A 57,671-nucleotide genomic window follows, 5' to 3' on the forward strand; every position below is an offset into this window, starting at 1 on the left:
CCATCATTCACCCCGCCACCCGTAGTCAATACTCCATTGCCATCACTCAAACTAATATTACCTCCAGTCCCTATCCCAATAGATCCCGCTCCCGCATTCACATCCGAACGTAAACTCAAGCCCCCAAAGCCACTTATACTAATATTACCCCCATTGCCAGCCGTGTAGCCCGCTCCAGCTCCATCACCCCCAGCACTACTCAATACCCCACCATAATCCACATAACTCCCACTGCTACTCACACTCAAAATACCGCCAGAGCCGCCAACATATCCACTACCTCCGCCACTTTGAATACTCCCCCGTAACAACACCCCATTCACACCACTCAAACTAATGCTACCTCCAGATCCTGCAACCGTATAATAATTACCCCCACGATCCGAATTGCCGCCTACACTATTGAGCACACTTCCCACAGCCATCTCAATCCCCCCACTCACCACATAACTCTGTGAGCCGCCAACTCCACCATTATAATCACTAGAAACAACCACATTACGCCAGCCCTTACTCAATACCTGACCACTGCCACTCAATACCAAATCGCCCCCCACTACCATACGCACATTGCCCGAGCGGCCAGGATTCCTGATGCTATTATTATCCCAACTCCCCACATCCAATACCCCTCCTATGCGTACACTACCTCCCGCATTCACCGTCAAATCATACCCCACATAACTAACGTAACTCGTCGATAAACGCATCGTTAACCCCGAATTGAACTGAACCTCTCCTCCACTCGTAACAGTCAAACCCTTCAACGTATTCGTGTTCTGACCAGTCGTCATGCTCACCCCAGCATCAAATACCACACTCCCCACCTGCGTACCGCCCACCCTTGCCGACTTAATCTCAACCGAATAATTCACTAAGTAATTTTGAATTGTCACATTATTAATCACAGCATTATCCGCGGTAGGGGTGAATGTGTAGGTATTACCTGCTAAGGACCAAGAACCGTTTGCATTCGCAGCGGTAGAAATAACCACATTACTGTGCTGTGCCTGCGCTACAAAAACCAAAAGCCACAGCAAGCTAGTCATCCTGAAAACAGGCTTCCGAAAGAGCGCAAAAAGCAATTGAAACGAACGCATGCGCTTAATAATAATAGTCTATTTGAACCCGATCATTGACAATCAAACTTGCCGCACCATTATTGGCCGGGTTATACGTCGCCGTTGTCCCACTACTCGAAATAGCCGTTTTTGAAATACGGACCCCATTGATGTAAATACGAATAGTGGAATTTATGTTGGGAATTTGGGTCAGCGTAAAAGCTGTTTGGCCGGCGGAAACAATGACGTACTCATCAGAAACAAATCGGACCAAACTGTAATCCGTATTTAATATGGCTGCACTGTATGCCGCGGTGCCATTGCCTTTTACAAGACCCGTCATACTCGTGGTTCCCGTACCACCACGTCCAACGGCCACCGTTGCTCCATTCCAGGTACCTGAACTAATATTACCCACGGCATTGGCCGTCCCATTTAGTGTTAAATTCCCATTGACAATTAAGGTAGACCCTAACGATGTGGGACCATTGGTCCCCAACGAACTCGCAAAAAATCCATTAGTTCCATTCAAATCATACGTTGCCGTCGTTCCCGTAAAGGACTTATCACCGGCGATGATTTGATTCGTTGTCAAATCCACAAAGTTTTTGGTGGTTGACCCGGTACCCCCATTGGCTACGGAAATCGTACCCGTGAGTGCCGAAACAGGCACAGAAGCCCACGTGGCTGTACCACTACCGTTGGAAGTGAGTACATATCCAGAAGTTCCATTCGTATTTGGATACAAAATACCTCCTGCAGTCAATGTTCCCGCAATCACCGTATTTCCTGTAGACGAAGCCACGGTCATTTTTGATGCCCCTATAGTCAAATCATTTGAAAATGACTTAGCCCCAGCCACTGTTTGAGCAGTGCTTAAGTCAACAAAATTTTGCGTGGAAGCGCCCGTTCCTCCTTTGGCGACAGATAAAATACCTGAAAATTTAGCATCTGTTACGGCTCCATTGGCGAGTTTAATTGTGCTTACCGCATTATCTGAAATCACCGGAGCTGCAGCTGTGGTGCCCGTTCCCCCCAAATCACCTGCTAATCGCACTGAACCATTCGTCGTTGTAGTCGCATCCGACGCGACAGGTAATACCACCGAACTACTCGTACCTGAAATGGTTAAGGTCGAACCTGCTAATGATAATGTTTGGGTTTCTGTCAATACGCTTGTCGCAGGGATCCAAGACGTTCCATCAAATTTCAATACTTGTCCATTAGTAGGTGCTGTCGAGCTCAAGGTCCTTCCTTGTAATTTGGCCACCAAAGGCGAAGATGCTGTACCTCCCAAATCACCCGCCAATCGCACCATTCCATTGGTTGACGATGTTGCGTCGACCGCCGTAGGTAACACCACTGAACTCCCCGTACCAGAGATTGTCAAGGTCGATCCCGACAATCCTAATGTTTGGGATTCTGTTAAGACCGAATTATTGGGTACATAATTCGTACCATCATATTTCAATACTTGACCCACCGTGGGTGCTGTAGCTGAAACGGGTATTCCTTGAATCCGAACCACAGAAGGGGCCGTAGCGACGCCACCTAAATCTCCTGCTAATTGAACCAAACCAGAACTAGAATTTGTCGCGCTCGGCAATACCACCGAGCTACTTGTTCCTGAAATACTCAAAGTGCTTCCTGCTAAACTCAAGACCTGCGTTTCCGCCAAAATGGAACTATTGGGTACATAATTCGTACCATCATATTTCAATACTTGACCCACCGTAGGCGTAGTATTGGAAACTGGTATTCCTTGAATCCGAACCACAGAAGGCGCTGTAGCGATGCCACCTAAATCTCCAGCTAATTGGATTTTGCCCGTTGCAGTAGTCGTTGCATCTCCCACCGCCGGCAAAGTAACTGAACTATTTGTGCCAGATAGCGTAACCGTTGTTCCAGTTAAAGATAAAGTTTGCGCCTCTGCCAAAACCACCGCATCCGGAACCCAAGCCGTTCCATTATACTTTAATACTTGTCCTGTAGTCGGTGCAGATGAACTTAAAGTCGCTCCTTGCAAACGAGCAACCACAGGAGATGCTGCGCTACCTCCAAGATCTCCGGCCAATTGCACTTTACCCTTTGTCGAAGCATCCGCATCCACCACATTCGCGTTGACCATGGCAGCTTGGACAAATGCAGTCGTAGCCAATGCCGTGGAATTATTACCCGCTGTTTGTGTGGTCGATGTCGTCGCTCCAGGCAAAACGGGTGAACCCGTGAAAACCGGTGAATTTAAATTTGCCTTGGCATCTAATGCCGCTTGAAAAGCAATTCCTGTAGTTGCAATGTCCACATACTCCTTCACGGCTCTCACAGAAGGATATTTTTGATGACTCGCCCCGTCGGCTAATACATCCGTCGATTTATTAGTCAAATTTTCTTTTAAGGCCAATCCAGGCACAGTGGGACTTGTAGCCGTACCAGCCAAATCTCCTGCTAATTGTAGTTTTCCTGTTGCCAGCGTCGTCGCATCCGGCGTACCTGTCGTAATGACATTGGACATGGCATTGTCTACATAGGATTTTACGGCCAGCTGCGAAGGGTATAAGGAATTACTTGGTCGCGAATTGCCTAAATCTAATGCCGTCGACTTATTCGAAAGCATCTCAAAACTATTCGCCATCTGACTTGTCTGATTTTGTAAATTGACGAGTTGGCTCGATAAAATAGAAGACGCATTCGCTGTATTTTTTATCCGCTCATCTTGCTCACTCAAGGTGGAACGTATCGAATTGAGCGATACATTCACAGCAACCAGTTGCGTTTGGGCACTATCTAGTCGAAAGCTTAAATCACTGACTGACTGATCGATCACGATAAATCGAATTTTGTTGGCTAGTTGGTTCGCCTCTATCTTAGCCGAACTCTCCTGAATCGCAATGGTATTGACCAACACACTCTGCTTGAGCGGATCTAAATCTTTGGGCACGAGATATCCTACATCATTTGAAAATTGACTTAGTTTCGTGGGGGAATCGCGGACATTTTTGTAATCTACCGAGGCCGCATAGAGCGCATAAGGCGTAAAAGTTAAGAGCTGATTACTTACTTCCGTAAATGTAGATGACCCATTGAAATTCACACTTACATTCAGTTTTTTGAGGTTCTCATCCCAAATGATGGAATCAAATTGTTTGTATTTTGATTCACCAGAAACTGCATTTGAGCCTATATTCCAAGCAGGTATCCCTTTTCCAATGACTAAATTAACCAAGCCAAAAGCATCTGTTTTTGCCGCATGAATTTCCTCATAATCGATTCCTTCCTTAGAAACTAACGTAAATCGCAACCAAACATTTCCATTCGCCAATGGCTGACCAGAAATCACCTGACCCGGTATCTCAATCGGATTCGGGTCCAATATGACCGCTTGGTAATTCAAGCCGTTTTGTTGGCCATACGCCACCCAAGAAGTAAACACCAAGAATAAAATGAGTAGATTTTTATACATAGGATCTAGCTTATTGATGCAATCTAATTCCCATCGCAAGCGTCATTGGCGCCATATCCAGTGTGCCCGTTGGCGTTACTTTTGCATTATGAGTTTGATAAGATGCAACGTGTACAAATGCGCTCACTTGTGCATTCACGCGTTTATTCAGTTCAACTTGTACACCACTAAATAGGCGAAGCCCTTTAAATTGTGGTTCCGACAAAAGATCAAAATACCGAGCATCAACGAGCTGTTGGCCCGCCACCAAATACTGCCCCATCACCCTTCCGGTTACCTGAATAGACCAGCCTTTGATCAACGGAATTCTGGGCCCAAAACCAGCTGATACCCCCACATAATCTGTTTGGTAAGAAAAGGCGATCTGTTGGACATCTCCAATCGCATTAAATTGATTGTAATTCAGCCCCAAATCATAGTGAAACAGATTTAGAAACTTGGATATTTTAGGACGCTGACTAAAGTAAATGGCTGATTTTGAAAATTTTGAAATCAAACGGACGGTGTCAATTAAGACATGTTCATGGGCAATATCCAGATGTAAACCAGATTGCGGTTTTAATAGGTCAACAGGCTTACCTGCTGAATTCTTAAATTGATATTGTGTGATATTGGAACCGATGGTCCACTTCCAAGCTTGAGCTTGAATGGAATAAATAGGGAAGAACAGCAGGAGAACCACCACACGCCGAACGCAGGAAATGGTCCATCCCCTGAGGAATAGATTAATCATGTATCTTAGAACTAGGTATTCGAAAACTAAATCTAGTTAATTTTCGTAGCGCGAATTAAGTCATTTTTATCCTTAATAGAAAATTTAAACGACCAATCAGTCAGGGGATTATCAAACGGAATTGAAAAAAAGCGTACTATTTCAAATCTACATTATAATGTAGTCCTTTATTGGCCCGTTGTGCACGCGCGTGTTTGATGATTAAATATGCCACATTAATCATATTCCGCAATTCACACAAAGGAACGGTGATGCGTGATTGTTTGTACAATTCCTCATGTTCGAGGTAGATTAATTCCAAACGGTCATAGGCCCGTTTCAAACGGCGATCGGTTCGAACGATACCTACGTAATTAGACATAATGGATTCTAATTCACGTGCCATTTCGGTCACTAAAACTAATTCTTCGGGGTGCCGCGTTCCTTCATCATTCCAGTCTGGAATACCTGCAGGAATGTTCTGCGTACCGTATTGACTAACTGATTTCTCAAACGCATTGTGCGCATAAACGATGGCTTCCAAAAGTGAATTAGAAGCAAGACGGTTCGCACCATGCAAACCGGTATATGAACATTCGCCAGCTGCGAATAAATTCTCAATGTTGGTTTGACCATAATGATCGACGATAATTCCTCCACATAAATAATGCTGGGCCGGCACCACAGGGATCATTTCAGTAGCCATATCAATCCCAAGTTCTTGTAGACAATGGGCGTAAATCATAGGGAAATGCTGGAGTATTTCTTCTTTCGGAATATGTCGCGTATCTAAATACACATGATCCGTTCCGTTGATCTTCATTTCAGAATCAATCGCACGTGCGACTACATCGCGAGGCGCTAAGGATAGACGCTCATCGTAGCGTTCCATGAACGTCGAACCATCCTGATTCTTCAAGATTCCTCCATGACCACGTACGGCCTCCGAAATTAAAAAGGAAGGCTTGTGACCTGGATTGTATAAGGCTGTGGGATGAAACTGAATAAATTCCATGCCTTGAACAAAACCTTTCGCGCGGTAAGCCATGGCAATTCCATCTCCGGTGGCAATTGTGGGATTCGTCGTGGATTGATACACTTGACCAATTCCTCCCGTGGCTAACAGTGTCGTTTTCCCTAAAAAGGTTTCTACTTTCTTCGTTTTTTTGTTCAGCACGTAAACACCATAACATTGTTTGTTTGGCGTATCCTTGGTTACCTTCTCCCCTAAATGATGCTGAGTAATTAAGTCGACAGCAAAATAATGGGTAAAGAAATCAACGGATGTAAAGGACTTAATCTTGGCTAAAAGTGCGCGCTCAATTTCGTTGCCTGTGGAGTCTTTATAATGCAAGATGCGTTTATCCGAGTGTCCGCCTTCTTTCACCAAATCAAAAGTCCCATCCGATTTCCGGTCAAAAGCCGTCCCATAGGCGATTAATTCTTTGAGACGTTCGGGCGCTTCACGAACAACCATTTCGACAACTTCGGGATCTGAAACAAAATCACCCGCGACTAAGGTATCTTGAATGTGCTTATCAAATGAATCTTCGGAATCCCAAACGGCAGCGATTCCGCCTTGTGCATATTTGGTATTTGTTTCTTCTGCAACGGTTTTGGTAATGAGCGCAATCTTAATGGGAATCTGTAAATCCTCAAAATGCTGGGCGACTTTTACCGTGTAGGATAAACCCGCAATTCCAGAACCGATTACTATAAAATCATACGTAGGCATAAGCGCTCATTAATTCTGCAAAGTAACCAAAAACTGCCGTAGAAATGAAATGTAGATTATTTATTGTACTTTTGCCGACAAATAAACGGTAAACCCTTAACAATCAATTTATAACTCAATGGAATCAAATAACAATTCATCGAAAATCGCTATCATCATCTTGGCAGTTTTAACGGCAGTCCTAGGTGTATTATATTTTCGTTCAAATCAATTATCGAACGAGCAAGCAACAACAATCGAAGAAAAAGCAACTGAATTAGCGAATACACGCACACAATTGGATTCGATCTCGACTCAATTAGATAGCAAAATCGCTGAAATTAAAGCTTTAGGTGGTCAAGTAGCTGACTTAGAAGCTTTGAAAGTTCAATTAGAGCAAGACAAAGCTTCCTTAAAAAGCTCAAATCATGCGGCGATCGCATCGTATGAATCAAAAATCAAAGAATACAATTTGGTGTTAACGCAAAAAGACGGCGAAATCGTTGAGTTGAAAAAGCAAAATGGAATTCTAACGGAAAACAACCAAGTATTAACGACGCAAAATACGACATTGAATACGGAGAATTCTGGGTTGAAAAACCAAAACAAATCGTTGGCAGACACCCTTTCAGACGTTGCTGCAAAGAACAAAGAATTAGCTCGCAAGGTAAGTATCGCTGCGGCATTGAAAGCACAGAACATTCGTGTTCTTGCCGTTAACGCGAAAGGCAAAGAGACTGAGCGCGCACGTTTAAACGGAAAGAAAATTGACAAGTTAAAAGTGATGTTTTCTTTAGCTACTAATCCAATCACCAAATTGGAAAACAAAACTATTTTTGTTCGCATATTGGACGGTGATGGAGCAACACTTTCAGATGAATCAATCGGTTCTGGCAAAATCAGCTTGAACGGAAAAGATACGCCATTCACGACAAAGCAAGTGATTACGTATACAAACGACAACCAAGAAGTAAGTGTTACCTACCCACGCGGAGGTGTTACGTACAAACCAGGCAAATATCAAGTTGAATTGATTTCAGAAGGATTTGTGGTAGGTAAAGGGGCGTTTGAGGTTAAATAAAAAGTAAGAGGTAAGAAGTAAGAGGTAAGAAGTAAGAGGGTAGAGGTAAGAAGTAAGAGCATTTGCATGAAGCATTAAACTCTTAATTCTTACCTCTTTTTTTATTTCCCCTCTCACCTCTTACTTCTTACCTCTTACTTCTCACCTCTCACTTCTTACCTCTCTTATTTCTCCCACCACCACTTCGAGAAGCTCTTAGAAAAGAGCAAACTAGCCCCTACTGTTTGATTGATTTGATAGGAGTTTAAAGACCCCGCAAGGGAGGTTTGCACATTTCGATTATACGTTTTCAAACGTAAAGATCCATCCCGTTTAACGAACCACTCCAAGGCCCAATCACCCAATAAAATCGATGGGCTTGTTTGATTTCGTGCATCCGTAAATCCTCCACTTCGCGTGATTCGTAGCCGATCATTCATATTATAGGAAGCGCGCAACTGAAGGTTGGATAAAATATCCTGGGTCAATAAACCCCCACCCAAATACACATCCACATTCAAATCTTTATTGATTTTATTAGCCAAACCACTCAATTGATTTGACAACATCTCCGTTACATTGCCCATCAAATTCCCAATCGCCACACCTGTTCCACCATACGGAGAGACCAGTTGGCCAAACAATAAGACGTTACTCACCTGCCGTGTCAATTCCTGCTCATCGGTTTTGATACGATTCGTAAATGCGGTCACGGCACCATTCAAATGCACGTCTTTGGGATAATCCCGAACACCAATATCAAATGAAACAGACGGAGATAGTAAACGATCCTTCAAATTAATCGTGACATCCACGGGATACCGACGCTTAAACTCAGGCAAATTACTCTTGTTTGTCGTATCAAGTAAAATAGGAAACAATGAAGCATACTGGGTATACACCGCTTTGATGTTGACATTGCCCTCCATCGGGTCACCCGTCCAAGAAATCTTAGAGCCTCGCTGAATCGCAAACTTCTTATTAATCAAATTTTGCAAGGTAAACGTGTAATCTCCTTGGTCGATGGAATAATCCCCATTCATTCTAAAATCCCCCTTCTTATCCAAGGTCATATTCAACGCACCATTCCCATACACCCGCATGATGTCACCCTTCTTTTGATCAAACTGAACCTCGCCATAAGCCTCCGGCGTTAAACTCAAATTTAAATCCATGGTAATCCCATCATCCTTCAATACCTCAGTCGTTCGTTTTTGATTGGTAGCCAGCTCTGCCTCAATAGACTCACTCAACAGCTCATAACTATCCTCTTCCTTGACCTCCATTTCTCGATCCAACGGAATAAATAAACGCGTACCACGTTCACTTTTTAAATTGGCATAAATCAATAAGTCATCCAAGGTACCGGAAATACGCATCGGTCCAGAGGCAAATCCAGTTCCGTAATAATAAGACTTCGAATCCTTTACCGTATTCAGCAACTTAAACCGATTCAAATCTGCTGTCAAATTCATTTCAAATGGCTTGCCTTTCGGGAAATTTAAGGTAGCATTTAAGCGCGCTGTATTTCCTTCAGGATCCTTTAACATCCAATTAACCCCTTTGATTTGACGCGATTGAAATTGCACCGTATCTGAAAAAAGAAGCTGCGTCTTTAAATAATCAAAGGTTGTCCTTCCTCCCTGAACGGCAATTTTACCCGCAAAAACAGGATCCGTAATCCCTCCCCCCACATGTAAATTACCGGAAGCTTCACCCAATAAACCCGAAAATAAGCCCGTAGTAAATGGTTCCAAAATTTGCAAATTTGTCTTGTTCAATTCGACCTGAACATTGAGTTTATCTTCTTCACCAAAGGGTTTATAGGTGCCACTCACCGACAATACCGATTCGCCCAATCGGTTTAAATGGTAGTTTAGATCCATGAGTTGCTGGTCCGCCTGATACATCCCAACCCCCTGAAAATTACCCATATAAAACTTATTCAATCGCAAGGAATCGACCGATAACCACGAATCTAAACGTGTATTTTGATACCAATTCTGCAAGCTAATTTCCGCATTCATCACCCCCTGCGCCTTCGTCGCAAACAATGGACCCAAAGTCCCTAATTGGAATTTGCGGACGCGTAACTTAATGGCCTCAGTCGAATCTGTGGAGATACTTCCTTGTAGCGCAATAGATTGTTTTTGATTGGAAATTAAGACATGTTCCGCCTTCAATGATTGCCCTTGAATGTACACGCGGTTCTCCGGGTCAATCGACCAATCTTGCCCCAAAATGCGGACATACGAATCCTTAAATCGCAAGGACAGACCGTCTTTTTCAAACTTCCATATCCCACCAAAATGGGCCATATTTTCCTCGCCCTGCTGTTTGAAATCTAAACCAAAATTGATGCGATCCTGATCCCACAAAGCGTCTAATTTCAAATTCTCCGTAGGCGTTAAAAAGTTTAACTGCTGCTTACGCGATTGAAAAATTAAGCTTGATGACACCTCTGGTCCACCCAGAAATTTAGAACTCTGAAATGAAAATACCGATTGATAAAATTTATAGCCGCCCAAAACCAAGGTATCCGGATAGGCTTCTAAACTAAGCGAAAAACTACGCCCTTTGGTTATATTTCCAGAAAATACGGTATTCCGACCCACGTCGACCGACGGAAAAAACCGTTCCATTAACGGACCTATGTGATGGCAGATTACGGTAAAATCCGCGGAATATTTCTGGTCAACGGCATGAACTTTAGCGGCATAATACCGATTCCGCTCAACCTCATTTTTCGCAAAATACAATTTGTATTCATCCCACAATTGGGCCAATTCCGTTTGCATTTTTGTTGGCACAAAATCACCCGCCATCTCGACCGAAACAAACGGAGAACGCAATTGATATTTCTTTTTAGCCCCCCGCGTATCTGCCGAAAATGTCACCAAATCCATCGCTAAATCAGGCTTCTTGGGTACTTGCAATAAGACATCCTGAAACACAGCACGCCCATCAATATCATCGATATCCTGCAAGGTCATATCCAAATCAAAGCGCGACTTAACACGCATCGGCTCAGCAATTAGGTGCAAATTGGATAAGTCGGCACGGTCCACAACGCCCTCCAATTGATACCTCGGCTTCGCTTGACGCAAATTTATTTCGCCTGTCATCGAAGCGACTAAATGTGAATCTTTCACCGCCACTGTCCCCTTAAATAATTGCTTCTGCAAATTACCTTTCAAGGACACGCGTTTGTAACCATATCGATTGAAAAATATCTCCGAAATTTGGCCATCGAAATCGACATTTGCCGACTGGTTTGAAAAGCCCGTTCCTTTCAATTTCGCTTCTAAATCAATCGTTCCTACGTAGTCCTCTAGACTTAACAATTGACCTAATTTAAACTTGCGCAATTTGACAAAACCATCATATCCAGAGCGTGCCATCGAATCTTTCAAATGCATCCGAACATCACCTTCCATATACCCTAATCCGGTATTTAACTGCCCAGATGTTTGAAAATCTACATTGGTACCTTTGAATTTACCTCCAAACGAAACCGCCCCCAAAATGCGCATTTTATCCGCTGCAGATTTTGAAATAAATACTGCCAAATCCTCCGGAACAAATACCGATTGCTTCATCTTGAAGTCCATCTGCGTACGATCAATATTGGGTAAGCCCACAAAATCAAAGTCACCACGCAAGATACTTTTTTGGCCAAAGCCAAGGGCGAACTGACGCAAATGGAGGTTGTCTACGGTGCCGGCCAACAAGCCATTCAGCTGGTACATCCCTTTGTATGGGGTCATGGATTCAATAAACTTGCTAACATCGTCACTCGACAACCGGGAGTTGACCAAGCGAGCTTGCATGTTGGCACGCGTAATCCACTGCGTTAAATCATCGATTTTCTTGTAGTTGACCACAAAGCGATCACTAATCCAAGAGTCATTGATGCGCAAGCCCAACTGGTCAAACCGCATTTGCTTGTCGGAAATCATGAACTGGGTATCCAAGCGCTTGATCCGTAAATTAGTCTGCGGGGCAATCGCGTTAAATCCAATTGTTTGTAAACCGATTGTATCGCCTTTGGAATAAAACTGATGAACGACGGAGTTTATGTGTGCAATTTCAAAATGCGAAAGGTCGAAATGCTGCGGTGTGGCTGTGTTTTCAACTTGCTCATCATCCAAGATAAAGGTCCCATCTACTACCTCTGCTTCTTTGATCACAAAGACGCTGGAACCTGTTTGTGGACCCGTGCTATTTCGATTTACCCAGGCAATAATTTGATCAATAAAATGATTTAAATTAACCGTTCCTTGCTTCTTTTCTAGAATTAAATGTACCCTAGGTTGATACAATCGGGCATAATCCATGGTTGGCCTTCCTGTCTGCAAAAACAAATCAGAGATGCTAAAATTAATATCCAGCTTCTCAATGTAGATCATTTCTTTGCCCCAAGGGTCTTTCACCCGCAGGCCTTTTAAGCTGAGTTCATCAAAAAACTTAATCTGAATACCTTGCAAAGTGAGCGGATACCCGATGGCTTTCTCGATTTTAGGGCTAAAATACTGAGCTAATAGGGTTTGATTGGCCGGGGCACGAAGGAGAAGAATGCATGTGAAAACGAGCAAAAAGAATCCCAACAATCCATAGAGGACCGTTTTAGCGAGGATCTTTAGGTATTTTACCATGTTTACTATTTTTGCCCTATTTTTGCAGTCCAATGGTCCTACTCGCAATCGAATCTTCGTGTGACGAAACCTCTGCTGCCGTAATGGTCAACGGAGAATTGAAGTCAAATATTATTTCCACCCAATTAATTCATACCGAATGGGGCGGAGTCGTTCCCGAATTAGCGAGTAGAGAACATCAAAAAGCGATCATTCCTGTCGTTCAAGAGGCTCTGCAAAAAGCAAATATAAACAAAAATGACCTGAATGCCATTGCATTTACACGTGGGCCAGGTTTGTTGGGCGCACTACTCGTAGGTACCTCTTTTGCGAAAGCATTAGCGCTCAGTTTAAACATTCCACTCATTGAGGTAAACCACATGCAGGCGCATGTTTTGGCGCATTTCATTGAAGACCCCAAACCCACATTCCCCTTTCTTTGCCTTACGGTCAGTGGCGGACATACCCAATTAGTTTGGGTAACTTCCCCGCTACAGATGGAGGTGATTGGCGAAACGCAAGACGATGCCGTGGGCGAAGCCTTCGATAAAACCGCTAAGTTAATCGGCCTACCCTATCCGGGTGGACCGCTCATCGACAAGTTAGCCAAAGAAGGTAATCCAGATAAATTTCCATTCTCCCTGGGTGAAATGCCTGGTTTGAATTTTTCATTTTCAGGAATCAAAACCGCCATTCTCTATTTCCTGCAAAAAGAGACACAAAAGAATCCGAATTTCATTGAAGAAAACAAGGCCGATATTTGTGCATCCGTGCAAAAAACACTCATCGATATGCTTTTGCGAAAAGTCAAAAAAGCAATGAAAGAGAAGCAATGCAATCAAATAGCCATTGCGGGAGGCGTTTCGGCTAACTCTGGATTACGTACCCGCTTACAAGAATTGGGTGCCGAGTTAGGTTGGGAAGTATTCATTCCGGCCTTTCAATATTGCACAGACAATGCTGGCATGATTGCGATGGCGGGACATTTCAAATACGAAGCAGGAGAATTTACGGATCAAGACGTCGCGCCTTTAGCACGGTACAGTCTGTAATCGCCTGGACAAACCTCTCAGGATTGCCCAGGCTTGAGGCGCTTTCGCGCCGATTCTTCGTGTGGGGAAAATCTTCAGACTAAAGTCTTCGGTTATTAACCCCAGGTTTTAACCTGGGGCTTACTGCAAAGCGTCTCTACACGAACGATTTTAACGCATTCCAAAACGCCATTTTCAATGGCTTTTCATCATCCGTCAACGTGGAAATAAAGCGCGGGAAATAATAAATTTTACTATCCCCGATAGCCACCACTTCTTGCGCCTGTAAGCCCGCAATGCTGTGCTCCCCCAAAAATATATAACGTGTAGCACGCGTTTTTTCAACAAATTCAGCTAGTGGAACCTGAATTTCCGCAGGATCTAACACCGACCAATTCGTTGCCGGTAGCACCATAGGCGGTGCAGAGAAAATTAAAGATAAACGGGATTTTTCAAGATCAGAGATCTCGCCAACAATCAGCCAAGGAGTAGATACATCTGGTATGTAAGCAGCAGCTGACGCCTCCACCGGAGCCTCCGCAACCTGACCCGCAGGGCGGTCGGCAGGAACCCAATAGATGACATCATCCACATACAAGGCCGCCAAATCTACTCCCTGATCCATGTTTATGCTAATGAACCGCGCAACACACACGCCTCACGATCTGGGCCTGTCGAAATAAAGTTGATCGGTAAATCTAAATGTTGCTCTAAAAATTTAATGTAAGCCGAAAGCTCAGCAGGCAATTCCTCAAAACGACGCATGCCTTCCAATGAACAATTCCAACCCTTCAAGGTTGCATACACTGGCTTCACTTTGATATCCGTGATCTCAAATGGAATTTGATCCGTCACCGTACCATCTGGCATTTCATAACCCGTACATACCAAAATTTCTTCAAAAATATTCAAGACATCCGCCTTCATCATGATCAACTGAGTTACCCCATTAATCATCATCGCATATTTTAAGGCTGGCAAATCGATCCAACCGCAACGACGCGGCCGACCAGTCGTTGAGCCAAATTCACGACCTTCCTGACGCATGCGCTCACCCACCTCATCCTCCAATTCCGTCGGGAATGGACCCGATCCCACACGTGTGGCATAGGCTTTAAAAATTCCAAAGACCTCACCAATGTTCTTTGGTGCGACACCAAGACCTGTGCAAGCACCCGCCGTGATGGTATTGGAAGAAGTTACAAATGGATAAGATCCAAAGTCAACGTCCAACAAAGATCCTTGCGCACCTTCCGCCAAAATTGTCTTACCAGCTTGAATCGCATGATTCACTGAATATTCAGAATCCACTAAATGGAATTCCTTCATAAACGCAACGGCCTCAAAAAACTCTTTCTCCGCAGCAGCTAAATCATACTCAAATTTATATACATCTAAAATCGCCTTATGACGATCTACCAAAGCATTGTATTTTACTGAAAAATCAGCCGAAATCATATCCCCCACACGCAATCCTTGACGGGAAATTTTATCCGTGTACGTTGGCCCAATACCCTTCAAGGTCGAACCAATCTTCGCATCACCTTTCGCTTTTTCATACGCCGCGTCCAACAAACGGTGCGTCGGTAAAATGATCGAAGCCTTCTTCGAAATCTCTAAATTCTTACGTAAATCTAAATTGAAATGCGCCAGGCCTTCAATCTCCTTTTTGAAAATAATCGGATCTAATACGACCCCATTACCAATGATATTCTGAACCTCCTGGCGAAAAATTCCTGATGGAATTTGATGTAAAACATGCTTAAATCCGTCAAACTCAAGGGTGTGACCCGCATTAGGTCCTCCTTGAAAACGTGCCACTACCTGGTAACGAGGTGCTAACACATCCACAATCTTTCCTTTACCTTCATCACCCCACTGTAGGCCTAATAATACATCAACTGCCATAAAATTGTAATCTATATGATAAAATTATTCTTGAGAACGCGCTTGGTACTGATCCCGTGACTCACATTGTTTCTTCGTACATGAACCATAAAAAATCAACGAATGGTGCATCACATTGAAATGTAACATCTCCCCCACCAAACTTTGAATGGTCTGAACACGTGGATCGCAAAATTCAGTCACTTTGTGACAATCTGTGCAAATTAAATGATCATGCTGACGGCGACCATACGACTTTTCAAATTGAGCTTGATTACGTCCAAACTGATGTTTGGCGACTAAATCACATTCAACCAACACATCTAATGTATTGTAAACCGTCGCACGCGAAACCTGATATTTCTTATTTTTCATGGAGATATATAACTCCTCCACATCAAAATGATCATCCCGCAAGTAAATCTCCTCCAAAATAGCAAAGCGCTCCGGAGTCTTCCGCAAACCCTTGTTCTCCAAGTAAGCTGTGAAAATCTTTTTAACCGAATCGAACTTCTCTATTTCTGCGGACATTATTGAAAAAAAACAACGTAAAATAAGGAAAAAAAAGGGAAAAAAGCTACTAATCTTCGCGCGCCACTTCGATCACACCTGAAACCATTTCTAGCTCTGTAACCAAACTTTCCAAGTGCGCGGTATCATTAATCATCAACGAAATTTTTCCTTCAAACAAACCGTCTTTCACCCCAATGGCAAGCGCGGTAATATTCACTTTTAACTCATCCGAAATCACCCGAGTCACATCATTAACTAATCCCACCCGGTCAATACCGCGTATCGTCAAATCCACCACAAAGGACATCTGGATCTGACTTGTCCACTGCGCCTTAATCACGCGATCCCCATGCCTTGACAATAATTCTGTCGAATTAGGACAGGTCGTCCGATGAATTTTTATCCCCTCATTAATCGTCACAAAACCAAAAACCTCATCCCCTGAAATAGGATTACAACACTTGGCTAAGGTATAATCCACCTTATCCATATCCTCACCAATCAACAACATATCCGAATCCTTGCGATCCTTCTCGACCTGCCGCATCCCACTCTTGAACGTCTTCGTATCCGTAATCGGCGATTGAATTGACTTTTCTGCCTGCTTACGTTCATGCAATTCTTTGTCCAACTTCCAATGTTTGAGTTGGTCTACCGATATGTAATTCTTCCCAAAACGGTAGAACAAATCATTGGCATCTTTGGCATTAAAATAGGCCCGCAATTGATTTGTAATTTCCAACGTCAAATTTGGATAACCCAAATGCTTCAACCGATGCTCAACCAAATCGCGACCCGTAATCAAATACGTTTTATTCTCCTCTTTGATAAATTCCTTAATCCGCGCTTTCGCCTTGGTCGTCGTCACAATCCGCAACCAATCTTCCGATGGCTTCTGCTTAGACGATGTTAAAATTTCAAGCTGATCACCATTGGCCAATTTGTGCGAGAGGGGCACCAACTTCCCACCCACTTTAGCACCAATGCAATGACCGCCCACCTCCGAGTGAATTTCAAATGCAAAATCGAGGGCGGTAGCGCCCACTTGCAAGACGACTAATTTGCCTTTTGGTGTAAAAACAAATACCTCTTCGTTGTATAGCGAGTTTTTGATATCGTCCACAAGCTCGACGGCCGACTGGCTTTTGTCGTTTGTTTCGAGCGCTTCACGTACTTGGCTTAACCAAGACTCAAAAGCCTGCGAAGTACGCGTATCCGTTCCTTTATATTTAAAGTGAGCAGCTACCCCTTTTTCGGCAATTTCATCCATGCGCTTCGAACGAATCTGCACCTCCACCCAGCGTCCCTCCTTATCATTTCCAAAAGGCATACTCATAACCGTGGTATGCAAAGATTCATATCCGTTCGATTTGGGGGTTGAAACCCAGTCCTTCAAACGGCTTGGATTCGGGCGATAATGATCCGTGACAATACTGTAGACTTCCCAACATTCCCCCTTCTCACGCTCCAGCGGCACATCTAAGACGACACGAATCGCGAACAAATCGTAAATCTTCTCAAATGGTGTGTCTGATTTTTTTATCTTATTGTAAATCGAATAAATCGATTTGGGGCGCCCCTTAATGGTGTATTTTATTCCCCGCTCTTCCAACGACTTTTTGATGGGGCGAATGAACTGTTCCACAAAACTTTCGCGGTTCTGCTTGTTCTCCATCAACTTAAGGGCAATCTCCTTATACGCTTCCGTCTCCGTAAACTTCAAGCCCAAATCCTCTAATTCCGTCTTGATGGCATTTAATCCCAATCGGTGCGCTAGAGGCGCGTACAAGTAAATGGTCTCCGAAGCAATTTTTAATTGCTTCTCCTTTGCCATACTTTCCAGCGTACGCATGTTATGCAAACGATCAGCCAGCTTAATCAAAATCACGCGAATGTCATCTGAAAGCGTCAGCAACATCTTACGGAAATTCTCCGCCTGCTGCGAAGATCCATATTCAAATGTCCCGGAAATCTTGGTCAAGCCATCGATAATCTGGGCAATCTTGGGATTGAAAAGTTTTTCAATTTCCACCAATGTTGTATTCGTGTCCTCAACCACATCATGCATTAATGCCGCAATAATTGACGTAGTACCTAAGCCAATTTCCTCCACACAAATTTGTGCAACAGCTAATGGGTGATAGATGTAAGGCTCGCCCGATTTACGACGCATTTCCTTGTGGGCATCTGCCGACAATAAAAAGGCTTTCTTGATTTCTTTGGCATCATCGTCTTTTAGATACGGTTTGGCCGTACGCAAAAGCTTGCGATAGCGTTTTAAAATCTCCAGACGTTCCGCTTCTAAATCAATGATCATATCACTTGGCTTGAATTAATGCGACCGCCATCGCGGAAATACCCTCAGCTCTACCCACAAATCCCAATCCTTCCGAAGTTGTTGCCTTCACAGAAATTTGATCTATGTCAATGTCCATGACAAAGGCTAAATTTTCTTTAATCGATGGAATATGTGGATTTAACTTCGGGCGATCTAACACCACGGTTACATCCACATTCCCCACTTCCCAGCCTTTATCTCGAATCATCTCCATCACCTTTTTCAACAATAACGTTGACGCCACTCCCTTCCACATCGGATCGGTATCTGAAAAATGATACCCAATATTGCGCATATTCGCAGCACCCAAAAGTGCGTCACACAACGCATGACAAACTAAATCTGCATCCGAATGTCCCAAGGGACCAAAATCGCTCGGAATCTCCACACCTCCTAATATAAATGGCCGACCTTCCACCCATTTGTGAACATCATACCCTTGTCCTACCCTGATTTTCATGCTACCTGTTGTTTACGATAAAGCAATGTATTCTTTTTGCCGCGAACAAATAAATGCTCAGCCCAATATTGTAAATCTTTCAGCGGAACGGCAGCTATATGTGACGCCTCGGTATTGACAAAATCAACATTTCCTGCATTCGCCGCCATGGCCAAATTCATCGCCCGGTTCAACACTTCTACCTCACCAAAAACTAAAGATGCCTCCGCTTGATTTTTGACACGCTGCAAATCAGTCTCCTGAATTCCCGCTTGTACAAAATTTGCTATGGCTTCATCCAATGCCTTCTCTGCCTCCGCCAGTGTAATTCCTTCAGCCACCTGCCCTTGTATCACCAATAATCCCGGATCCAATGAACCTGTTTGATGCGCACTCAATGAATCAAAAATACGCGCATCTTGAACTAGATGTACATATAGAAAAGATGATTCATTTCTCCCAAGTAAATCACTCATCAAATCAACCGCGTGAAAACCAGCTTGATAGCGCCCCGGAACCGGATATGCCCGATAGATTCGATCGGCTGGAACATCCGCCGAAATCTCCATCCGTCGATCTTCTTTTTGCTCCGGTTCTTGGATGCGAAAACGCTCCGGCTTTTCACCACCCGGAATCGGCTCAAACCACTTTTTGGCGAGCACCTTTACTTCGTCAACAGTCACCTTTCCTGCGACCACTAGTATCGCATTCGCAGGCACATAATAGCGGGCAAAAAAGGCCTTGACATCATCCAAGGTCGCTTCTTCAATATGTTTAATATCTGCCCCGATCGTAGCCCAACGGTACGGATGTACCGCATAAATCAATGGACGAAACTTCAACCATAAGTCGCCGTACGGTTGATTTAAGTAACGTTGCTTAAATTCTTCAATCACCACTTTGCGCTGAACTTCTAATGATTCCGGATTAAAGGCCAATTGTTTCATGCGATCGGACTCTAACCAAAAAGCCGTTTCTAAATTTTGGCTTGGGACTGAAATATAATAATTAGTTAGGTCTGGGGTCGTAAATGCATTGTTTTCACCGCCCACCCGTTGCAATGGCGTATCGTAATTGGGAATATTTTCTGATCCCCCAAACATTAAATGCTCGAACAAATGTGCGAAGCCGGTACGATGTGCTTCCTCATCACGAGACCCCACATCATAAATAACATCCATCACCGCAAGCGTGGTGGTCGGATCCTCGTGAACGATCACCTGAAGACCATTAGCAAGCGTAAATTGTTCGTATGAAATCATGGGGTATGAATAAAAAAGAAATAGAAACAAAAGTAAAAAATTAGGCCCAAAAACCACAGAGCTTCCCTATTTTTACAATTCAATTTTTAACTATGCGCAAACTGCTCGTTGGCATTTTTCTTTTAACCTCCCTTCCCAGCTTCAGTCAGCTCCTCCAAGATGCTCAGGCCAAGGCACTTATTTCCCAAGGATTGGACCACTTGTATGCCTACGACTTCAAGGAATCGATGGATGATTTCAATGCAGTGAAAGCCAAATACCCCAAAAACCCTGCCGGCTATTTACTTTCAGCCATGCAGCTTGAAAAACAATATTTCCCGTTAAACGACCATCCTGCTCAAAGTAGAGCCTATTTAGCTTTTTTGGAACTGACATACTCTTTGGCATCCGAAGCCTACGAACGCAATCACAATGACCAAGAAGCCGTATTTTTCTGCATCTCATCCCTCGGATTTTTAGCTGCGTATGAAAATGATTATCAAAACTATGTGAAGGCGGTCAACTACACGCGGAAGGCGTATGCCCATTTGAAAATTGGGTTACGAAATACGGAGCGCCAACCGGAATTTTTGTATTCAGCGGGTATCTATAATTACTACCGCATCGTTTATCCAGAACTACATTCCGTCATTCGCCCCTTCATGGTTTTTTTCGAAGATGGGAATAAGCGGTTGGGATTGTCTCAACTGGAAGCAGCCATTCGCAAATCAACGTTTGTGAAGAATGAGTCTACTTTTTATTTGGCGTATGTGTATAATAAATATGAAGGTACGCCGAGTAAGGGACTACCTTATTCCGAAATATTAGTCACTAAATACCCAGAAAACCATTTGTTCAACATGCAGAGAGCTGAGTTGTTGACACTTGCTGGTCAATATGAAGCTGCGGAGGAATTCATCCAAAAACTGGAGAAATCAAAATCCGCCTATATGATGGGGGCGGCGCACGTGTTTCGAGGCATGCGCGAGGAATTTGAAAAGAAAAGATATAACGTGGCGGAAGCTCATTATGGTAAAGCCATGCAGCATCCTTGGGAAGAACGATTTACCAAAGACATCCACGGCCTAGCGCTCATGGGTATTGCGCGCATCGAAAACCGAAAAGGCAATCGGGCTAAAGCTTTGAATTGGGCGAGAAAAGCAGCCGAATTTGTCGAATATAAAAATTCGATCGAAGAACAAAAAAGACTTGTCAACGCATATGGAAAGTAGAGAAGCAGGCATCGAACGCCTTTATCCGAAGATCTGGGGACGCATGTCCGCCCGCTATTATTACCTGCACCAGCTCCGTAAGCAACTCGAACGGGTCATCAGTTTATATGTGAGGCATTCGCCACATCAGTTGATTGCCGACTACGGTTGCGGGAATAAACCCTACGAACCCTTATTTGCCCCATTTGTGGAGCAGTATATCGGATTAGATTTGGCCTATAACACAAAAGCGGATGTAACCGTAGATCCCAAAGGCGTGATTGATATGCCCGATGCCACCGTAGGATTTGTATTATCTACCCAGGTACTCGAACACGTAGAAGACCCAAAAGCCTATTTAAAAGAGGCGCATCGGATTTTAGCGAAGGATGGAAACTTGATTTTGTCGACACATGGTTATTGGATGTTTCATCCGGACCCAACGGATTTTTGGCGCTGGACGTCGACAGGCCTGAAAAAAATCGTTCAAGAAGCTGGATTTGAAGTGGTTTATTTCGAAGGTATTTTAGGTCGCTCTTCGATGGGCCTTCAATTGTTTCAGGATGGCATTCTTTTCAAGCTACCTAAATTTGCTCGACCCGTTTTATCCATCATCATGCAACCGCTCATTATCTTTTTTGATAAGATTATCGGATCAAAATCCCGTAATGAAGATGCGTGTACCTTTATTCTCGTAGCGAAGAAAGTCTAGCCTGTTCGTAGGCAAAGGTTTTTTCGAATGCTTCAGCCAAAGGACTGAGCGTGAAAGGAATCATTGATTTTAGCTTACTAATATCCAAACTTACTTGTTGGACATCCGTTGGCATCGCCTCCACAAATTCTACCTGAAAATGCGGCATGCGTTGTTTCACCAAATCGATGATTTGGACTAAGGAAAGTGTTTGGCCTGAACCAATATTAATCGTTTGATTTTTAACATCGGAAGCCATCAGTTGCATCAAGGCCTGCGCAATATCCTCCGCAAACAAATAATCTTTCGCCTGACTTCCATCTCCCCAAACCACAAAGGTCTCGCCCTTTAATGCTTTTCGAACCGCAATGTTTATGACACCTTGCGTTTCAGAACGATGATGCAAACCAAAAGGATTGGATAAGCGCAAAATCAAATAATCGATTTGATATAAATGGGCATACAAACGAATGTAATGCTCCACGGCCAGTTTGATAATGCCGTAGGAACTAATCGGCTGGCACGCTTGATTTTCTTTTTTATGACTCGGCTCCTCATTTCCATAGACCGCACCACCCGAAGAAAGGTAAACGATTTGCGTACAACCAAAGGCCTTCATCACCTCCATCAAACCGATGGTTGGCAATAAATTTGTCTCCACATCTGCCTGAATATTCTGCGTAGACAACGCAGGAATAATCGAACTCGCAAAATGAAAGACATGTGTAAAGGAATGTTTTTCGAATAAATGCTGAAGCAAATTAGCATCTGCATAATCGCCGGCAACAAAAATCACATCGGGAAATTGAATCGAAGATTCAGGAATCTCTTGGGAAAGGACAACGATCTCAGGCGCGTTACCTGCTTGTTTTTGAACAAAATCAAGCAAATTATACCCTAAGAAACCAGCACCACCTACAAGTAGAATTTTATCCATGACCACAGTATGTAAAGCAAAAATAGGGTAATTTCGTAGAAAATACCCCCAGCTATATGAATTTGCTTATTGCCCGATCGAATTTTCACTCCTATTCCGAGACGTTTATCGACGAGCAAATCAAGCAATTGCAACCTGTGGAAGTTCTGTATGAAGGCTGGCTACCCAACCAAACCTATAGCGGCAAATCCATTTATCCATTTCCGCTTTCGCACCTAGCTATCCGGGGTAGTTTAAGAAATCTAGTACCCGGTCTTTATCGGAAAATCTATCAGTATTACCTGAAAAGATTTTTACGCACAAATCATATCGATGCATTTTTGGCCAATTACGGACCACTGGGAAGTAATATTTACGAGGCTTGTCTTGCGTTAGGAATACCCTACTCGATTGTATTTTTAGGTTTCGATGCCAATGAAAAAAAGACGTTGGATACCTACCGGGCCGACTATGCAGCGATGCTACCAAAAGCCCAAGCGGTGATTGTTGTTGCGGCTTCCATGCGCGCAAATTTAGAAGCGATCGCAGGACCTTTGGCTAATTTATATGTCATTCCATGTGGGGTAGATGTGTCCACATTTAAACCGGGAGGTCAAAAATCAGAACGATTCACCTTCATTTCCGTGGCGCGATTTGCCGAGAAAAAAGGACCCATTCATACGCTTCGGGCGTTTGAAATGGTGATAAAACAATTTCCTCAGGCACGACTACAGATGATAGGCGATGGTCCCATGTGGGAAGAGGCGAAGGCATTTGTGCGCGAAAAGGGATTATCTGAACAGGTTGAATTTTTGGGAGCCATGTCACAGGCTGAATATTTGCCCTATTTACAAGCGGCAGATGTGTTTGTCCAACATTCCATTATTACAAAAGCTGGGGATTCGGAGGGAACTCCGGTAGCAATTTTAGAAGCGGCGGCTTGCGGCTTGCCAACGGTTTCGACCCGACATGCTGGTATACCTGATGCTGTCATTGAAGGCGAGACGGGATTGCTAACCGATGAACATGATGTTCAGGGAATGGCGGAAGCTTGCCTGTTTCTAATCCAAAACGAAGCAGACCGATTGCGCATGGGGGTGTCAGCTCGAAAACACATCGAAATGAACTACGACGTGGTGAAGCTCAGCCAAAAAATCAAAAGTGTCGTAAAATTTGTAGTTTTGTAGCTTATTCAAATCATGCATGGGAATCGTCATTCGGCAAAGTCTTAAAGCCTCCATCGTCACCTACTTGGGTACCGCGATCGGGACGTTCAATGTTATCTTTCTCTATAATCAGTTTTTAAGTCAGTCGGAAGTAGGTTTGATCGCGGGCGCCTTAGTCAGCATTCCGCTCATTTTTGCCTCCTTTACCCAGTTGGGAATTCCGCATATCGCGGTTCGATTTTTCCCACATTTTGATGATCCATCGAATGAGCATCGCGGGTTTTTCTCGTTTTTATTGATCTCTCCTTTAGTGGGTTGGGGACTTTTTACCTTAGGCTACATCGCCTTGCGTGGTACATTTAATGCCATTTACGCAACCAATTCCCCCCTATTACCTCAATATTTTTATTACATCATTCCGCTGACAGGAAGCTTTTTATATATGTCGGTGCTCGAATCCTACGCCCGTGTCCACCTGCGCATTGTCGTTCCAGCAATCATTCGGGAGTTCTATTTACGGGTGGCGAATGCCTGTTTGATCCTAGGATTTGGATTAGGTTATTTATCATTTGACCAGTTGGTGCAAGGCATTACCGCCTCCTACCTCGTGGCGGTCATCGCGCTTTTACTTTACATCAAGAAATTAAAACGATTTTACACGCGCTTGGATTTTTCCTTTTTGCGCCAACCGATCTTCAAGGAAATGGTGGCTTATGGCGGTTGGGTTATCTTAGCGGGAGCAAGTTTCACGTTGATACAGCATGTAGAAAAAATCATGCTTCCGGCGTATACGGGTGGATTGGGAACAACGGCCATTTTCGATATCAATTCCCGGATGGGATTGATGATTGCGATTCCACGTAACGTCATCGCGGCGATCAGTACGCCATTATTGGCCCAAGCATGGAAGCGAAATGACACCAGTCAGATCGAAGATATTTACAAAAAATCATCGCTCAATTTACTCTTAGTGGGCTGCTTTTTGTTTTTGCTTATTTGGTGTAATTTGGATTTCATCTACCAAATCATCCCAAGGCATGAGGTGTATGAAGCGGGGCGCTGGGTGGTTTTGATGGTGGGCATTTCGAAGATTATCGATATGGGCACGGGCTTAAATTCGGAGATCTTGATCAACTCCAAATACTACCGATATGACCTATTATTCTATATGATTTTAGCGGTGGGTATTGTGGTGGGCAACTTAATTTTCATCCCTTTATATTCGTATAATGGGGCGGCACTTGCGTCATTAATTGCGCTAGCGGGATATAATGCCATCAAGTATTTTTTCTTGTGGGCCAAAATGGGCTTGCAACCTTTTGAGTGGAAAACGGCTTGGATCGTGCTATTGAGTCTAGGTGTTTGGTATGTCGTGTCGTTTATTCCCGTCATAGGCGAGGGAGATTGGGTTGCTTGGATCCTAAATTTAGGCGTGCGTTCGACAGCGGTAGGATTGTTATTTTTCTTGGCTGGATGGGCGCTGGATTTATCACCCGATTTATCGGCATTGATTAAAAGTAAATTGAGCAAATGAAGTTGATGTCATTAGCGGGAGGTTTGCCGCATTATTACAATTTGGTCTTAAATAAACTTCAGCGCGAGATGGGTGTGGAGGTGTGTGTGGTGGTGCCCGCAAGTAAGGGTGCGACTTTGGGGGCTGGTGTTTTTGAGAGTAAAGATGGCATTGAGTTCAAGGTATTTTATCAGGAAGAATATACGACCTATTATGGAAAGAAGTTTTTCCGAGGACTGAAGGAATTGATTTTACAGGAGAAGCCGGATGTGTTGATGGTCAATTGGCCTTATCAGGCTTCATTTGTCTTTTATCCGAGTTGGTATAATTTCTTACGCCGCAATAACGTGGCACTCATTTCCAAGGAAATCCCATTTCAGGTACCTCATTATAATGAGGCAATTTCGTACTATTTACAAGGTGGAGGTGTGACGGAGAATAATCAGGCGCATCAGAAAAATACATCGATTCTGGCGCGTGTCAAGTTCATGATTGTCCGGGAGACACGTCGCTTATTTAGCAATCTAGTGGATGCGCATATTAATTATTTGGATGAGGCGGTAGCCATGCATGCATCCTATGGCGTCCCGGCGGAGAAGGTTTTTGTCACTGCCAATTCACCGGATACGGATGCTTTATTGGCCACTGCCAACCAGCTAAAAGATGTCCAAGCTAATCCCTTTCGATTGTTGCACATCGGACGTTTAGTGAAATGGAAGCAAGTGGATGTATTGATTGAAGCGGCCGTAGCATTACATGCGAAATATCCCCAGACCGAACTTAGTATTGTGGGCGATGGACCTGAATTGGAAGCGTTAAAAGCGCAAGCAGCAGTAAACGATTTCATCCAATTTCATGGAGGCATTTATGACCCTACCGAATTAGGCAAAATTACGTGCGAATCAGGCATCTATGTTTTGGCAGGCATGGGTGGTTTATCCATCAACGAGGCCATGTGTTTCTCGAAACCCGTGGTTTGCTCCGTGGCTGATGGGACGGAAAAGCGTTTAGTTCGTGAAGGGTATAATGGCCACTTTTTCAAGTCAGGATCTGTGGCAAGTTTAACATCGGTCATTGAAAATCTTTTTGCAGACCCGGCGCAAATCGCTGTGATGGGTAAGCGCTCACAAGAAATCATTGAGAAGGAAATCAATATTCATACGGTGCTAGGGAATTATATGGAGGCGTTTAAGTTTGCAATCAACAGTCGTCAGTAGTCAGTCAATAGTCGTCAGTCCGTATCCCTTTGGCAATCCCTTTGGCAATCCTTCCAGGTTTGCCAAAGTTTGAGACGCGAATGCGTCGATTCCCTAGGCTGAAGCCTAGGGTTATAAAACATACAGAGCATTGTTTGATAGGTAAGCCTACATTACCCCGCTTAACTCTTAATTCTCAACTCATTTCCTTATCTTTGTCCCCATCATTTCCTACAAAGATTTCTAAATGAAAGTAATTCAGGTAGTCGGCGCACGGCCAAATTTCATGAAAGTCGCACCGCTGCATCGCGCGATTCAAAATCTTCCCAACTGGACTTCTAAAATTGTACATACCGGGCAGCACTTTGACGCCAAAATGAGTGATGTTTTCTTCACGCAACTTGAATTACCGAAACCCGATTTCTTTCTAGGCATTGGAGGAGGTACTCACTCTGAAGTAACCGCCAAAATCATGTTGGCCTTCGAACCCATCCTCCTCGCAGAAAAACCCGACCTTGTTATCGTTGTAGGTGATGTCACCTCTACCCTCGCTTGTACCCTCGTCGCTATCAAAATGGGAATTCCATTAGCGCATGTGGAAGCTGGACTCCGTTCAGGTGACCGCAACATGCCGGAGGAAATCAATCGTATTTTGACTGATTCTGTGGCCAATTACCTCTTTGTTACGGAACAAAGCGGTATCGACCATTTGAAAAATGAAGGTGTACCCGACGAAAAAGTATTCTTTTCGGGCAACGTAATGATTGACTCCCTTGTGCGATACCAAGAAAAAGCGAAAAGCAGCACAATTTTAGAAGACCTTGGTCTAACGTCTAACGTCCAGCGTCCAACGTCTTATATAGTCATGACTATGCACCGACCGGCCAATGTCGACACGGAGCAAGGACTGAAATCCATCTTACGATTAATCGAACTAAGTACCACCCAAACCAAAGTCGTTTTCCCTATCCACCCACGCACACGTGCTCACATGGATAAATATGGATTGAGTGAGCAACTGAATACGAACCCAAATTTAATTTTAACCGAGCCTTTAGGCTATTTGGAATTCATCCAATTGATGAGCCATGCGCAAGCGATCCTAACCGATTCAGGCGGCATTCAAGAGGAAACAACATATCTCGGAATACCTTGTTTAACATTCCGCGATTCCACCGAAAGACCGATTACGGTAACCTTGGGGACGAATCAGTTATTGGCCGACCTCGACCCAGACAAAACATATCAAGCCCTCCTAAACATCTTGCAAGGAAATTGCAAACAAGGTCAAATACCACCACTTTGGGATGGAAAAGCTGCGGAACGCATCGCACAAACATTAGACCAAATCTGTAAAGCCTAATGTCTAAAGCGCTCAATATCGTCCTCCTTTCCTACCACAACCAAAATGGGGGTGCGGGCATTGCTGCGGGGCGGCTCCAACAAGCGCTTCAAAAAGCTGGCCATCAGGTGACGTATTTAGTGCAGGAAAAATCGGGAGATGATGGTGCTGAATTGATTCGAAAAGGCCTGTGGGCCAAACTAGGAAACTGGATCCGTTTTATCCTGGAACGCCTATATTTTCTGCCAAGTGAAAAAAGCAAATCCATCCGTTTCCTTTTCAATCCAGGATTAATTGGCCAGGATATCAGCCGCCATCCTGCCATTCAACAGGCGGATATTATTCATTTGCATTGGGTCAACTTTGGATTCCTGTCCATCAGTAACATTGAGCAACTGCTGAAATTGGGCAAACCAGTTATTTGGACTTTGCATGATATGTGGGCTTTTACGGGAGGTTGCCACCACAGCGGAGATTGCGAGAATTTTCAGACCAATTGTGGGTCGTGCAAATTTGTGAATAAACCCGAGCGCTGGGATATATCACATCGCATGTGGGCGCGCAAAATCTTTGCATTTGAGTACCCCAATTTACACATCATTACCTGCAGCGAATGGCTAAAATCACGTGCCGAAAAAAGCACCATCCTCGCGCATCGCAGCATTGAATCTATTCCAAATGCCTTGGATACCGAATTCTTTCAGCGGATATCCGACGCTAAAAATACGCTTCAACTTAACCCCATGAAACAATACATACTATTTGTTGCCATGCGGGTAAATACGCCAACCAAAGGTTTTAGTTACCTAAAAGAAGCACTAGAAATCTGGAAAAAAGAAAACCCAGCAACAGCCAAAAACACGGAATTATTACTTGTGGGCAATGTCATCGATAGCTACGAAATCAAGGCACTTCCCCTACCGGCAACAAGCTTGGGCCACATCGCTGATCCATCGAAAATGCGTTTGATCTATTCGGCGGCCGACGTATTTATTACCCCTTCTTTGGAAGAAAATTTACCCAACACCATCATGGAAGCGATGGCCTGCGGAACACCTTGCGTCGGCTTTCACGTGGGCGGCATCCCCGAAATGATTGACCATGAAGTGAACGGCTTTGTCGCGGAATACTTGTCGGCAAACGAACTCGCCTCCGGCATCCAATGGTCACTAAACCACACACCAAATGAGGCTGCACGCGATAAAGTAATAAGCAGCTATCAGGAAGATATTATTGCCCAAAAGCACAGCGAACTCTACTTCAAATACCTCCCGGATGGCCAAGCTTAGCATCATCACGATCACCTACCAGGCGGAGAAATTTCTGGAACGCACCATCCAAAGCATATTGGAACAGGGGCATCGTTCAGCCATTGAATATGTTATTGTCGATGGAGCTTCCACAGATGGAACGCTTGCATTGATTAATTCCTATCAGCAAGACATTGATCAGGTAATCTCTGAAAAAGATCGTGGCATTTATGATGCCATGAATAAGGGTCTTCAGGTAGTCAACGGTGAATATGTGCTGTTTTTGAATGCAGGGGACACTTTTGCCGCTAAAAATACGTTGGAGCTCATACTCACAGCGCTGGAATCAGATCCTGATGTACTCGTAGGCGATGCCATGTTTGTGGATATGCTTGGACAGGAAATAGGCCTGCGAAGCGTGGTGACGCCGCATCGAATTCCCAAAAAACTTACCTGGAAATCATATAAACGTGGCATGGTTATTTGCCACCAATCATTTATTGTCAAGCGTGACCTGGCCCCACGATATAATGTAGAATACCAGTTAAGCTCAGATATCGACTGGGAGATTAAATGCCTCAAGCTAAGCCACAAAACGATTCAATTGTCGGAGCCCATTTGCAGATACCTAATGGGAGGTGCCTCCGTACAAAATCTAAAAAGATCATGGACTGAGCGCTTTGAGGTTATGCAGAGCCATTTTGGGTTCATCCAAACACTAGTTGCTCACGGCTGGATTATCCTGAGAGGCGTAGCCTTTGCCCTGAAAAAAGGCGGAAAATATTGGTAACAGTGGTATATTGCGGCTCATGAAATTTTACCTCCTACTTGTTATTTCTTGCCTTTCGCTGGCTCCATGTTGGGCTCAAAAATTTCGTTTTTCAACCAGCCTTGGTACGAGCAGATTGAATTGGGGGGAAAGCCAACAAACATTAAATACAACGGCAGCATTGCAATTTCAAAAACCGGGTAAACCTACGCAGTTGTTTGGCCAATTAACCATAATCGGGAACCTGCAACGCACCCAGCTCGGTAATGAAAATGTGGCATTTAGGGGTGGAAAAGGGGAAATTGGCGTGAACCAATTCACGAAAATTGGATTTTTTGCAACCACGAGTGTGTATAGTATGAGCATGGCTAAAAAAATTCAAAGTGCGAATAACGACTTCTTGACAGATGAGAAATTTTCACTTCATGGACTACGCGCAGGAATTGGATTTAAATCGAAAGGAAAAGTAAAGACGACAGCTCAGGTCAAGGTTTTTAAACCTTTTTTAGCGCGGGTGAGTTTACAAGATTGGGAAAATAAACTAAGTACCCCACTCGATAATCCAATAGGTTATCAGGCTAGTGTTGAATTCCGGCTAACCAATTGGTCCTTCGGATTTGACTATGAACAAATTCAGTATGGGGGAACATTTGCCAATCTAAAATTAACAAGCGCCCAAGTAACTTACTTCTTTTAACATGCTTCTATCCATTTTACTAAGCTTCATGAGTTTTAGTGCTGACAGTACGATCAAAACGACCGAGCTAAATGAAGTAGTCGTTCGTGTTTTTGAACAAAAAAAATCCGCCTTTTCTAGTCCTGATGCCATTGCTATCTTGAATGCGCAAGACTTGACTCGCACAAATAATACCAGCTTTGTCACATCGCTAAACATGCAAGCTGGTGTGCGCATGGAAGAACGATCACCTGGTTCGTATCGCATGGCGATTCGGGGGAGTGCACTTCGTGCCCCTTTTGGTGTACGAAATGTGAAGGTTTATTGGAATCAAATGCCCCTAACGGATGCCGGAAACAATACCTATTTGGCCTTGATTGACCCCGATTTTTTTAATGAACTTACCATTATCAAAGGCCCAAGCGGCGGAATATATGGTGCGGGAACAGGTGGAGTTATGTTATTCAACAGCCCCAATGCCACGCAGAAAAAAATCATTCATCAGCAGGTTGCCAACAGCCTTGGAGGTTATAAACAGAGCTGGGATTTGCAGACAAATGGGCATCGGGTATATGCGAGCTATTGGAATCAAGAGGGATATCGGAAACAATCGGATATCAATAAACAATGGCTTTCGTATGAATACCACAAAGAATTAGGTCGAAATACACAACTAGATGTCATCACATACTTTGGCCGCGTGACGTACCAAACACCCGGTGGACTTACCCTAAAGCAATTCCAAGCTGATCCCCGACAAGCTAGACCAGCTGCAGGTGCATTTTTAAGTGCGGCTGACCAAAAAGCAACTTTTCGGTTGCAAACTTTAGGTGTAGGAGTCCAACTGACGAGTCGGTGGAATGAACACTGGAGTGCGACAAGTAATCGGTCAGCGCAACTAAATTTAATCGAAAACCCAACCATCCGTAACTATGAAATTCGGAAAGAGCTCAATTTTAGTAGTCGGAATGTCATCCACTTCAAAAATGATGACCTTAGCGTAGACGGTGGCCTTGAATTCCAAACGGGCATTTTTGATAGCCAAACTTTTGGAAATAAAAAAGGAACGAAAGACACGCTGCAGTTAACGCAAAATACTACTTTGCAAAACGCTAGTTTATTTCTGCAAGGGGAATATAAAATTAATAATTCCTGGAATCTGACCTTAGCCGGAAGTTACAATCAATTTTGGACAGAATTTATCGGCAATGAAGGTATCTTTTCGCCACGAATCGCCCTATTACATCATATAACACCACGGCAAAACCTAGTTGTCAAAGTCGTGCACGGCTATTCTCCTCCTAGCCTAGGTGAAATTCGACCATCGACCGGCATTATCAATAGATCACTTCGTGCAGAAAAAGGCTGGAACAAAGAGGTGAGTTGGCGCGGCAAATCCAAATTCCTACAATGGAATCTGAGCGTATACCAATTTGACCTCAATGAAACGATTGTGATTCGTCGGGCCGCTGATGGATCCGAGTATTTTGATAATGTGGGGAGGACACGCCAACAAGGAATCGAGTTGAGCCATGTGTGGAAAATAGGGCAGAATCTTGAACTGACTAATGCCGAAACGATTCAAAACTTTCGCTTTGTCAACTATCAAATTGCGGGCAAAAACTTCTCCGGAAACCGGTTGACGGGAACGAGTCCGTTCCAACATGCCAGTACGGTGAGTTATGCGATTTCGCCATGGATTCGTTGGCATATGCAATACACCTACACCGATAAAATTTACCTAAATGATGCCAATACGGACCAATTACCTGCAGTTCATTTATGGAATTCAAAGGTAGAGTACCAGCGTGGAAAATGGAATGTTTGGCTAAGTGCAGAGAATATAGGCGATACGATGTATACGTCAGGACCTGATTTAAATGCATTAGGCGGACGTTATTATAATACGTCGGCAGGTCGTAATTTCAGTTTGGGACTTAAACTTTTGTTCAACTAGTAGGGCGCATTGCTCCTTCAATCTTTTCAAAATCTTAAAAGTGAGCTTAGTTTTGGGAAACGAGCCCAAGCTACCAATTTAAAAACTCAAAATACCGAGCTTAAAATTCCGTCGACTAAGTACTGTATTTAGACAATTATAGATATAAAGTATACTAATCGGTACATTGTATACGTTAGTCCTCATATTACTTAAATAAATCGAATGCATTTAGGTAAGTTCACAACTAACACTAGTATTCGAAAAAACAAACACACCTATGCACAATTCAATCCGCCTAACGGCCTTATGCCTTGGATTATTTGCCGTGAACGCACAAGCCCAAGAAGCAACTAGCTCACCTATTGTCATTAAAAATGACAGTAGTTCATCCTCAAAAGCCAAAACACTTTTTGGCGGTCTTAAAAAAAATCCAGTTCAAACATTTGGGCTTAGCATCTCACCCATAGTCCAGTTCGGCCAAATAGGTACGCAAGCTGGCATAGCCGCGGCACTTCATCTCAACAATTCATGGGAAATTGGCGCAAGCGTTTTACGTAAATTACGGGACGAAAATGCATCAAAAAGTCCACAATCGTTTCATGCCTTTACTGTTGCTTACACACCTAAAGCAAACTCCCTTTTTCATGTAAGTTTTCCACTAGCCATTGGGGTTATTAGTACACGAGGAGATCGGTTGGATGCAGATTTCGACACTGATAATATCAGGCCACAATCGATGAAACGTCGCCATGATGACCACGATGATGATCGCTTCGAATTCGGATTTCGGGGAAATAAGGCAATAGGGATTCAGCCTGGAATACAAGTTGAACTAAACGTATTGAAAAATGTACGGTTATTTACTGCTGCCAACTATCGTTTTGCGGTGGGCGAACATAGCACAAAAGACATGCAAGGATTTTCTGGACAGGTGGGGATTAAACTAGGTATTTTCGACCATAAATTCGGATTCAAAAAGAAGTAAACTAAAATTGATCTACCCTTAAAAACAAAAAAGCGAGCCCTTTCGAGCTCGCTTTTTCTATAGTAGCCTAACTTAAAAATTACGCTCGCCTGCTTCTCTTTTACCTAAAAGTACAGCACCCACCATTGCTACGAAGAACAAGATCGAAACCAATTCAAATGGTAATAAATATTCTGAATATAAGATCTTACCTAAGTTTTCCACCATACCTGTTTGCGACGAAAAACCCACCGTATCTGCCGAAGGCACTGGCATGCTATTCTTGTGGAAAGCCGCAACGAAAATCACTAAAAGTACACCTGAAACAATAACACCGGCTAACTTAGTCAGGGATGATTTTGAGTCAGGTTTGTTCTTACGCAAGTCCAACATCATGATCACAAATAAGAATAAAACCATGATGGCACCTGCGTACACGATAATATTAACGGCCATTAAAAACTGGGCATTCAATAACACGTAGTGTCCAGAAATACAGAAAAATGTGAAAACCAAGTACAACACCGAGTGAATCGGGTTTTTGGCTAACACAACCATCAGGGCGCTAAGTAGCGTCAAGCCTGATAAAAAGTACCAAATATTTGAAATATCCATAGGGTTATTATTTCCAACCATCACGCAAATAGCGCTGATCCATTTTTTCAACTAATTTATCTTTGCCATAAATGACCTCGTCCCGCGTATTAAATACGGGTACCATCGTATCGTGGCGTAAGAAGATCGCTTCTTTAGGACAAGCCTCCTCGCACAAACCACAGAAGATGCAACGCAACATGTTGACCTCATACACCTTCGCATATTTCTCCTCACGATATAAGTTCTCCTCTCCTTTTTTGCGTTCTTCAGCTACCATGGAAATGGCTTCCGCCGGACATGCAACGGCACAAAGACCACAGGCTGTACACCGTTCTGCTCCTTGTTCGTCACGCTTCAAAATATGCTGTCCACGGTAAATAGGACCCAAATAACGCTGTTGCTCTGGATAACGAATCGTTACCGGCTTCGAGAAAAAGTGCTTCAAAGTCGTCGCCATTCCACCCACAATCGCAGGTAAATACATACGCTCTGCCAAGGTCATTTCACCTTGCTCGATTACCTTTGTTTTATTGCTTAATTTCATATACCTAAGCTATTTTTTTCTTTCTAAAGATCGCATCATTCAAGAATAAGCCTGCGATTAAAATCACAACCCCACCTACTCCCGCTAAAATCGGTTGGCCTATCAAAATACCAAATCCTGTTACCACCACATTAAACATAGACAATGGAATCAAACCTGTCCAGCCTAAACCCATCAATTGGTCATAACGGAAACGTGGAAGCGTCCAGCGCACCCACATAAATACAAACACAAATAACAATGCTTTGCCAATCAATGCACCCATGCCCACAAAAGCAGCCACCGTTGTGCCAAATTGTCCAGCGACAAATGCATATCCCGGATAGTCATATCCACCGAAAAACAACGTGGCCATAACCGCTCCCGAAATAAACATATTGATGTATTCCGCGAACAAGTAAAAACCTAGTTTCATCGACGAATATTCCGTGTGGTAACCACCGATCAACTCAGTCTCACACTCTGGCAAGTCAAATGGTGTACGATTACATTCCGCAAACGAACAAATCAAGAAGATTAAAAAGCCCAAAGGCTGTTGTAAAATATTCCAATGACCAGCTTGTTGGGTTTCTACAATGGTCTTCGTTGACAAAGAACCTGTCAACATCAAAATCGCGATGATAGACATACCCATCGCTAATTCATACGAAATGTTTTGCGAAGCTGCACGAATAGCACCCAAAAGCGAATACTTATTATTAGAGGCCCAACCTCCAATTAAGATTCCGTAAACTCCTAGAGATACGATTCCAAACACCCACAGAATACCAATGTTCACATCGATACCTTGCAAATCAAATGTTACACCTCCCACGGTTACCGTATCTCCGAAAGGGACAACGGCTGATGTCATGAGTGCAGTCAACATTGACAAGCATGGGCCTGCAATAAATAACCATTTATTGGAGTTGGCAGGAATAAAATCTTCCTTCATGAACATCTTCACCGCATCAGCTAAAGGCTGCAAAATACCAAAAGGACCCGCACGATCTGGACCGATACGATCCTGCATAAAGGCAGCGATCTTCCGCTCAAAATACGTTGAATAGGCCGCCACACCGAGGGTGATCGCAAAAACGATTCCTACAAAAATGGCTTTGGCCGTAAATACATCATTCAATAATTCCATAGCTTATTTCTTTGCGGGCAAAATTGATTTATTTTCTAAAAAGCTGCGATCGCGATTGTCATCGATTTGCTTGAAATCACGTGCTGCTTGAGCGATTGGAAACGCTGGGCGAATCATATTAGCTCCATATTTATTCGCTGAAATCACCGAATGTCTAGACACTTCCGTAGGTCCTTCAATCACCCAATCCGATGTTTTCTTCCGATCAAAACGACATGTGTTGCAAATGAATTCCTTCAATTCACCCCATTGATTCTTGCGACCCGTTACCCGAATCACCTCTTCTCCACGGTACCATAAGGTTACATTACCTGAACATTTGTCACAAGAACAATGAGCATCCATCGGCTTAGAGAACCAAACACGACTTTTAAAACGATACGTTTTATCTGTCAATGCGCCCACTGGACAAACATCAATCACGTTTCCTGAGAAATCATTATCAATTGCCTTCTCGATGTACGTACTAATTTCTGCATGATCGCCCCGGTTCATCACCCCATGCACACGGCCATCTGTGATCTGATCCGCTGTGTAGACACAACGGTAGCACAAGATGCAACGATTCATGTTTAGCTTGATGTTTTCACCTAGGTCCACCGGCTCGAAAGTATTGCGTTCTTCGACCGTACGGGTAGAAGAAACCCCGTGCTCGAAAGAGAAATCTTGCAAATGACACTCACCCGCTTGGTCACACACTGGACAGTCCAACGGATGATTTAATAATAAAAATTCAACAATTCCCTTGCGTGTTTCTAGCACGGCCTCATTCACCGTGTTTTCCACAATCATGCCATCTTGAACAGCTGTGATACATGCCGGAACTAATTTAGGCATCGGACGTGGATCCTTTTCAGAACCAGCCGTCACTTTGACTAAGCATGCACGACATTTGCCACCTGAACCTTGAAGCGGTTCATAGTAGCACATAGCTGGTGGCGCAACCTCAGGTCCGATCATTCGAGCGGCTTGCATGATGGTTGTTCCCGGTTCTACATCCAAGGTGATGTTATCAATCGTTACTTTCATAATCTATCATCTAACAGGTTCGCACCTGATGTTATTGCTCATTTAATTCCGAAAAACGCTGGATGAAATTCGTCGCCGAATACCCCAATGCCTTTTCCTTTAATTTCAATCCTAAGGCCTTTCGTTCTGCCAAAGGCCACGCTAAAACCATTTCTATTTTGTTGGCCGCATGCGCTTCATCCGTATACTCCACCAACAACTCAGGATGGGCTGCCAAAAAATCATTGACTCCACCCGCACCTTTAAATCCAATAATCGGCGTGGCCGCATACCCTGCTTCTAGCATCACCAGCGGAAATGGATCCTCCCGAGATGACAAGAAAAACAAGTCGGCCATATCGAAATACGGTTTTGGATCCGCTTGCGTCGGTACTAAATGCAAACGATTTTCCGTATCCCAGTTGGCCTTCTCAGCTTTCAAATCAGCTGAAAACGGCTCGTTTCCGACACCCACCCAGACCATGTGCAGGTCTGCATGTTTGGCGATCAATTGCTTGGCAACGCGCACAAAAATATCCGTTCCTTTGCGCCATTCCGCTAAACCACAACCGAAAACGACTGGGGCATTCGCCGGAATTCCTAGTGCTTTCCGCTGCTCTTGTCCACGATCCTGCTGTTGTTTAGGCAATTCCACAATAGGTGGCAAAATCGCCAAATTCCCCAGTGGAACCGAATACGTTTCCTGCAAGACTTGTTGGACCTGCGCTGAAACTGCATAAACGCGCCGACAATCATTTCTCAAAAATGCCATGTCTTCTTTCGAAGCATACATTTTTAGCGAAAAATCAAGCTCATGAATGTAGGCCTCAAAAGACGCATTCAACGGACGCAATTGCTGCATTAAACCCAAAGAAGCGACGGTATTACCCAAAATCAAATCAAATTTTTCACGCTGTAAACGCGCAATCAATCGCTTGATTTCAGCGATACTTGGTTCCCGATTTATCCGTTCCTCACGTTTGAGCAACGGTATTTTTTTTACCCATTTGGCAAATTGGCTAGGACCTTTCTCCCAAACCCAGACCTGAGCGTATTTTTGATACGTTTTTAGCAGCACACCCCCTCTTGCCAACAATAAATAGGGTTTATCCCCCCGAGCTGCCTCCGCTTTAATCCAATGTAAAAGTACTAATTGCGCACCTGCGCGGTTGGCATCATGACCCACAAATAAGACCTTGTTTGCCATGAAACTAACTTAGTTAGACCAACTAGCCCCTGGGCGCATGTACACCGCACCTGGTTTTGTTGCCTCTTCTGGGTGCGTAATATGCCATTCAAATTCATCTCTAAAGTGACGAATCGCCGCAGCCACTGGCCACGCCGCTGCATCCCCTAACGGGCAAATCGTGTTTCCTTCGATTTTCTTAGCTACGTCAACTAACAAATCGATGTCTTCACTTCTTCCTTTACCCGTTTCAATACGCTTGATTACCTTATCCATCCAGCCAGTACCTTCACGGCATGGGGAACATTGACCACATGACTCATGATGGTAAAAACGTGCAAAAGTTAAGGTATTATGTACGATGCAAGTTGTCTCATCCATCACAATGAATCCACCAGAACCTAACATGGTACCTGTCGCAAATCCACCTTCCGAAAGTGACTCATACGTCATTAGACGTTTCTCACCTGCATCGGTAGTTAATATATTATCTGCTGATAAAATAGGCACGGAAGATCCTCCTGCCACAACAGCCTTTAATTTATGTCCATCACGGATGCCTCCGCAATATTCGTCTGAGTAGATAAATTCCTCTACGGTAATTCCCAATGGAATTTCATAGACACCTGGTTTTTTGATATGACCTGATGCTGAGATTAATTTAGTTCCTGTACTTCTTCCTACTCCGATCGCCGCATACGCATCTCCACCGTTATTCACAATCCAAGAAGTTGCCGCAATAGATTCGACGTTATTCACGACCGTTGGGCATTGCCACAAACCTTTCACCGCTGGGAATGGTGGCTTATTACGTGGATTTCCACGCTTACCTTCCAATGATTCCAACAAAGCTGTTTCCTCACCACAGATATAAGCACCTCCACCTGGCTGCACAAAAAGGTCTAAATCATAGCCAGACCCTAAAATATTTTTTCCTAATAATCCTTTGTCATAAGCCTCTTGAATGGCTTTTTCGAGAATATTAATGACATACATTAACTCGCCACGCACATAGATGTAGGAAGTATTTGCTCCCAAAGCAAAGCTGGAAACGATCATTCCTTCGATCAATGTATGGGGAGATTTCCACATCAAATAATGATCCTTGAATGTACCTGGCTCTGACTCATCTGCATTGCAAACTAAGTAACGAGGCACACCTTCTGGCTTCGCCAAAAACGACCACTTCATACCCATCGGGAAACCTGCACCACCACGACCACGTAAACCTGACTTCTTTACCTCTTCCGTTACCTCATCCGGCGTCATCGTTTTGATCGCTTTCTCAACCGCCTTATACCCACCGTTTTTCATGAAAACGTCGATGGTCTCTATTCCTGGTACGTCAATATGTTGCGTTAATATCTTCATCCTCGGCTTATTTGCTTAATTCATCAATAATCTCATCCACTTTCTCATTCGTCAAATGCATGTAGTACTTCTCCCGAATTTGGAATACGGGACCCCAGCCGCAAGCAGCTAAACATTCCACTTCTTTGATCGTAAACTTCCCGTCTTTTGTCGTCTCGCCCGTTTGGATTCCCAAACGCTTTTTCAAGTGGTCATATACTTCAACACCACCCATGAGGCAACAAGGACCCGTCCGACAATACTCAATCACATGCTCGCCCACTGGCTCCAAGTGAAACATCGTATAGAAAGATGCGACCTCATATACTTCGATCGGGCTGATCGAAAGCAACGTTGCCACATAATCCATTACTTCCGGCGAGCACCATTTCCACTCCGCTTGCGCGAGGTGAAGGATGGGCAAAATGGCCGACTTCTGTTTCCCGTCCGGGTAACGTGCAATAATTTTTTTAATTAAATCCAGCGTTTCTGCTGGGAAAACAATGTTGCTCATGTCTTAAGTATCTAACTCTCCCGCAATAACATTCATAGATGACATCGTCACAATGGCATCCGATAAACTCGTTCCTTTGATCATCTCAGGGAACGCTTGGTAATAAATAAAGCCTGGTCGGCGGAATTTCAACCGATACGGCGTCCGTCCTCCATCTGAAACCAAATAGAAACCTAGCTCGCCATTTCCTCCCTCAACCGCGTGGTACACTTCACCTACTGGCGCATCGATTTCGCCCATCACAATTTTAAAGTGATAGATCAATGCTTCCATGTTGTGATATACATCCTGCTTTTCTGGCAAATAATAATGTGGCGCATCCGCGTGATACGGACCTGCAGGCAAATTATCCATGGCTTGTTGGATGATGCGTAAACTTTGCCACATCTCCTCTTCGCGCACTAAGAAACGATCATACGTATCGCCCTTCGTTCCTACGGGAACATCAAATTCGAAATCGTCATACGAAGAATATGGATTCATCGCACGCACGTCATAATCAACACCGGCAGCGCGCAAATTTGGCCCTGTAAATCCGTAGTTTAACGCACGCTCAGCGGAGATGCCACCCACGTTTTGCGTACGATCCATAAAGATTCGGTTACGCATCACTAAGCCTTCAAATTCCTTTAAGGCAGCTGGTAATTCTTTCAATAACTTCTGGATTTTCTCAATGGCCACAGGCGTAAAATCACGCTCCATACCACCAAAACGACCCATATTTGTAGTCAGACGTGCACCGCACATCTCCTCATAAATCTCATAAATAAATTCACGCCACTGGTACACATATAAGAAACCTGTTAAGGCTCCCGTGTCTACCGCAAGAATCGAATTACAAACAATGTGATCCGTTAAACGCGCTAATTCCATCATGATCACACGCATGTATTGCGCACGCTTAGGAACTTCAATGCCCAATAATTTCTCGACCGTCATGTGCCAGCCCATGTTGTTGATCGGTGCGGAACAATAGTTCATCCGGTCCGTCAGGGTGGTGATTTGGTAGAAAGGGCGACGCTCGGCGATTTTCTCGAAGGCGCGGTGAATATACCCCACCGTTTGCTCAGCATCCACAATCGTTTCTCCATCCATCGTTAAGATGTTTTGAAAAATTCCGTGTGTGGCAGGGTGCGTTGGACCTAAGTTTAGCGTAGATAATTCATTCACATAAGGTCCCCCTTTTTGTGTTTTATCAAGACCTACATTAGGATTATTTACTAAAGCTATTTCAGACATGTCTAGTTATTATCGTCCAAATAATTCATCAATTTTATCGTGACGCGTCGCATCCTCTAACGGATACTCTTTACGCATCGGATGGTAATCCATCTCATCCATATTCAGGATACGTGTCAAATTCGGGTGACCATCAAAAATGATCCCGTAAAAATCAAAGGCCTCACGTTCCATCCAATTTGCCGCAGCATATAAATCGGTGATCGTTGGGAAATGTGGTGCTTCAATCGGCGCATACGCCTTAATCCACAAACGCACATTATTCTCCAAACTGTGCAAGTGATAAATCACGCCAAGTTCTTGACCCTTCGCATCAGGGAAATGTATCCCGGCTAAGTCCGTTAAAAATTGGAATTTGAACGTTGGGTGTGCATATAAAAAGTGAATCATCGGCACGATGGTCTCCACCGTCGTAGTCACTTGTAAAATCCCATGCGATTCGCCTATGCCAAAAACAGCATCTGCTCCAAATTGAGCAAGTAGCGCATCTGTGATTTGTTGATTTTCCATGTTATTATTCAATACCGTATGAGGCCAGCAACGCCTTGTACTCAGGCTCGTTTCTGCGGCGTGTAGTTTCTTTTTTGGCTAATTCTTGGATTTGCATAAAGCCATCTAAGATTTGCTCGGGACGTGGAGGACAACCAGGTACGTATACGTCAACAGGTATAATCCGGTCAATTCCTTGCAATACGGAATAGGTATCAAAAATACCCCCTGAGCATGCACAGGCACCTACGGACAAAACCCAACGTGGTTCAGCCATCTGTAAATACACCTGCTTAACAACTGGAGCCATCTTTTTCGAAATGGTACCCATTACCATGAGTACATCGGCCTGACGTGCAGAAAAGCTCAAACGCTCCGCACCAAAACGGCCAATATCATAATGAGAAGCCATCGTGGACATAAACTCAATTCCACAACATGAAGTAGCAAAAGGTAGAGGCCAAAGGGAATTGGCACGAGCTAGGCCAACTAAACTATCCAAACTTGTTGCAAAAAAACCTGCTCCTTCTATTCCAGGAGGCGCTTCTGCGACGTTTACTGTTGATGAATCACTCATATTACTTAGTTATTGAACACTTAAAACAAACCCAAAACCGGATTGTTTATTTTTCCCACTTTAAAATTCCTTTTTTGATCACGTAGACAAAACCGGCCAATAGTAAGCCCATAAATACAAGCATATCGTAAAAGCCAGTCCACGACAATTCCTTGAAATTAACGGCCCACGGATACATAAATACAATTTCGATATCAAATAGGACGAACAAAATGGCTACTAGGAAATACTTAACGGAGATCGGTGTACGTGCATCACCTATTGACTCAATACCACACTCAAAGGTGTCATCTTTCTTAGCGGAATGTCTTTTCGGACCTAATGTATGTGTGGCTACCATGGTGGCAACAATGAAAGCTAAGGCCGCAAGTAATTGAACAAATATCGGAAGAAAGTCCTGTGGTTGATAGTTCATGAGTAAGGCTACAAAATTGAAGCCGCAATTTACTCACATAAATCTAAAAGAGAAGAATTTTTTTACAAAAATACATGGGTAAAAAGCCTAATTTTCAGGAGCGCATGATCTTTAAACTGAATTTTCTTTGGTATTGCTCAAAATCCGAAAAAAACCTGTAATTTTGTCCGGCAAATAAGAGTAGTTACACACTCCATTCATTTATTTGCTATGCTCGATTCCAACAAATTTCTTTTTGAGGCCTTAACGTACGATGACGTATTGTTACTGCCCGCGTATTCAGAGGTTTTACCTAGAGAGGTAAGTACTCAATCACGTTTGACGCGGAACATTTCATTAAATATTCCCATCGTTTCTGCGGCCATGGATACGGTGACAGAAGCAGCTCTTGCCATTGCATTAGCACAAGAGGGTGGGATTGGAATCATTCACAAAAACATGACCATTGATCAGCAGGCTGCGCAAGTACGTAAAGTGAAGCGTTCAGAGTCTGGCATGATCATTGATCCTGTTACCTTAAAAGACAATCAAACCTTAGGTGATGCCCAGCGCATCATGCGGGAATTCAAAATTGGAGGCATACCTGTCATAGACGACCATGGTCACTTGGTGGGGATTTTAACCAACCGTGATTTGCGTTTCCAAAAGCAAACGGCGCGTCCAGTCGCTGAGATCATGACGAAAGACAATTTGATTACGGCCAAAGAAGGAATCAGCATGGAAGAGGCCGAAAGCATTTTGCAAGAATACAAAATTGAAAAACTTCCAATCATTGACAAAAATGGAAAATTGATTGGATTGATTACCTATAAAGATATTTTAAAGCGCAAATCTCATCCCTTGGCATCTAAAGATTCCCTTGGACGTTTACGTGTGGGAGCTGCCGTGGGAGTTACTCCGGATTTGATCGATCGTGTTCAAGCATTAGTGCATGTGGGCGTGGACGTTATTTCGATTGACACAGCGCACGGACATTCAAAAGGGGTTATTGATGCCTTAAAATCTGTCAAGAAAGCATTTCCAAATCTAGATGTGATTGTGGGCAATATTGCTACCGGGGAAGCGGCCCTTGCTTTGGCGAAGGCAGGTGCGGATGCGGTCAAAGTAGGTGTGGGTCCAGGCAGTATTTGTACAACTCGTATAATTGCAGGCGTGGGTATGCCGCAGTTGACAGCTGTTTATGAGGCTGCCAAAGCGTTAGAAAAATATGATGTCCCAGTGATTGCGGATGGCGGAATTCGTTATTCGGGTGATGTGGCGAAAGCAATTGCCGGTGGCGCAAGCACGGTTATGATTGGTTCTCTATTAGCAGGAACGGATGAGGCTCCAGGTGAGATGATCATTTTGGAGGGACGTAAGTTTAAATCATACCGCGGCATGGGTTCTTTAGAAGCGATGGAGGATGGATCGAAAGATCGTTATTTCCAAGATGCGGAAGATGATATCAAAAAATTGGTTCCGGAAGGGATTGTGGGACGCGTTCCTTTCAAAGGTTCTGTGACTGAGATTTTATACCAAATGGTCGGCGGATTAAAAGCCGGCATGGGTTATTGCGGTGCTTCTTCTATTGAAGCCATGCAGCAAGCCAAATTTGTTAAAATCACATCTGCTGGGGTGAAAGAAAGTCATCCACATGATGTCAGCATTTCGAAGGAAGCTCCGAATTACTCGGTAAAATAAAATTTTACAGCTAATGAAAAAGACCTCGTTCATCGCGAGGCCTTTTTTTATGCTTGGTAATTTTGAATCGTATCTACGAAACACTTCACTTTATCAGGGTGAATATCTGGATAAACCCCATGACCTAAGTTGGCAATATACCGCTGCGTCCCAAATGCCTTTAACATTGCCTTGGTTTCTGCTTCTACCGTTTTGAAATCGCCGTAGAGCGCACATGGATCTAGGTTTCCTTGTAAGGTTTTATTTGGGCCAACTAATCTACGTGATTCTGCGATGTCCATATTCCAATCTAGGCCGATGGTTGCGCAGTTTAATTGGGCCATTTCTTCGCGAGCAAAAAAGGCTCCTTTGGCAAATAATGTGACAGGCACTTCTGAGATTGCATCACAAATTTGCTTGAGGTATGGCGTGGAAAACGCACTATATTGAGCTGGGGATAGGATTCCAGCCCATGAATCAAAGATCTGAAGTAAGTTGGCCCCTGCCCCCACCTGTGCTTTCAAATAGGCAATGGTTGAGTCGGTAATTTTCTGTAACAGGGCATGTGCTAAGGCAGGATCTGCGTATAGCATTTTTTTCGCTTGGGAGAATGTTTTCGAACCTTTGCCTTCGACCATGTAGCAAAAAATGGTAAAGGGTGCACCGGCAAAACCGATTAACGGGACACGTCCGGCTAATTCTTTTTTGACGATTTTGATGGCGTCCAACACATATTTCAAATCTTCTTCCGGATTTGCATCCCGAATTTTGGATAAGTCGGCCGCCGACCGAATCACCTCCGGAAACACAGGACCTTTTTGTTCTTCCATCAAATAGGGCAAACCCATCGCTTCTGGAACAACGAGGATATCGGAAAAGATAATGGCAGCATCTACACCAAACCGGTCAACCGGCTGAATCGTAACTTCCGCGGCCATTTCAGGATTCGTAGCTAGGCCGATAAATGACCCGGCTTTCGCACGTACTTCTCGGTATTCAGGTAAAATCCGTCCTGCTTGTCGCATCACCCAAACTGGGATACGTTCTACAGATAAGCCTTGCGCGGCACGAAGCAGGAGGTCGTTTTGAAGTTTTTCCATATCGAGCACAAAGGTAAAAGAAAATAGTCCGCAGGGAAAGAGTCCGGAGGAAAATAGTCCGAAGTCCGGAGGGGATTAGTCCGGAGGGAATGAGTCCGGAGGAAGTTAGTCCGGAGGGGATTAGTCCGAAGAGAAGCAGTGCGGAGTCCGGAGGGGGTTAGTCCGTAGACTTAAAGATACTTTACTTCGTTTCGGTTAAGAGATCGTGATAGACCATTTAACATTTTTGAGATTTCAATTAAGCTAACATTGCATTTAATATATTCCTCAGCGGAGACATAGTTAAGTTTAAATGACAAATAATTCATAGAACGTACTTCACTTGCGGAACCCAATGCTATAAACAAAAACCGCTTAAACTCTTTATCTGAGCTTCGATCAAATCCCTCAGCTATGTTATTTGCAATTGAAACTGATGCCCTTTGAATTTGATTTTTAAACCCCCAATCGTGATTCTTTTCAAATAGTTTATAAACCAAAATTGCCAAATCAATAGACTTTTGCCAAACTAGTAAATCTTCAAATTTAGAAACACGCATACGTTTATTTCTCAAACGATATATCTGCTTTCTATTGTATCAACAAACTGATATCCCTCCGGACTAACCCCCTCCGGACTTCGGACTATTTTCCTCCGGACTCTCTTCCTCCGGACTTCGGACTCATTCCCTTCGGACTCTCCCCCTCCGGACTTCGGACTCTCCCCCTCCGGACTAACCCCCTCCGGACTTCGGCCTTTTTTTCTTACCTTTGCCCCCACCATGGCCCAACTATCCGCGCGCTTTATTACAAGCAATACTGAATATAAATCTTGCCCACCGGCACGATTTCCCGAATTTGCGTTCATTGGACGGTCAAATGTGGGAAAATCTTCTTTGATCAACTCGCTAACCTTTCATAAAGGCTTAGCCAAAACTTCACAAACCCCAGGTAAAACACAACTCATCAATCACTTCATGATTGACGACAAATGGTACCTAGTCGATTTGCCCGGATACGGTTTCGCCAAAGTCAGCAAAGAAAAACGCCGCGACTTCGAGAAAATGATCTTTGATTATTTAATCAATCGGGAGAATTTAACCTGCTTATTTGTCTTATTAGACATTCGACTAAAACCACAGGCCGTTGACATTGAATTCATGAACCGGATGGTCGAACATGAGATCCCGTTTTATATTGTGTTTACGAAGGCCGACAAGCTCTCTCAAAAACAAGTGAATGAGAGCGTTGATGCCTACAAGAACTTCTTGCTTGAAAGCTGGGACGAACTTCCCGAAATCTTCATTACCTCGGCCGAAAAACACGTGGGTCGCGAAGGAATATTGGACAGCATAGATGAATTAATTAAATCATCTCCTTATAAAGTAGGGAAATCTTAATACTTTTGCCCCCATCATTAGCTAAACATACATGGAATTATTGAATGAAGTTGCCCATATCTCAGGTAAACCGGGATTATTTAAAGTGCTTAAGCCTACAAGAACTGGCGTAATCGTTGAAACCCTAGACGCCGCAAAACAAAAATCGGTCGTTAGCGGTCAAACACGTATCTCCGTTTTGAAAGACATCTCGCTTTATTTGGCAGATCACCAAGATAGCACACTTCCACTTTCGGATTTGTTTTTACAAATCCATGCTAAATTCAATGGAACACTTCCTTTGGAACCCAAAAAAGCAAACGATGCGGAGTTATACGCCGTTATCGCAGATGTAGTTCCTAATTATGACGCTGATCGCGTTTTCGCTTCAGACATCAAGAAAATCCTTAATTGGTACCTGATTTTATTCACATTTGTTCCAGAACTTTTCCCTGCCAAAGCTGCCAAAGCACCCAAAGCTGAAAAAGAAGAAAAGGAAGTGAAAGAAGTCAAAAAACCTGCCGCAAAAAAGGCTGATAAAAAAGCTAAGTAATCCCCGCACATGCAGGAGGCTATCCAAATACGAGCCATTGCCCCAGAAGACAATCGCGCACTCGCGCAGGTGATACGGACAGCATTGGCTGAATTTGGCGCAAATAAACCAGGAACGGTATATTTTGACCCAACAACAGATGCATTGTATGAACTTTTTCGTACGCCAGGCTCAATCTATTTTGTTGCGCTGGATGCAAACCAAGTTATTGGCGGATGTGGAATTTTCCCAACCGAAAACTTACCAGAAGGCACCTGCGAACTAGTTAAATTATACGTAAACCAATCCGCGCGCGGCAAAGGATTAGGCAAATTATTACTAGAAAAATCGATGCATTGGGCAAAAATAAATGGATATACCCAGGTCTATTTGGAATCTATGCCCGAACTGTCTAAAGCAGTTTCCATCTATGAAAAATTGGGATTCAAGAATCTCCCAGGGCCATTAGGCAATAGCGGACATGATGGATGCGACATCTGGATGCTCAAAACCTTATAAAAAAAGACCTCGAGGCGATTCGAGGTCTTTTTATTTATATGCGTTAGTCGCTTATTTTAACGAATTGATATACTTCGCTAATTTAACCGCATCTTCCTTCGGAACATTGGTCATTGGCGCCATCGGTGGGTAACCCGGCCAGTTAGATGGCTGTGGTTTTGCAATTAAAGCAACGATTTTGTCCACGGAGTATTTCTTTTTTGCCACGTCCTTATAAGCAGGGCCCACTAAGCGTGCATCCACTTTGTGACAAGCAAAACACGTATATTTTTGCATTAATGGCTTAATATCAGCCGGAAAATCTTCCGCTTTCGCTTCGAAACCAAATGCAGCCGCAGCTAACGCCACAGACATAATTAATTTAGAGTAAGTTTTCATATAGTATAATTCGTTAAACGATTTGGCCCAAGCCATAAAATAAATTCAGTCGATGTATTAAGTCCTGCAAATTAATAGATTAAATCTAAATTGCTATCCCTTTTTCACAGAATCCACGGCATTTCGTACACTTCCATGGGTTTCAAGTAAATTAGCCGCAACTTCTTCCGTCACACCCGTCGCCTCACAAACCATCCGAATCGCCCGCAACACTAATTTGTGATTGCTCAATTGCATATCCACCATCTTATTTCCACGCACCTTGCCCAACCGAATCATCACCGTGGTAGAGATCATATTCAAGACCAATTTCTGGGCCGTACCCGACTTCATGCGCGTACTTCCTGTAACATATTCAGGACCGACCAACACCTCAACAGGGTAATTAGCCTCCGCCGCAATTACACTTCCGCCATTGCAAACGATACATCCTGTGAGTATGCCGCGTGAATTGGCCGCTTTTAATCCACCCACTACATAAGGCGTCCGACCAGAAGCCGCGATGCCAATCACCGTATCCAATGGACCAATACCAAAGGCTTCCATATCTTTCCACGCCTGATTCGGATCATCCTCCGCATTCTCAACCGCCTTACGAATCGCTCCATCCCCACCAGCAATTATACCAATCACTAAATCAAATGGCACACCATAAGTTGGCGGACATTCCGAGGCATCCACTACACCTAGTCTACCCGAAGTTCCCGCACCGATGTAAAACAAACGGCCACCTTGTTCCATGCGAGGAACAATTTGATTCACCAACGCCTCAATGGCCGGAATGACTTTTTCAACCGCAAGCGGCACCGTTTTATCTTCTGCATTCATTTGGCGCAACAGTGTGTCCACCGATTGCTTATCTAGATCCTCATAATGAGAAGCCGATTCTGTTGCCAATAAAGTTAAGTTTTCAGCCATTCCTTAGTTTGATAATTTTGCCAAATTGGCAAAGAAATGTGGTATAGTTTCAATCCCTTTATAAAAATTAAACAAGCCATAATGCTCATTAGGGGAATGTATCGCATCGGTATCTAAGCCAAATCCCATCAAAATCGACTTCACGCCTAATTCTTTCTCAAACAAGGCTACAATAGGAATACTTCCTCCGCCGCGCGTCGGAACGGGCTCTTTCCCAAACGTAGTCGCTAAGGCATCAGAAGCCGCTTGAAACGCAATACTATCGGTTGGCATTAAATAAGCCTCCCCACCATGATGCGCTTTAACGGTTACTTTCACACCCTTCGGCGCGATAGATTTAAAATGCTCGGTAAACAAACGTGTAATTTCATCTGAACTTTGATTTGGTACTAAACGCATGGATATTTTGGCAAAGGCCATCGAAGGTAAAACCGTCTTAGCCCCTTCTCCAGTATACCCACCCCAAATGCCATTGACATCTAGCGTAGGCCGAATCGAAGCTCGCTCAATCGTCGAATATCCCTTTTCACCATAGACAGTCTGAATGCCTAAATCTTTCTGGTATGCATCTAAATCAAATGGTGTTTGCGCCATAGCCGCGCGATCAGCTGCACTCAACTCCAATACTCCGTCGTAAAATCCTGGAATCGTAATGTGATTAAATTCATCGTGCAACGAGGCGATCATTTGGCATAATATATTGATAGGATTCGCAACCGCTCCTCCATATACGCCAGAATGCAAATCACGATTAGGTCCTTGAACTGAGACCTCCATATAACTCAAACCACGTAAACCCACATCGATCGACGGGGTGTCATTGGCAATAATAGCTGTATCTGAAATCAAAATGACATCTGATGCGAGTAACTCTTTGTTTGATGCCACAAAATGTCCCAGGTTATCTGACCCCACTTCCTCTTCTCCCTCAATCATAAACTTAACATTGCAGGTTAATTCCCCGCTCGCATGCATGGCTTCAAACGCTTTAATATGCATAAATACTTGCCCCTTGTCATCGCAGGCACCACGCGCAAAAATTTTCCCATCCTTCACAATCGGATCAAACGGTGGATTATCCCACAAATCCAATGGATCTGCTGGCTGCACATCATAGTGTCCATAAACTAAAATAGTAGGTGCGGAAGGGTCAATCATTTTCTCACCATAGACAATAGGAAAACCTGCTGTCTCTTCAAGTCGCACGTGATCCGCACCTGCTTTGCGTAAACTTTCAGCGACCCATTCGGCCGTTTGACGCACGGAACCTGCATAGGCAGGATCAGCAGAAATGGAAGGGATGCGTAATAATTCGAATAATTCTGCCAAAAAACGATCTTGATTGGCCTCTATAAACGCTTGCGTATTTTTCATGTGTTGTCGGCGGAATCGAATGTAAATTCCATCAACAAATATAAAAAAATAAAATCAAGCTTTACTTTTTCGCAGGGATAAGGTACATGCGATTTTCCGTCCCTTTAAAAATGCGAACGATGTTCATCCGGTGCGTAAATACCACTAGAACCGCAATGAAAATACCAAAGTAAATGATCGCTGGTTCAACGGGCCCAAAAACACCCCAAGTGAGCAAAACTGGGAACAAGATTGAGGCTACCATCGAGCCCAAAGACACATAATGTGAAATGGCAAAAACGACCAAAAAAATCAAAATACTGGCTAACGCAGCCGCTGGATGCAAGGCTAGCACCATTCCTAAGGTAGTGGCTACCCCTTTACCACCTTTGAAATTACAAAAGACCGGGAGCAGGTGTCCGATGATCGCCAAAAACCCGAAAAATATTTTGAGCGTCACACAAGTCTGCCAGTCTACCTGGTGCATGTAAAACAAAACAGACGCTAAACTCGTGGCCAAAAAGCCCTTAAGTGCGTCTACAAACAATACGATACTTCCTGCTTTTTTACCTAATACACGAAAGGTATTCGTGGCACCCGCATTTCCACTACCATGCAATCTTATATCAATGGAATGATATGCATTCCCGTACCAAATAGCAGTGGGAATAGATCCAAGTAGATAACTTAAAATTGAAAAAGAGGTAATAAATAAAATCATAAAATCGGCACTAAGCTCACCAAATGGCTTGCGTTCAAATATAGGTCGCTATTCTGCTAAAATCAAGAAGTTCAAAAAAGTTCTTGAAATGTTTAAATTTTGGTCTTTATAATATACTAAAAGTGGAAATTTATCGAACCCATCAACCGAAAAAGATCTGGATTTCCATGGTCCAAATAACTCAAGCGGTGAAATGCTTGCAATCGAAAAAGTTTGAAAATATTATCGATACCATAACCTACTTCTACAAATGGTATTTTTGGATCTAACGAATCAAAATCATAGCGATCCAGGTAGCGCGAATCCATAGGCTGATTAACCTCTTGCATGAGGGCTCGATTTGACGTTCGCTGGCTACCATATAGCACATTCGTACTCACAATAAAACGCCATTTCAATTTCTTAATCAGCGGAATACGATTAAAAAATAAGCCTTCAAAGTTGTGATTAAATTGCAGCGACGCAAATCGATCACTGACAAATTCAAAATAATTCATGGTCGAAAATGCGCTACGAACAAACATAAAGGTCTCATTCCCCAAATGTGGAAATAAGAGTGGCGCCGGAAGATTGGAAGGGGTGTATCCGGCCAACAGCGTATAATCTGATCGCCCGTATTTCCCAAGTCTGAAGGTTTGATATGCTTTAAGTGTAAATCGGTGATAGTTGAAATCGCCACCTAACACACCCTTTAAACCTTGCTGATACCGAAATGTTAGCACCGGGATCCGGCGCGTGGCCAACGTTACCTTCTCATTCCCATTTAAAATAAAGGTTTCATTCTTGGCAAAACGTGCCTCAAACGTGAAAAATGTATCATTGTAATGGTCCTGCACGGGGGAATCCATGCCTAATTCAGGCTGTAAGCGGTATTGAAAACGGAACAAGGGATCAAATGAGCGCATATTCATCGAGCCCGTTAAACGAAAACCCCGGATAAATTCAGTCGAAAAAAATGCTTCTGAATCTCTCCTGAAAAATGCCCCTGAAAATGAACCCCAACGCGTAAATGCATAGAACAATTTATTATCTCCAATCAGGTCAGGGGTTAATCCAACACGCTCTAACTCATAACTATGCTTAATTCCAGCCACCGTCCATTTACTTTTGGAGAATAAATAATTCACCTCCCCTGAATATTTGGGAATCAAATCCTTGGTACCAAAACTAGCGTGCCCTCTAAAAATCCAACTGGAATCAAACAACGCGTTTGTTCGAAATCCCAAACGCACACGCGCTCCCTCAATTTGGTTGATCGCTAAACCGGAAATGTAAGGGCCTACATCCATATCCTTAAATGTGCGATGGCCGCCCAACACAACATCCGCAATCTCCACGTAGGTACGAACGATGGGCACCGATTTGACCGAATCAATCATCGAAAAAGCGAGTAGGTCTTGTCGGCTTAACGATTCATGGCGCGCATTTTTCCAGTATTCAGGATTCGCATCCCGAGCATTTGTGGCTACCTCCGAAGTTCGATCGTAGAAGGGTAACGGATGCGGCTTGTTAATCACAAAATTTTTGTTGGAGATATACATCTTCAACAACATCCCCGCCGAGCCCTTCGAAATCTCTTCTAGGTCAATTAAGAAACGCGTGCGGGCTGGCAACCAAACGCCGGTTTCTGTCTGCTCAAGTTCTTGGGAAATCTTTACTTTTTCAATGAAATTAAGGTTCGCAGCTTTGCCCACAGTGGCATCAATCTGCGTTAAGGCAAACTGGGTGGTGTCGATCCACATTTGACCCGTATATGTCAAGTCAGCCGGATTCTTTGGTTCAAACTCAATTTGATAACATGTCCTTCCTTCTACTTGTACCGTGTCTAGCAAATAGTACGTATAGGTCTGTTTCCATTGTTCGCCAATCGGGCTAGCAAAATCCTTGCCAAAAAAGCTGATGAAGTTTTGATAAAAATTATAATTCGTAACCAAATTTCCACCAACTAGCTGGGAAATAAGCCCACCTTCACCCATGCCTACCCCTTTGATATTGGTCTTTAAAATATGCTCTCGACGACGCCGAGGTGATTCCAAATAATAAAATTTACTGACCGTTTCCGTGATGTAGGTGGGAATAAGCAACTTCCCATCTTCTCCAGCCTGCTGCTCAAACTTTTTGATCGAAGAGGCAATATCTTGCATCACTTTTTTCCCTTTGAACTGCTCGGAAATGTTATCCACATCCAGCTCCATTTTCGCATAGGAATCATACTCATAAGCAGCCATTTGGATGCGATCATTGCGGCTTTTGTTCGCCTGAATCGCACGCAAAATACGAAAGGCAGGATTCTCGCCCGAATACACCTTGACTTCGGATAAGTCGGCAGAACTGGGTTTAACCTGAAAGTCAACTTCATGCATTCCAGGACTTTTATCGACTGATTTGGTCCGACGGGTATACCCCACCATCGAAACAAATAAAGAATCTGAAGCTACTTTAGATTGAAAAGAATAGAACCCTTGAAAATTAGTTGTACCACCGCTATTTACCCCCTTTAACCCGACGGAAGCAAATGGAATCGGGTCTCCCGTTTCCGCATCCGTGACCAATCCCTTGTAGCTATATTGAGCCTGTGCTTGCATAACAAGCAAAAGAAAAAAGAACATTAGCCAGCGGCCTTTGCAACTCAAAATCATCTAAAGGAATTTTATACGTTGAACAAGACTCACCCAAAAATCTGAGTATCCTGAACAAACATTTTAAATTTTTCTAGGGCCCGAGCCCGATGTGCTAGTTGGTTTTTTTCAGCCAAACTTAACTCTGCGAAGGTTTGCTCAATCCCTGTAGGAACAAATATGGGATCATATCCAAAGCCCTGCGTGCCTCGCGGCTCCGCTTGAATTTGTCCATGCACCTCCCCTTCAAATACATAAATCTGACCTTGATGATGCAAGGTCAATACCGTCACAAAACGCGCATTACGATTGGGTTCATTTGCCATTACCTGCAACAGCTTGGCGACGTTAGCCGTATCACTTTTTGCTTCCCCGGCATACCGCGCAGAATAAACACCTGGTGCACCGTTTAACGCATCTACTTCCAAACCTGAATCATCTGCTAAACAAGTAATGCCTCCAAATTTTTGCACAATAAACTCCGCTTTTTGCCTTGAATTTTCGGCCAACGTGGATCCTGTCTCCGGAATTTCTACCACCAAACCTAATTCAAAAACAGTCCGAAAATCAAAAAGATCTCCTAGGAGATCCTTGATTTCATCTATTTTATGCTGGTTCTGTGTCGCCAAATAAATTATCGGTTTCATAATCCTTATGGCGCAATAGTAGAGATTTCAAAATATAATGGAGAATAGCCTGGAATCGCTGAATTACCTGCCGTCCCATAACCTAACGCATATGGAATAATAACGGCAGCTTTCTCTCCCGCACGCATTTTTTTCAATGCTTCCGTAAATCCTGGAATCAAACTACGCTGACTCAAGACAAAAGGAACCGTGGGCGTACCCAGTGTACCAGAATCAAAAATCGGATTGTACACAATCGCACCCGAAGTGGCATCTTTGTGCACGTAACTATAGGATAATCGACCTGTGTAATTGACTAATACAGGTGCATCAGCAGCTACTGAAGCCCCCGTAGGATTTTCCACTAACTTTTTAAATATCAACCCAGAACTTGTCTTTTCCGGATTGACAATGTTGTATGTTTTTTGAATTAATTCAATTTGAGCCGCTTCATCACGAATGGCGTCGATTGTCAATTCCAAAACTAAAACGGAATAAGCGGGTACATCGCCATACGCAGTGCCTCCAAAAGCCAAGGCAGATGGAATTAGGAAAAGGCCGCTTTCGCCAAGCTTAAGGAAACTTAAGGGCAATGCAAAGATCGATTGAGCGGAATTTACGCCCCAAACAATCGAGCGATTAATGTTTTTTGAACGCGATGTGGAATCGATAATCGTCCCATCCAACAACGTCATTTTATAGTGGAAGGTTACTAGATCACCCGTATTTTTAGTTTTGATGGTACCATCCGTATTGGAGTAAAGTCCTTCAGGTGATTTCTGTAATTTTAAATTTTTGAGCTTAATGTAATTTTGGATCTCAACCTCATTCTTATTGGCAGGATCCTCCTCCGAACCCAGCGTACAGCTACTGAACAAAACAAAACAGCTAAGAACAATTCCTACAATATATTTCATCTTACTATTGAATTTTGGCTACGTAAATTTCAAAAACTAACGGCGTAAAACCGGCAATCTTGGTACCTGAACCTTTTTCACCGTATCCCAATGCAGATGGGAAAACAAGAATAGCACGTTCACCAAGACGCATTTTCGCAACACCCGCTGAAAAACCTTTCACGGTCTGTGAGCTTCCGATCGTCACCGAGAAACTATCTGTGCGTGCCATATTACCATCAAAGGCAATTCCGTTTAGAAAACGACCTGTGTATTTTAATTTCACGACTTTTCCTGAAGCTGGTATTTCGCCCGTTCCTGGGGTTAAGCGAATGTAACGTAAGCCCTCAGCAGTTCTTTCGTTGACAGTGTATTTATTAGCCGCAATAAATTCGTCAATTCGATCATTTTGACTGCGCACCACATAATTTTTTATCGTGACTTTTAAAGGCGTAAAGGCAGGAAGCCCATCAAACGATTGTGACGTACCTGGCAAACCTAACACAGCTTCCTCACCATCTTTTAAATACGTCATCAAATTGGCAAAAATGGGATTTAAATAGCCAAACTGATAGACCAGTGGATCTTTGGTACGCTCAATTACTTGACCTGTCAACAGATTTGCAAGTTCATAATCCATGCGAAGTGTATCTCCTTTTGAAGCAAGTTCGCCGGACGCATTGGATTTGGTCAACGCGTAATAGCCGCCATTTTCGATCGCAATGGGTGACTGATTTTGTTTCGTAAAATAGGCTAAAATTTGGGCCTGATTTTCTTTGGCCTTGACTTCATCTGCCAATTCCACATTGGACAAACACGAAGTCATTGTCCACACGGCAAGAATTGCCCAAAACCCTTTTTGAATACTACCTATCATAATGCTTGCTAAACGAAAAAAACGTTCCTTTCGTATCAATCAAAATAGCGGGGGAATGTATCCCCCGCTATTTTTTACTTTTTATTCAATACTTCTACTTCAAATACTAATACCGAGTTTGGTGCAATGGGACCACGACCTTGATCGCCATACGCTAATTGTGAAGGGATCACAAATACGCCTTTTCCACCTGCCTTCAATAAGCTTAACGCCTCATTAAATCCTGGAATCATTTGACCCAAAGGCATTTCTGTGCTAGCACCTTTATCAAATTCTTTTCCATCTAAAAACGTTCCACGGTAATTTACGATCCATGATTCACCCATCTTTGGTGTAGCACCTTGACCTGGCTTTTCAATGCTCGCGAATAATCCTGAAGCTGTTTTTGTAAATTTCTTACCCGACTTCGCAATATAAGCTTCAATCATAGCTGGTTGCTGAGCAAGTAATTTAGCCGCATCCGCCTTAGCTTGCGCTGCTTGACCCGCCATTTCCTTTTCGAAATCTGCCTTTGACTGTACTTTTAAAATCTTAACCGTGTACTTCAAATCAGTACCTGGCTTCAAGAATGGAGGCAATGGAGCTTGAACCGTCTTAGCCAAGCTATCGATAGGCACTAAAATTGTTGCAGAATCGCCAACAGATAATAAACGAAGGCCGTTTTCAAATGTTCCTTTGAATGCTCCTGGAGCAGCTTGAGGCGGCTGAACCATCCCTTTGCCTGGTTGGCCATCTTTACGCGTATCCTGTAACACAGAATCCGCACCGTTTTTAATCACTAAATCAAACGTAATGATATCCCCATCTTTCAACTTTTTTGCTTTGTCGTCATGGCTGTGGATTTGAATTTTTACGCCTTCAATAACTTCTACTTTATCCTTGTTACAAGCTGTCATTAAAACAGTAGCAGAAAATAGGACACCTAAGGTTTTACGCATGATTTGTTTGTTTATTTTTATAAATTTTTAACTCGTTTTATTTCAGAAAGATACAAAGGTAACACTTCTAGCAATTTTTCCTTCGCTTCCGCTAAACCACCCGCAGAAAATCGGCCACCCGAAGCATTTTTATGACCACCACCCTCAAAATAAGTAGCGGCAAATTGGTTCACCGCAAAAGGCTCAATAGACCTAAAAGACAGCTTCACACCATCTGGACGCTGAATCATGCAAATTGACCAAATAGCTCCCGCCAATTGCAATCCATAATTTACGATGCCCTCCGTATCTCCCGGCTGCGAATGAAATTGTTTTTGATCCTCTTCCGTAATCCACATCAAGGCCAAATGATAGTCTGGCAAATATTCCAATCGATTGGCCAACACATGCCCCATAAACTGCAAGCG

51 protein-coding genes and 1 pseudogene (1 of these 52 running past the window's edge) are annotated in these 57,671 nt (G+C 43.5%); 17 read left to right on the forward strand and 35 right to left on the reverse strand.

The genetic code is table 11. The annotated features are described in order from the left end of the window. From U0R10_RS08430 to nadB, 4 genes and pseudogenes are all read right to left on the reverse strand, one after another. Positions 1-1,100, reverse strand: a pseudogene (locus U0R10_RS08430) (hypothetical protein); the annotation flags it as partial. A gap of 4 nt (positions 1,101-1,104) precedes the next feature. Next, positions 1,105-4,521 (reverse strand): beta strand repeat-containing protein, encoded by a 3,417-nt coding sequence (locus U0R10_RS08435; protein WP_377983528.1) that lies wholly within the window; start codon positions 4,519-4,521, stop codon positions 1,105-1,107. A 10-nt stretch (positions 4,522-4,531) separates the two neighbouring features. Continuing rightward, positions 4,532-5,254, reverse strand: a complete 723-nt coding sequence (locus U0R10_RS08440; RefSeq protein ID WP_377983529.1) for a hypothetical protein — start codon at positions 5,252-5,254, stop codon at positions 4,532-4,534. A gap of 136 nt (positions 5,255-5,390) precedes the next feature. Then, positions 5,391-6,968, reverse strand: a complete 1,578-nt coding sequence (nadB, locus tag U0R10_RS08445) for an L-aspartate oxidase (protein ID WP_377983530.1) — start codon at positions 6,966-6,968, stop codon at positions 5,391-5,393. A 118-nt stretch (positions 6,969-7,086) separates the two neighbouring features. On the opposite strand from nadB, the gene U0R10_RS08450 reads away from it, so the two are divergent. Then, positions 7,087-8,028: a hypothetical protein gene (locus U0R10_RS08450; RefSeq protein ID WP_377983531.1), complete on the forward strand. Its 942-nt coding sequence runs from the start codon at positions 7,087-7,089 to the stop codon at positions 8,026-8,028. A gap of 164 nt (positions 8,029-8,192) precedes the next feature. Here U0R10_RS08450 and U0R10_RS08455 read toward each other — a convergent pair whose 3' ends face one another. Continuing rightward, a complete protein-coding gene (locus U0R10_RS08455; RefSeq protein ID WP_377983532.1) occupies positions 8,193-12,662 on the reverse strand; it encodes a translocation/assembly module TamB domain-containing protein in 4,470 nt (1,489 codons plus the stop codon). Between the two features lie 32 nt (positions 12,663-12,694). Here U0R10_RS08455 and tsaD point away from each other — a divergent pair, with 32 nt between their 5' ends. After that, the gene (gene tsaD / locus U0R10_RS08460; RefSeq protein ID WP_377983533.1) at positions 12,695-13,693 is read left to right on the forward strand and encodes a tRNA (adenosine(37)-N6)-threonylcarbamoyltransferase complex transferase subunit TsaD; all 999 of its coding nucleotides are present in this window, start codon (positions 12,695-12,697) and stop codon (positions 13,691-13,693) included. Positions 13,694-13,829: 136 nt separating this feature from the next. Here the strand turns inward: tsaD and U0R10_RS08465 are convergent, their stop codons facing one another. Genes U0R10_RS08465 through U0R10_RS08490 form a run of 6 tightly spaced genes read right to left on the reverse strand, consistent with a single transcriptional unit; the run spans position 13,830 to position 20,111 of the window. Continuing rightward, complete coding sequence (locus tag U0R10_RS08465) at positions 13,830-14,297, reverse strand: hypothetical protein (protein WP_377983534.1); 468 nt, start codon at positions 14,295-14,297, stop codon at positions 13,830-13,832. Positions 14,298-14,299: 2 nt separating this feature from the next. After that, positions 14,300-15,580 (reverse strand): adenylosuccinate synthase, encoded by a 1,281-nt coding sequence (locus U0R10_RS08470; protein WP_377983535.1) that lies wholly within the window; start codon positions 15,578-15,580, stop codon positions 14,300-14,302. A 24-nt stretch (positions 15,581-15,604) separates the two neighbouring features. Continuing rightward, a complete protein-coding gene (locus tag U0R10_RS08475; protein ID WP_377983536.1) occupies positions 15,605-16,090 on the reverse strand; it encodes a Fur family transcriptional regulator in 486 nt (161 codons plus the stop codon). 49 nt (positions 16,091-16,139) lie between these two features. Then, positions 16,140-18,389 carry a RelA/SpoT family protein gene (locus U0R10_RS08480; protein WP_377983537.1) on the reverse strand — a complete coding sequence of 750 codons (2,250 nt, stop codon included), beginning with the start codon at positions 18,387-18,389 and terminating at the stop codon, positions 16,140-16,142. A gap of 1 nt (position 18,390) precedes the next feature. Then, a complete protein-coding gene (ispF, locus tag U0R10_RS08485) occupies positions 18,391-18,870 on the reverse strand; it encodes a 2-C-methyl-D-erythritol 2,4-cyclodiphosphate synthase (protein ID WP_377983538.1) in 480 nt (159 codons plus the stop codon). Further along, positions 18,867-20,111 carry a M16 family metallopeptidase gene (locus U0R10_RS08490; protein WP_377983539.1) on the reverse strand — a complete coding sequence of 415 codons (1,245 nt, stop codon included), beginning with the start codon at positions 20,109-20,111 and terminating at the stop codon, positions 18,867-18,869. Before U0R10_RS08490 ends, ispF begins: the two co-directional genes overlap by 4 nt. 92 nt (positions 20,112-20,203) lie before the next feature. On the opposite strand from U0R10_RS08490, the gene U0R10_RS08495 reads away from it, so the two are divergent. Together U0R10_RS08495 and U0R10_RS08500 are read left to right on the forward strand one after the other, a co-directional pair. Next, entirely contained in the window at positions 20,204-21,322 is a 1,119-nt protein-coding gene (locus U0R10_RS08495) for a hypothetical protein (RefSeq protein WP_377983540.1), read from the forward strand. Continuing rightward, positions 21,312-22,013, forward strand: a complete 702-nt coding sequence (locus tag U0R10_RS08500; RefSeq protein ID WP_377983541.1) for a class I SAM-dependent methyltransferase — start codon at positions 21,312-21,314, stop codon at positions 22,011-22,013. The genes U0R10_RS08495 and U0R10_RS08500 overlap by 11 nt, the downstream gene beginning before the upstream one ends. Here U0R10_RS08500 and U0R10_RS08505 read toward each other — a convergent pair. Further along, positions 21,988-22,929 carry an NAD-dependent epimerase/dehydratase family protein gene (locus tag U0R10_RS08505; protein WP_377983542.1) on the reverse strand — a complete coding sequence of 314 codons (942 nt, stop codon included), beginning with the start codon at positions 22,927-22,929 and terminating at the stop codon, positions 21,988-21,990. The genes U0R10_RS08500 and U0R10_RS08505 overlap by 26 nt on opposite strands. Positions 22,930-22,985: 56 nt before the next feature. Between U0R10_RS08505 and U0R10_RS08510 the strand changes: the two genes are divergently transcribed. The 9 genes from U0R10_RS08510 to U0R10_RS08550 all read left to right on the forward strand — a co-directional run bounded on the left by U0R10_RS08510 (position 22,986) and on the right by U0R10_RS08550 (position 33,744). Continuing rightward, positions 22,986-24,095 carry a glycosyltransferase gene (locus U0R10_RS08510; RefSeq protein ID WP_377983543.1) on the forward strand — a complete coding sequence of 370 codons (1,110 nt, stop codon included), beginning with the start codon at positions 22,986-22,988 and terminating at the stop codon, positions 24,093-24,095. A 16-nt stretch (positions 24,096-24,111) separates the two neighbouring features. Further along, positions 24,112-25,608 (forward strand): lipopolysaccharide biosynthesis protein, encoded by a 1,497-nt coding sequence (locus U0R10_RS08515; protein ID WP_377983544.1) that lies wholly within the window; start codon positions 24,112-24,114, stop codon positions 25,606-25,608. Then, the gene (locus U0R10_RS08520) at positions 25,605-26,804 is read left to right on the forward strand and encodes a glycosyltransferase family 4 protein (RefSeq protein ID WP_377983545.1); all 1,200 of its coding nucleotides are present in this window, start codon (positions 25,605-25,607) and stop codon (positions 26,802-26,804) included. Before U0R10_RS08515 ends, U0R10_RS08520 begins: the two co-directional genes overlap by 4 nt. Before the next feature lie 226 nt (positions 26,805-27,030). Continuing rightward, positions 27,031-28,146, forward strand: coding sequence for a non-hydrolyzing UDP-N-acetylglucosamine 2-epimerase (wecB, locus tag U0R10_RS08525; protein WP_377983546.1), 1,116 nt, complete (start codon positions 27,031-27,033; stop codon positions 28,144-28,146). Then, positions 28,146-29,414: a glycosyltransferase gene (locus U0R10_RS08530; RefSeq protein ID WP_377983547.1), complete on the forward strand. Its 1,269-nt coding sequence runs from the start codon at positions 28,146-28,148 to the stop codon at positions 29,412-29,414. Before wecB ends, U0R10_RS08530 begins: the two co-directional genes overlap by 1 nt. Next, positions 29,401-30,165, forward strand: coding sequence for a glycosyltransferase family 2 protein (locus U0R10_RS08535; protein WP_377983548.1), 765 nt, complete (start codon positions 29,401-29,403; stop codon positions 30,163-30,165). The genes U0R10_RS08530 and U0R10_RS08535 overlap by 14 nt, the downstream gene beginning before the upstream one ends. A 19-nt stretch (positions 30,166-30,184) precedes the next feature. After that, positions 30,185-30,841 (forward strand): hypothetical protein, encoded by a 657-nt coding sequence (locus tag U0R10_RS08540; protein WP_377983549.1) that lies wholly within the window; start codon positions 30,185-30,187, stop codon positions 30,839-30,841. A gap of 1 nt (position 30,842) precedes the next feature. Next, complete coding sequence (locus U0R10_RS08545) at positions 30,843-32,777, forward strand: TonB-dependent receptor (protein WP_377983550.1); 1,935 nt, start codon at positions 30,843-30,845, stop codon at positions 32,775-32,777. A gap of 259 nt (positions 32,778-33,036) precedes the next feature. Further along, a complete protein-coding gene (locus U0R10_RS08550; protein ID WP_377983551.1) occupies positions 33,037-33,744 on the forward strand; it encodes a hypothetical protein in 708 nt (235 codons plus the stop codon). A gap of 72 nt (positions 33,745-33,816) precedes the next feature. Here the strand turns inward: U0R10_RS08550 and U0R10_RS08555 are convergent, their stop codons facing one another. From U0R10_RS08555 to U0R10_RS08605, 11 genes are read right to left on the reverse strand one after another with little or no spacing between them, the layout of a single operon-like run. Further along, positions 33,817-34,338, reverse strand: a complete 522-nt coding sequence (locus U0R10_RS08555) for an NADH-quinone oxidoreductase subunit J family protein (RefSeq protein WP_377983552.1) — start codon at positions 34,336-34,338, stop codon at positions 33,817-33,819. A 7-nt stretch (positions 34,339-34,345) separates the two neighbouring features. Next, positions 34,346-34,864: a NuoI/complex I 23 kDa subunit family protein gene (locus tag U0R10_RS08560; protein WP_377983553.1), complete on the reverse strand. Its 519-nt coding sequence runs from the start codon at positions 34,862-34,864 to the stop codon at positions 34,346-34,348. 4 nt (positions 34,865-34,868) lie between these two features. Further along, on the reverse strand, positions 34,869-35,993 hold the full coding sequence (gene nuoH / locus U0R10_RS08565) for an NADH-quinone oxidoreductase subunit NuoH (protein ID WP_377983554.1): 1,125 nt from the start codon (positions 35,991-35,993) through the stop codon (positions 34,869-34,871). Positions 35,994-35,996: 3 nt separating this feature from the next. After that, the gene (locus U0R10_RS08570; RefSeq protein ID WP_377983555.1) at positions 35,997-37,022 is read right to left on the reverse strand and encodes an NADH-quinone oxidoreductase subunit G; all 1,026 of its coding nucleotides are present in this window, start codon (positions 37,020-37,022) and stop codon (positions 35,997-35,999) included. Positions 37,023-37,053: 31 nt separating this feature from the next. Further along, entirely contained in the window at positions 37,054-38,208 is a 1,155-nt protein-coding gene (locus U0R10_RS08575; RefSeq protein WP_377983556.1) for a glycosyltransferase, read from the reverse strand. Between the two features lie 9 nt (positions 38,209-38,217). Continuing rightward, a complete protein-coding gene (gene nuoF, locus U0R10_RS08580; protein ID WP_377983557.1) occupies positions 38,218-39,558 on the reverse strand; it encodes an NADH-quinone oxidoreductase subunit NuoF in 1,341 nt (446 codons plus the stop codon). Positions 39,559-39,565: 7 nt separating this feature from the next. Beyond that, entirely contained in the window at positions 39,566-40,051 is a 486-nt protein-coding gene (locus U0R10_RS08585) for an NADH-quinone oxidoreductase subunit NuoE family protein (protein WP_377983558.1), read from the reverse strand. A 3-nt stretch (positions 40,052-40,054) separates the two neighbouring features. Next, complete coding sequence (locus U0R10_RS08590; RefSeq protein ID WP_377983559.1) at positions 40,055-41,290, reverse strand: NADH-quinone oxidoreductase subunit D; 1,236 nt, start codon at positions 41,288-41,290, stop codon at positions 40,055-40,057. A 9-nt stretch (positions 41,291-41,299) separates the two neighbouring features. Further along, positions 41,300-41,800 (reverse strand): NADH-quinone oxidoreductase subunit C, encoded by a 501-nt coding sequence (locus tag U0R10_RS08595; protein ID WP_377983560.1) that lies wholly within the window; start codon positions 41,798-41,800, stop codon positions 41,300-41,302. 4 nt (positions 41,801-41,804) lie between these two features. Beyond that, on the reverse strand, positions 41,805-42,356 hold the full coding sequence (locus U0R10_RS08600; RefSeq protein WP_377983561.1) for an NADH-quinone oxidoreductase subunit B: 552 nt from the start codon (positions 42,354-42,356) through the stop codon (positions 41,805-41,807). A 46-nt stretch (positions 42,357-42,402) separates the two neighbouring features. Further along, positions 42,403-42,771: an NADH-quinone oxidoreductase subunit A gene (locus U0R10_RS08605; protein WP_377983562.1), complete on the reverse strand. Its 369-nt coding sequence runs from the start codon at positions 42,769-42,771 to the stop codon at positions 42,403-42,405. Between the two features lie 210 nt (positions 42,772-42,981). On the opposite strand from U0R10_RS08605, the gene guaB reads away from it, so the two are divergent. Then, positions 42,982-44,451 (forward strand): IMP dehydrogenase, encoded by a 1,470-nt coding sequence (guaB, locus tag U0R10_RS08610; RefSeq protein WP_377983563.1) that lies wholly within the window; start codon positions 42,982-42,984, stop codon positions 44,449-44,451. A gap of 47 nt (positions 44,452-44,498) precedes the next feature. On the opposite strand, the gene hemE is transcribed toward guaB, so the two are convergent. Together hemE and U0R10_RS08620 are read right to left on the reverse strand one after the other, a co-directional pair. After that, positions 44,499-45,530, reverse strand: coding sequence for a uroporphyrinogen decarboxylase (hemE, locus tag U0R10_RS08615; RefSeq protein ID WP_377983564.1), 1,032 nt, complete (start codon positions 45,528-45,530; stop codon positions 44,499-44,501). A 170-nt stretch (positions 45,531-45,700) separates the two neighbouring features. Further along, on the reverse strand, positions 45,701-46,069 hold the full coding sequence (locus U0R10_RS08620) for a four helix bundle protein (protein ID WP_377983565.1): 369 nt from the start codon (positions 46,067-46,069) through the stop codon (positions 45,701-45,703). A gap of 222 nt (positions 46,070-46,291) precedes the next feature. Between U0R10_RS08620 and yihA the strand changes: the two genes are divergently transcribed. The 3 genes from yihA to U0R10_RS08635 are packed head-to-tail and all read left to right on the forward strand — an operon-like array spanning position 46,292 to position 47,939. Next, positions 46,292-46,909, forward strand: a complete 618-nt coding sequence (gene yihA / locus U0R10_RS08625) for a ribosome biogenesis GTP-binding protein YihA/YsxC (protein WP_377983566.1) — start codon at positions 46,292-46,294, stop codon at positions 46,907-46,909. Positions 46,910-46,940: 31 nt separating this feature from the next. Further along, on the forward strand, positions 46,941-47,441 hold the full coding sequence (locus tag U0R10_RS08630; protein ID WP_377983567.1) for a DUF5606 family protein: 501 nt from the start codon (positions 46,941-46,943) through the stop codon (positions 47,439-47,441). Positions 47,442-47,450: 9 nt separating this feature from the next. Next, positions 47,451-47,939, forward strand: a complete 489-nt coding sequence (locus U0R10_RS08635; protein WP_377983568.1) for a GNAT family N-acetyltransferase — start codon at positions 47,451-47,453, stop codon at positions 47,937-47,939. 51 nt (positions 47,940-47,990) lie between these two features. Here the strand turns inward: U0R10_RS08635 and U0R10_RS08640 are convergent, their stop codons facing one another. The 10 genes from U0R10_RS08640 to U0R10_RS08685 form a co-directional block, all read right to left on the reverse strand. Continuing rightward, on the reverse strand, positions 47,991-48,317 hold the full coding sequence (locus U0R10_RS08640; protein WP_377983569.1) for a c-type cytochrome: 327 nt from the start codon (positions 48,315-48,317) through the stop codon (positions 47,991-47,993). Between the two features lie 93 nt (positions 48,318-48,410). Beyond that, positions 48,411-49,235 (reverse strand): N-acetylmuramic acid 6-phosphate etherase, encoded by an 825-nt coding sequence (murQ, locus tag U0R10_RS08645; RefSeq protein ID WP_377983570.1) that lies wholly within the window; start codon positions 49,233-49,235, stop codon positions 48,411-48,413. Between the two features lie 3 nt (positions 49,236-49,238). Beyond that, on the reverse strand, positions 49,239-50,609 hold the full coding sequence (locus U0R10_RS08650; RefSeq protein ID WP_377983571.1) for a dipeptidase: 1,371 nt from the start codon (positions 50,607-50,609) through the stop codon (positions 49,239-49,241). 61 nt (positions 50,610-50,670) lie between these two features. Further along, entirely contained in the window at positions 50,671-51,309 is a 639-nt protein-coding gene (plsY, locus tag U0R10_RS08655) for a glycerol-3-phosphate 1-O-acyltransferase PlsY (protein WP_377983572.1), read from the reverse strand. 116 nt (positions 51,310-51,425) lie between these two features. Next, positions 51,426-53,894, reverse strand: coding sequence for a DUF5686 and carboxypeptidase-like regulatory domain-containing protein (locus U0R10_RS08660; protein ID WP_377983573.1), 2,469 nt, complete (start codon positions 53,892-53,894; stop codon positions 51,426-51,428). Between the two features lie 83 nt (positions 53,895-53,977). Continuing rightward, the gene (gene rdgB, locus U0R10_RS08665; protein ID WP_377983574.1) at positions 53,978-54,574 is read right to left on the reverse strand and encodes an RdgB/HAM1 family non-canonical purine NTP pyrophosphatase; all 597 of its coding nucleotides are present in this window, start codon (positions 54,572-54,574) and stop codon (positions 53,978-53,980) included. Positions 54,575-54,579: 5 nt separating this feature from the next. Further along, on the reverse strand, positions 54,580-55,470 hold the full coding sequence (locus tag U0R10_RS08670) for an FKBP-type peptidyl-prolyl cis-trans isomerase (RefSeq protein WP_377983575.1): 891 nt from the start codon (positions 55,468-55,470) through the stop codon (positions 54,580-54,582). Positions 55,471-55,474: 4 nt separating this feature from the next. After that, positions 55,475-56,326 (reverse strand): FKBP-type peptidyl-prolyl cis-trans isomerase, encoded by an 852-nt coding sequence (locus U0R10_RS08675; protein ID WP_377983576.1) that lies wholly within the window; start codon positions 56,324-56,326, stop codon positions 55,475-55,477. A 74-nt stretch (positions 56,327-56,400) separates the two neighbouring features. Further along, positions 56,401-57,264 (reverse strand): FKBP-type peptidyl-prolyl cis-trans isomerase, encoded by an 864-nt coding sequence (locus tag U0R10_RS08680; RefSeq protein WP_377983577.1) that lies wholly within the window; start codon positions 57,262-57,264, stop codon positions 56,401-56,403. Positions 57,265-57,281: 17 nt separating this feature from the next. Next, positions 57,282-57,671, reverse strand: partial view of a DHH family phosphoesterase gene (locus tag U0R10_RS08685; RefSeq protein WP_377983578.1) — the 3' portion only. Its footprint extends 639 nt past the window's final position; only the last 390 of its 1,029 coding nucleotides appear in the window; its start codon lies beyond the right edge, outside the window; the stop codon is at positions 57,282-57,284.

The organism is Aquirufa avitistagni (assembly GCF_042715545.1).
GTDB classification, from domain to species: Bacteria; Bacteroidota; Bacteroidia; order Cytophagales; family Spirosomataceae; genus Aquirufa; species Aquirufa avitistagni.

Bases quoted from the DNA above. Each gene is read 5' to 3' on its own strand.
- wecB (WP_377983546.1), top strand. From the start codon at position 27,031: ATGAAAGTAATTCAGGTAGTCGGCGCACGGCCAAATTTCATGAAAGTC.
- yihA (WP_377983566.1), top strand. From the start codon at position 46,292: ATGGCCCAACTATCCGCGCGCTTTATTACAAGCAATACTGAATATAAA.
- U0R10_RS08490 (WP_377983539.1), bottom strand. From the start codon at position 20,111: ATGATTTCATACGAACAATTTACGCTTGCTAATGGTCTTCAGGTGATC.
- U0R10_RS08545 (WP_377983550.1), top strand. From the start codon at position 30,843: ATGCTTCTATCCATTTTACTAAGCTTCATGAGTTTTAGTGCTGACAGT.
- U0R10_RS08450 (WP_377983531.1), top strand. From the start codon at position 7,087: ATGGAATCAAATAACAATTCATCGAAAATCGCTATCATCATCTTGGCA.
- hemE (WP_377983564.1), bottom strand. From the start codon at position 45,530: ATGGAAAAACTTCAAAACGACCTCCTGCTTCGTGCCGCGCAAGGCTTA.
- U0R10_RS08600 (WP_377983561.1), bottom strand. From the start codon at position 42,356: ATGAGTGATTCATCAACAGTAAACGTCGCAGAAGCGCCTCCTGGAATA.
- U0R10_RS08435 (WP_377983528.1), bottom strand. From the start codon at position 4,521: ATGTATAAAAATCTACTCATTTTATTCTTGGTGTTTACTTCTTGGGTG.
- U0R10_RS08520 (WP_377983545.1), top strand. From the start codon at position 25,605: ATGAAGTTGATGTCATTAGCGGGAGGTTTGCCGCATTATTACAATTTG.
- U0R10_RS08590 (WP_377983559.1), bottom strand. From the start codon at position 41,290: ATGTCTGAAATAGCTTTAGTAAATAATCCTAATGTAGGTCTTGATAAA.
- U0R10_RS08585 (WP_377983558.1), bottom strand. From the start codon at position 40,051: ATGAGCAACATTGTTTTCCCAGCAGAAACGCTGGATTTAATTAAAAAA.
- U0R10_RS08595 (WP_377983560.1), bottom strand. From the start codon at position 41,800: ATGGAAAATCAACAAATCACAGATGCGCTACTTGCTCAATTTGGAGCA.
- U0R10_RS08550 (WP_377983551.1), top strand. From the start codon at position 33,037: ATGCACAATTCAATCCGCCTAACGGCCTTATGCCTTGGATTATTTGCC.
- U0R10_RS08505 (WP_377983542.1), bottom strand. From the start codon at position 22,929: ATGGATAAAATTCTACTTGTAGGTGGTGCTGGTTTCTTAGGGTATAAT.
- U0R10_RS08575 (WP_377983556.1), bottom strand. From the start codon at position 38,208: ATGGCAAACAAGGTCTTATTTGTGGGTCATGATGCCAACCGCGCAGGT.
- U0R10_RS08540 (WP_377983549.1), top strand. From the start codon at position 30,185: ATGAAATTTTACCTCCTACTTGTTATTTCTTGCCTTTCGCTGGCTCCA.
- U0R10_RS08660 (WP_377983573.1), bottom strand. From the start codon at position 53,894: ATGCAAGCACAGGCTCAATATAGCTACAAGGGATTGGTCACGGATGCG.
- U0R10_RS08635 (WP_377983568.1), top strand. From the start codon at position 47,451: ATGCAGGAGGCTATCCAAATACGAGCCATTGCCCCAGAAGACAATCGC.
- U0R10_RS08640 (WP_377983569.1), bottom strand. From the start codon at position 48,317: ATGAAAACTTACTCTAAATTAATTATGTCTGTGGCGTTAGCTGCGGCT.
- U0R10_RS08555 (WP_377983552.1), bottom strand. From the start codon at position 34,338: ATGGATATTTCAAATATTTGGTACTTTTTATCAGGCTTGACGCTACTT.
- U0R10_RS08630 (WP_377983567.1), top strand. From the start codon at position 46,941: ATGGAATTATTGAATGAAGTTGCCCATATCTCAGGTAAACCGGGATTA.
- U0R10_RS08480 (WP_377983537.1), bottom strand. From the start codon at position 18,389: ATGATCATTGATTTAGAAGCGGAACGTCTGGAGATTTTAAAACGCTAT.
- U0R10_RS08570 (WP_377983555.1), bottom strand. From the start codon at position 37,022: ATGAAAGTAACGATTGATAACATCACCTTGGATGTAGAACCGGGAACA.
- U0R10_RS08440 (WP_377983529.1), bottom strand. From the start codon at position 5,254: ATGATTAATCTATTCCTCAGGGGATGGACCATTTCCTGCGTTCGGCGT.
- guaB (WP_377983563.1), top strand. From the start codon at position 42,982: ATGCTCGATTCCAACAAATTTCTTTTTGAGGCCTTAACGTACGATGAC.
- U0R10_RS08670 (WP_377983575.1), bottom strand. From the start codon at position 55,470: ATGAAATATATTGTAGGAATTGTTCTTAGCTGTTTTGTTTTGTTCAGT.
- U0R10_RS08495 (WP_377983540.1), top strand. From the start codon at position 20,204: ATGCGCAAACTGCTCGTTGGCATTTTTCTTTTAACCTCCCTTCCCAGC.
- U0R10_RS08465 (WP_377983534.1), bottom strand. From the start codon at position 14,297: ATGGATCAGGGAGTAGATTTGGCGGCCTTGTATGTGGATGATGTCATC.
- nuoF (WP_377983557.1), bottom strand. From the start codon at position 39,558: ATGAAGATATTAACGCAACATATTGACGTACCAGGAATAGAGACCATC.
- U0R10_RS08530 (WP_377983547.1), top strand. From the start codon at position 28,146: ATGTCTAAAGCGCTCAATATCGTCCTCCTTTCCTACCACAACCAAAAT.
- murQ (WP_377983570.1), bottom strand. From the start codon at position 49,235: ATGGCTGAAAACTTAACTTTATTGGCAACAGAATCGGCTTCTCATTAT.
- U0R10_RS08470 (WP_377983535.1), bottom strand. From the start codon at position 15,580: ATGGCAGTTGATGTATTATTAGGCCTACAGTGGGGTGATGAAGGTAAA.
- ispF (WP_377983538.1), bottom strand. From the start codon at position 18,870: ATGAAAATCAGGGTAGGACAAGGGTATGATGTTCACAAATGGGTGGAA.
- tsaD (WP_377983533.1), top strand. From the start codon at position 12,695: ATGGTCCTACTCGCAATCGAATCTTCGTGTGACGAAACCTCTGCTGCC.
- U0R10_RS08455 (WP_377983532.1), bottom strand. From the start codon at position 12,662: ATGGTAAAATACCTAAAGATCCTCGCTAAAACGGTCCTCTATGGATTG.
- nuoH (WP_377983554.1), bottom strand. From the start codon at position 35,993: ATGGAATTATTGAATGATGTATTTACGGCCAAAGCCATTTTTGTAGGA.
- rdgB (WP_377983574.1), bottom strand. From the start codon at position 54,574: ATGAAACCGATAATTTATTTGGCGACACAGAACCAGCATAAAATAGAT.
- plsY (WP_377983572.1), bottom strand. From the start codon at position 51,309: ATGATTTTATTTATTACCTCTTTTTCAATTTTAAGTTATCTACTTGGA.
- U0R10_RS08535 (WP_377983548.1), top strand. From the start codon at position 29,401: ATGGCCAAGCTTAGCATCATCACGATCACCTACCAGGCGGAGAAATTT.
- U0R10_RS08650 (WP_377983571.1), bottom strand. From the start codon at position 50,609: ATGAAAAATACGCAAGCGTTTATAGAGGCCAATCAAGATCGTTTTTTG.
- nadB (WP_377983530.1), bottom strand. From the start codon at position 6,968: ATGCCTACGTATGATTTTATAGTAATCGGTTCTGGAATTGCGGGTTTA.
- U0R10_RS08510 (WP_377983543.1), top strand. From the start codon at position 22,986: ATGAATTTGCTTATTGCCCGATCGAATTTTCACTCCTATTCCGAGACG.
- U0R10_RS08475 (WP_377983536.1), bottom strand. From the start codon at position 16,090: ATGTCCGCAGAAATAGAGAAGTTCGATTCGGTTAAAAAGATTTTCACA.
- U0R10_RS08605 (WP_377983562.1), bottom strand. From the start codon at position 42,771: ATGAACTATCAACCACAGGACTTTCTTCCGATATTTGTTCAATTACTT.
- U0R10_RS08680 (WP_377983577.1), bottom strand. From the start codon at position 57,264: ATGCGTAAAACCTTAGGTGTCCTATTTTCTGCTACTGTTTTAATGACA.
- U0R10_RS08560 (WP_377983553.1), bottom strand. From the start codon at position 34,864: ATGAAATTAAGCAATAAAACAAAGGTAATCGAGCAAGGTGAAATGACC.
- U0R10_RS08515 (WP_377983544.1), top strand. From the start codon at position 24,112: ATGGGAATCGTCATTCGGCAAAGTCTTAAAGCCTCCATCGTCACCTAC.
- U0R10_RS08675 (WP_377983576.1), bottom strand. From the start codon at position 56,326: ATGATAGGTAGTATTCAAAAAGGGTTTTGGGCAATTCTTGCCGTGTGG.
- U0R10_RS08620 (WP_377983565.1), bottom strand. From the start codon at position 46,069: ATGCGTGTTTCTAAATTTGAAGATTTACTAGTTTGGCAAAAGTCTATT.
- U0R10_RS08500 (WP_377983541.1), top strand. From the start codon at position 21,312: ATGGAAAGTAGAGAAGCAGGCATCGAACGCCTTTATCCGAAGATCTGG.